Raw genomic sequence first — 47,066 nt, 5'->3', positions numbered from 1 at the left:
AGTGCGGCCGGCCACGGAGTCGCCGGGCCCAAGTACGGCTTCCGGCCCACCGTCATGGCCCGACCACCCTTCGCCGGCTGAGCGCGGTGCCCCGTAGGTGTCGACACCGGTGATGACCACCGCAGTGGTCGGTGTTCGCGGCGTGATGCGCCTCGAGTTTTCCCGTCGATTCCGGGATATGTCTCTGGCAGACGCCGGGACGATCCAGCAGCTGAAATGTGAAAGGAGGTCCGCACGGCAGGCCACCGGAGTAGTAGTCGACGAGTTCGTCGGCACTCGGTTTTTCATGGCGGGCGATGCCGCTACAGCATCCCAGCCGACGGCGACCAGCAACTTTTTCGAGAGGTGGCTGGCAGCGATTGCAATGACGGTGCTATAAGGGGCGGCAGTCGAGGTCAGGCGCTGTTACTGTGTAGTTACCAAAAGTGAATTCGCCGTACCGCTAAATGAACAATTGCAAACACGGGGCTTCCACAACGACCTAGGGGACCGCAGTCATCTAGTCTCGCAGGGTCGGGATCCAACTAGGAGGGAACAATATGTCGTTCGTGACCACACAGCCGGAGGCTTTGGCCGCGGCGGCCGGGAATCTGCAGGCTATCGGGTCGACCTTGAGCGCCCAGAACGCAGCCGCTGCAGCCCCGACTACGGGGGTGGTACCCGCCGCTGCCGACGAGGTGTCGGCCCTGACCGCGGCTCAGTTCGCCGCGCACGCGCAGATGTACCAAGCGGTGAGCGCCCAGGCTGCCGCCATCCACGAGGCGTTCGTGAACACCCTGTCCACCAGCTCCGGTTCGTACGCTGCCACCGAGGCAGCCAACGCAGCCGCCGCCGGCTGATCGGACTGACGGTTCGGGCGCTCGGACAGATCGTCACCGAAGTGGGTTCCAACGCAACCGTCCCGCGGGGGACGATATGGGGGCCGCAGCATTGGGCTCTTCTTGCAACGTCCCGAAATCGAACACGCACTCCGTCAACTCAAACGCCGCGGTTCGGGTTCGACGTCCGTCTCACCGTGACAGCGCCCGGTGGCCGCCGGCTGACGGGAAGGGGGGGTCATTTCTATTCATTCGGCTCGGCGGTTGCGTAATGCGTAAACGATCCGGCCACCGTCTTCACCACATCACCTAGTAACCACGTAGCAAGGAGAACAGCCGACATGGCAACACGTTTTATGACCGACCCGCACGAGATGCGGGCGATGGCGGGCCGCTTCGAGGTGCACGCCCAGACCGTTGAGGACGAGGCTCGCAAGATGTGGTCGTCGTCGATGAACATCGCCGGCTCGGGCTGGAGCGGTCAGGCCCAGGCCACCTCGTACGACACCATGGGTCAGGTCAACCAGGCCTTCCGCAATATCGTCAACATGCTTCACGGAGTGCGCGACGGACTGATTCGCGACGCGAACAACTACGAGCAGCAAGAGCAGGCCTCGCAGCAGATCCTCGGCAGCTAGCGCCAGCAACCGCTGCTGCGTAAAATCCCAATACATTAGGAGACACCGTTATGAGCATTAACTACCAGTTCGGCGATGTAGACGCCCACGGTGCGCTGATTCGCGCCCAGGCAGCCAACTTGGAGGCCGAGCACCAGGCCATCGTTCGCGATGTGCTTGCTGCCGGCGACTTCTGGGGCGGTGCGGGTTCGGTGGCGTGCCAGGAGTTCATCACCCAGTTGGGTCGCAACTTCCAGGTCATCTACGAGCAGGCCAACTCCCACGGGCAGAAGGTCCAGTCCGCGGGCAGCAACATGGCCAGCACCGACAGCGCCGTTGGGTCCTCCTGGGCCTAACCCGCAACTTCAGGCGCGGCAGCACACCACCCGTCGGTGTGCTGCCGCGTCCTGCGGTTACCGTGCAGTTTGGCTTGAGGTAACTAGGGACCAAGTGGGGATTTGATGGACCAACAGAGCACCCGCACCGACATCACTGTCAACGTCGACGGCTTCTGGATGCTCCAGGCGTTGCTGGACATCCGACACGTCGCGCCGGAGCTGCGCTGCCGGCCATATGTGTCTACCGACTCGAGCGACTGGCTCAACGAGCATCCCGGAATGGCGGTGATGCGCGAGCAAGGCATAGTCGAGAATGACCAGGTGAACGAGCATGTGGCTGCGCGGATGAAAGTGCTCGCCGCCCCCGACCTCGAAGTTGTCGCCCTGTTGTCCCGAGGCAAGCTGGCCTACGGCGTCCTCGATGACGAGAATCAGCCCCCGGGCTCGCGCGACATCCCCGACAACGAGTTCCGGGTGGTCCTGGCCCGGCGCGGCCAGCACTGGGTGTCGGCGGTCCGGGTTGGCGGCGAGATCACCGTCGACGACGTCGCCGTCGCGGACAGTGCCTCGATCGCTTCCCTGGTGATCGACGCGCTTGAGTCCATCCACCACGCCGAGCCCGCGGCGATCAACGCCGTCAACGTGCCGCTGGAGGAGATGCTGGAAGCGACGAAGTCCTGGCAGGAGTCGGGCTTCAACGTGTTTTCCGGTGGAGACCTGCGCCGGATGGGCATCAGCGCCGCGACGGTGGCCGCGCTGGGTCAGGCGCTGTCCGACCCGGCCGCCGAGGTCGCGGTGTATGCCCGCCAGTACCAGGACGACGCCAAGGGCCCGAGCGCGTCGGTGCTGTCACTCAAGGACGGCTCCGGCGGTCGCATCGCGCTTTACCAGCAGGCCCGCACCGCGGGTTCGGGGGAGGCGTGGCTGGCCATCTGTCCCGCCACCCCGCAGCTCGTGCAGGTGGGCGTCAAAACGGTGCTGGACACACTTCCCTATGGCGAGTGGAAAACACACAGCAGGGTCTGACATTCGCGCGAAACGCAGAGTTTACCAATGTCTTTGCACTCAACATGCGGTTGAGCTGCGAGCACGGCATACTTCTCTCAAGACATCAGCAAATCTCAAACCGGTGTCAACGACAACTCTTAATCGCAAGGCGAGGCAGATGGAATTCCAATTAGTCGGAATGCACTTTGCGGGGGGCCGCAGCACCTCGACGAGTACACCAGCGCACGCCCGCGCGCGACTGGCGGCACGGGCTCACACCTTGATCACAATAGGGAGTACAGGGCGATGACTGCGGTAGTTGAAGTACCACAGCCTGACGTAGAGGGAATCTCGCAGCCTCAGGCAGTCGTCGTCGGCGTGATGGCCGGCGCGGGTGTCCAGATCGGCGTCCTGCTGGACGCCAACGCCCCCGTCTCGGTGATGACCGAACCGTTGCTGAAGGTGGTCAACAGCAGACTGCGCGAGCTCGGTGAGACGCCGCTGGAGGCCTCGGGCCGGGGTCGCTGGGCGCTGTGCCTGGTGGATGGTTCGCCGCTGCGGGCCACCCAATCGCTGAGCGAGCAGGATGTCTACGACGGCGACCGGTTGTGGATCCGGTTCATCCCGGACACCGAGCGCCGCTCGCAGGTCATCGAGCACATCTCCACCGCCGTCGCGGCGGACCTCAGCAAGCGCTTCGCCGCCATCGACCCCGTCATCGCGGTGCAGGTCGGTGCGTCGATGGTGGCCGTCGGCGTGACGACCGCGGCCGGCCTGCTCGGCTGGTGGCGGTGGCACCACAACTCGTGGCTTCCGACCGTGTACGCGGGCGTGATCGGCGCCGTGGCGCTGGGTGTTTCGCTTCTGTTGTTGATGCGGGCCCACACGCAGCAGGAACGGCGCGTCGCCGACACCATGCTGTTGAGCACCCTCGCGCCGTTGACGATCGCGGCGGCGTCGGCACCGCCCGGCGGCGTCGGATCGCCGCACGCGGTACTGGGTTTCGGGGTCCTCACCATCGCGGCGATCCTCGCCCTCCGGTTCACCGGACGCCGACTGGCGATCTACACCGCCATCGTCACCGTCAGCCTGATCGCGTCGGTGGCCGCGCTCGCGCGCATGGTCGCGATGACGAGCGCCGTCACGCTGTTCACCTGCGTAGTGCTGGTGTCCGTCATGATCTACCAGAGCGCGCCGGCGATCTCGCGGCGGCTGGCCGGCATTCGGCTGCCCGTCTTCCCGTCGGCGACCAGCCGGTGGGTGTTCGAGGCCCGGCCCGACCTGCCCACCACGGTGGTGCGCTCCGACGGTGGCCCGCCGGTCCTGGAGGGGCCCGCCTCGGTCCGCGACGTGCTGACCCAGGCCGAACGTGCCCGCTCCTTCCTGTCGGGTTTGCTGATCGGTCTCGGCGTGCTGATGATCGTCTCCCTGACCGCGCTGTCGGATCCACACACCGGACAGCGCTGGCTGCCTCTCCTGCTGGCCGGCTTCAGCGCGGGATTCCTGATGCTGCGCGGCCGCTCCTACGTCGACCGCTGGCAGGCGATCACCCTGGCCGGGACGGCGGTGCTGATCGTCGGTGCGGTGGTGCTGCGCTACGCGCTGGTGCTGCAGTCGCCCCTCGCGGTCTCGATCAGCGCGGCGATCCTGGTTCTGCTGCCCGCGGCGGGACTGACATCAGCGGCCGTCGTGCCAAACACTGTCTACAGTCCGCTATTCCGCAAATTCGTGGAGTGGATTGAATACCTCTGCCTGATGCCAATTTTCCCGCTGGCATTGTGGTTGATGAATGTCTATGCAGCAATCCGCTATCGCTAACGGCAAGGGGTGGCGTGGTCGCGCGTCCGCCGCGACCATCGCCGCCACGCTTCTCGCGTCGGGCGGCTTAGCCGGCTTGCCGCCCGCGTACGCGATTTCGCCCCCGACGATCGACGCCGGTGCGGTCCCGCCGGACGGTACGCCGGGACCGGGGGCTCCGATGAAGCAGAACTCGTACTGCACCGAAGTCGGTGTGCTGCCCGGGACGGATTTCCGGCTGCAGCCCAAGTACATGGACATGCTGAATCTGCAGGAGGCATGGCAGTTCGGTCGGGGTGCCGGCGTGAAGGTGGCCGTCATCGACACTGGGGTGACGCCGCACCCCAGGTTTCCGCACCTGATTCCCGGCGGTGACTACATCATGTCCGGGGACGGCCTGTCCGACTGCGACGCGCACGGCACCATCGTGGCGTCGATGATCGGCGCGGCGCCGGCCAACGGCGCCGGGGTGCCGCCGGCGGCACCCCGCAAGCCGGTCACCATCCCCACCACCGAGCCACCGCCGAAAGCGCCACCGCCGCAGACGGTGACCCTGTCACCGTTGCCTCAGACCGTCACGATGGTCCCGCCGACGCCGCAGGAGCAGCCGCCGCCCCCGGGTCCCTTCGGAGCACCACCCCCGGCACCGGCGGCCCCGCCGCCCGCCGGCCCGCCACCGGGACCACCGCAGGGCGGGCAGCCGCCCAATGGGCAAGCCCCGGCGTTTAGCCACGGCGGCGGCACGGTGACCATCCCCGGCTACGCCGGTGGCGGGCACGTGGCCAACGTCGACAACCTGCGCGGCCCGCGCCCGCTCGACCCGCCCCCGCCGCCGACGGCCGGTCCGGACGCGTTCAGCGGGGTGGCCCCGGATGTCGACATCATCGCGATCCGGCAGTCCAGCCAGGCCTTCGGCCTCAAGGACGCCTACACCGGTGACGAGGATCCGCAGACGTCGGCCAAGATCGACAACGTGCAGACGATGGCGCGGGCGATCGTGCACGCCGCCAACATGGGTGCTCAGGTCATCAACATCTCCGATGTGACCTGCATGAGTGCGCGCAACATCATCGACCAGCGTTCGCTGGGCGCGGCGGTGCGTTACGCGGCGGTCGACAAGAACGCCGTCATCGTGGCCGCCGCCGGCGACACCAGCAAGAAGGACTGCAAGCAGAACCCGCCCCATGATCCGTTGCAGCCCAACGATCCTCGCAATTGGAACGCCGTCACCACGGTCGTGACGCCGTCCTGGTTCAGCGACTACGTCCTGACGGTCGGCGCGGTCGACACCGAAGGCCGCCCGCTGAGCCAGGGCAATCAGGGCCAGGCGTCGACGAGCGTGGCCGGGCCATGGGTCGGGATCGCCGCACCCGGAACCGACGTCATCGGGCTGTCGCCCCGGGACGACGGCCTGATCAACGCGATCGACGGACCCGACAACACGCTGCTGGTTCCGTCCGGTACCAGCTTCTCGGCGGCGATCGTGTCCGGCGTTGCGGCACTAGTGCGGGCGAAGTTCCCACAGCTGTCGGCCTATCAGGTCATCAACCGGTTGACCCGGACCGCCCGTGCGCCGGCGCGCGGCGTGGACAACCAGGTCGGTCACGGCGTCGTCGACCCGGTGGCGGCACTGACCTGGGATGTACCCGACGGTCCGGTGAAACCGCCGCAGCAACTGTCGGCACCGCTGAACATTCCGAAACCCGTGCCGCACCGCGATATGGTGCCAGTGTGGGTGGCCGCCGGCGGCTTGCTCGGGGCCCTACTCATCGGCGGCGGAGTCTTCGGTACGGCGATGCTGATGAAGCGATCGCGGAAAGAGCAATAGGGGCGGAGCAGCTTTCATGAAGCGTCAGCGCAGGTTTGGGTTGTCTTTGTCGTGGCCGCGGCTGACCACCGTGTTTTTGGTCGACGTCCTGATCATGGTGGTGGCCAGCCACTGCCCCGAGTCCTGGCAGGGCACGTATCGCATCGCGTTCTGGGTCGGAGTCGCCCTGGCCCTGCTGGTGACGCTGCTGTCGCTGGTGACCTACCACGGCCTCACCGTCACGTCGGGGCTGGCCACGTGGCTGTGGGATTGGTCCGCCGATCCGGGCTCCGCGCTCGCCGCGGGCTGCACCCAGGCCCTCGACTACCAGCGCAAGTACGGGCACGACAAGGTCGGCGTGCGGCAGCACGACGGCCAGCTGGTCACGGTGATCGCCATCAGCGGCGGTGACGACGACTCGGCTTCGCGCCTTCGTCACCGGCACGCGGCGCCCACCCTGCTGGTGTCGGCCGTCGCTTCGGGCCTGCGCCAGTTCGATGTGCACCTCGATCACGTCGACATCGTGTCGGTGAAGGTCCGCCGTGGCGGCAACGCCGCCGAGTTGTCCAAGCTGGACGACTGGGGCCCCGAAGAGTGGGAGGTGGCCAACGACGAGCCCACCACGTACATTCGCCGCACCTGGCTGGTGTTACGGATGAACCCGCAGCGCAACGTCGCCGCCGTCGCGGCCCGTGATTCGCTGGCGTCGACCTTGGTGGCCGCCACCGAACGGCTCGCCCAGGATCTCGACGGGCTGACCTGTGCGGCCCGGCCGCTGACCGCGGCGGAACTGGCCGAGGTCGACCGTGCGGTCCTGGCCGATCTGGAACCGACCTGGAGCCGTCCCGGCTGGCGCCGCCTCAAGCACTTCAACGGGTTCGTCACCAGCCTGTGGTTGTCGCCGTCCGACATCACCACCGACAAGCTGGACGAGCTGTGGGAGGACGAGACCGTCGCAACGGTGCTGACCGTCCGGCTCACCTCGCGCGGCGGCCGACCGCAGGTATCGGCCTGGGTGCGGTACCACAGCGAAAAGCGGTTGCGCAGAAACGTCTCGTCGGGCCTCAACCGCCTCACCGGACGCCAGCTGGCCGCGGTGCGAGCCAGCCTGCCCGCCCCGACGGCGCGCCCACTGCTGGTCGTGCCGAGCCGTCCATTGCGCGCCGACGATGACGACCTCGCGCTATCCGTCGACCAGCTGCGAGGGAGCTCGGCGGGCGTACCTGTGGCGCAATGACGAGGTCGCACTCAACCGCTGAAAGTGCCCGTAACGCGATGGTCGCGGGCCTGCTGGCCTCGGGCGTCTCGGTCAACGGGCTGCAGCCCAGCCACAATCCGCAGGTTGCGTCGCAGATGTTCACCACCGCGACCAACCTGGACCCCGGAATGTGCGACGCCTGGCTGGCGCGGATCCTGGCGGGGGAGCAGAGCATCGACGTGCTGTCCGGTGCGTGGTCCTCGATCCGGACGTTCGGTTGGGAGACCCGCCGCCTCGGAGTGACCGAGTTGCAGTTCCGGCCCGAGGTTTCCGACGGGTTGTTCCTGCGGCTGGCCGTCACCACCGTGGAGACGTTGGCGTGTGCGTACGCCGCGGTCCTCGCCGAAGCCAAGCGCTACGAGGAAGCCGCGAAACTGATCGACGGCGTCGAACCCCGTCAGCCGGTCGATGAGGAACTGGTCAGCTACGTGCGCGGCGTACTCTATTTCCGCACGGCTCGGTGGCCCGATGTGCTGAATCAGTTCGCCGAGGGGAAGACCTGGCGGCAGCCCGAACTGAAGGCCGCCGGCGCGGCGATGGCCACCACGGCGCTTGCCTCACTGGGTGTGTTCGAGGAGGCGTTGCGCCGGGGCCAGGACGCCATCGAGGGCGACCGGGTGCCGGGCGCGGCCAACATCGCCCTGTACACCCAGGGCATGTGCTTGCGGCACCTGGGCCGCGAGGACGAGGCCGTCGAGCTGCTGCGCCGGGTGTACTCGCGGGATCCGAAGTTCACGCCGGCCCGCGAAGCGCTGGACAACCCGAACTTCCGCCTGATCCTGACCGATCCGGAGACGATCGAGGCCCGGACCGACCCGTGGGATCCGGACAGTGCGCCGAGCCGGGCCGAGGCGGAGGCCGCCCGCCACGCCGAAGAGGCGGCGAAGTACCTGGCCGAAGGCGACGCCGAGCTCAACGCCATGCTCGGCATGGAGCGCGCCAAGCGTGAGATCAAGCTCATCAAGTCGACCACCAAGGTGAACCTGGCGCGCGCCAAGATGGGACTGCCGGTGCCGGTCACGTCGCGCCACACATTGTTGCTCGGCCCGCCCGGTACCGGAAAGACCTCCGTGGCAAGGGCTTTCAGCAAGCAGCTGTGCGGGTTGACCGTGCTGCGCAAGCCCGTGGTGGTGGAAACCAGCCGCACCAAGCTGCTGGGCCGTTACATGGCCGATGCGGAGAAGAACACCGAGGAGCTCCTGGAGGGTGCCCTGGGCGGCGCGGTCTTCTTCGATGAGATGCACACGCTGCACGAGAAGGGCTACCAGCAGGGCGACCCCTACGGCAACGCGATCATCAATACGTTGCTGTTGTACATGGAGAATCATCGCGACGAGCTGGTGGTTTTCGGCGCCGGCTACGCCAAGGCCATGGACAAGATGCTCGAAGTGAATCAGGGTCTGCGGCGGCGCTTTTCGACCGTCATCGAATTCTTCAGCTACACCCCGGACGAGCTGGTGGCGCTGACCCGGTTGATGGGCCAGGAGAACGAAGACGTCATTACCGACGAATCGGCGCAGGCGCTGTTGCCGTCGTACACGAGGTTCTATCTCGACGAAAGTTATTCGGAGGAAGGCGATCTCATTCGCGGGATCGATACGCTCGGCAACGCCGGTTTCGTGCGCAACGTGGTGGAGAAGGCCCGCGATCACCGCAGTTTCCGTCTGGACGACGAGGACCTGGATGCGGTGCTGTCCAGCGACGTGACCGAGTTCAGCGAGCGGCAACTGCTGCGTTTCAAGGAACTGACCCAGGAGGATCTCGCCGAGGGCCTCAGCGCGGCGGTCGCCGAGAAAAAGGCGGACTAAACCGTCGTTGCCGGGTCCGCGTGCCCTCCCCGCCGGGGCCCGCGCGGGTGCACTGCAGGTGACGGCGGGGTGAACCGCTGGGAATGCGTTGTACGTCAGCTTGACTCAGCGCAGGTCGAGTGCCACCATTGCCAATGCAAGCACCTCGCTAGGTGAGGCGTCTGCACGGACACAGGCCACTGACCTCGAACGTCGAAAGACGCCCAGGGTCAGGACAGCTCCTCCCGGATTAAGGGTTGAGCCCAAGTGGCTTCCGGCTTTGGTTGGCCGGATACGCCGTGTAGTGCCGAAGCTCTGACGAGAGGGGTGCCGCAACCGGCTGTTTCGCCTGGTTGTTCCTCCCCGTTGTGCAACGTGTGGCACCCCCGCGTGCCCTGGCCTTGAGGAGGTGAGAGCGAATTAGTCTCAATGACAGTCCGTATGTCAGATCGTTGACCATTTCGCGTCGATCCGACCTCGGCATCGTATTTTCCTGAATTGGCTTGTAGTTAGCCGATTTTCGTAGCACGCGCGCCCGCTGACGTGTGGCGTAGGCGCGCGCCCGCGGCTGGCCAGAATCTCTGGCAGGCCGACCTCTTCGTGGGGAGATTTGTGATGAACTTTGTTACCGCACAGCCGGAATCGCTGGCCATTGCCGCCGGTCGGCTGCAAGAGATTGGTTCGACCCTGACCGCCCAGAACTCGGCCACGGCCGTCCCGATGACGGGAGTGGTCCCCGCCGCCGCCGACGAGGTGTCACTGCTGACCGCGGCGCAGTTCGCACGGCACGGTCAGACATTTCAGGCGCTGAGTGCCCAAGCTGCGGCGATACACGAAAACTTCGTGACCACCTTGCAGACCAGCGCCGGATCGTATGCGGCCACCGAGGCGGCCAACGCCGTCGCGGCCCGCTGAGCCCCAAAGCGGACCATGTTGGACTTTGCGGCGCTGCCGCCGGAAATCAACTCGACCAGAATGTATTCCGGCCCGGGATCGGGGCCGATGTTGGCCGCAGCTGCCGCCTGGAACACAATGGCTGCCGAGTTACGTTCCGCAGCAGCCTCTTACGGATCGACGGTGACCGAACTGACCGGTTCGGGTTGGCTGGGTCCTTCATCGATGTCGATGTTGGCCGCTGCGGCACCCTATCTGGCTTGGCTGGATGGCACCGCCGCCCAGGCCGAGGAGGTCGGCGGTCAGGCCTTCGCCGCCGCGACCGCGTACGAGTCGGCGTTTGCGATGACAGTGCCCCCGGCGGTCGTCGCGGCCAATCGCGCTCAATTGGCGATACTGGTTGCTACCAACATTTTCGGTCAAAACACCCCGGCAATCGCCGCCACCGAGGCGCAATATGCCGAAATGTGGGCTCAGGACGCGGCCGCGATGAACGGGTACGCCACTGCATCGAGTGCGGCCGCACAATTCACGCCGTTGGCCACGCCGCAGTCGATCACCAACGCCGACGGTGTGGCCGGCCAAACCAACGCAGTGGCTCAGGTGGCTCAAACGCCGGCCGGTGTCGTGCAGTCGAACCTGTCGTCGGCAGTCAGCGGTTCCACCTCCTCGTCCCCAGGGTCGGTGTCGTCGTATCTGGCGGGCCTGCTGAGCGGCTCGGACAATTCGGCCTTCGGCACCTTCACGAATGGCAACTTCTTCAGCACCGCGGTGGTCAACGGTGCTCTCGCCGGTGGCCCGTTCAACCCGCAATTCATCATCGCATCACTCCAAGGCGTCATGGCAGCGCAGCACGCCACCGCACTGGGGGGCCTAGGGGACTTCGCCGCCGACGCCGAAGGCGTCGCGACTGCCGACCTGGCATCGAACACAGTAGGGTCGGCCGGCCTCGGCGGCGCATCCGCCGGGGTAGGCAACGCGCATCTGGTCGGGTCGATGTCGGTGCCGCAGAGCTGGGCGTCGGCGGCCAATGTCGCCTCCGGTCAAACGGCCGTGCAGGCCACCGGCGTCACCGGTCTCACTGACACGGGGGCCGCCCCAGCGGCAGGCGGACCCGGAGGCGTCGCGGGGCCGATGGGCGGCCCCGGCAGGCGACTGCGCCGCGCCATCCCCAAATACGGGTTCCGACCCGTCGTCATGCCACGTCCGCCGGCCGCCGGCTGAGAACTCTGGAGAAGATGTCATGTCGCTTTATGTGGGATTGCCGCCGGAAATCAACTCGGCCAGAATGTATTCCGGCCCGGGCTCGGAATCTATGCTGGCCGCCGCGGCCGCGTGGAATGCCATTTCTACGGAAATGCGTTCCGCTGCAACCAGTTATGAATCGGTGATCGCAGCGCTTACCGGCGAAGGCTGGTTCGGACCGTCCTCGACGAAGATGTGGGCTGCGGTCGCACCTTTCGTCGAGTGGCTCAACACCACCGCCGCACAGGCCGAGCAGGCCGGCACACAGGCCAATGCGGCCGCAGCCGCCTACGAGGCCGCGTTTGCCGCGACCGTGCCCCCGGCCGTCGTCGCGGCCAACCGCACCCAGCTGACGAACTTGGTGGCGAGCAACCTTTTCGGCCAGAACACCGGGTTGATCGCGGCCAACGAGGCCCAGTATGGCCAGATGTGGGCTCAAGACGCCTCCGCGATGACCAGCTACAGCGCCGCCTCGCGCGCGGCAACCGAAATGACGCCGTTCCAACAACCGCAATCCGACACCACCAGCGGGGGAACAGCCCTACAGACCGCCGCAGTCGTCAACGCCGCCAAGGGCGCCTCGACCAGCTCGAGCACCTCCTCGGGAGGGAGCCTGCTGGAGTGGCTTGGCCTCGCGCCCAATACGAATACCTCCACCACCGGGCTTGCCGGGTTGATGAACTACCTGGATGGGAGCAACGGGTCACTGCTGGGAAGCTTCCTCAACAACGCCTCGGTCGCCAACTTCTCCAATGCCTTTACCACCAGCGGGCTGCTGAACCCGACGTCGTTCATCGATTCGGCGGTCAATATGAACTCCATCTCGTCCTTGAACGCGGTCGACTCGACCACGTCGGGACTGGGAGTTCTGGCCGCCGGCCTTGGGGGTACCGCGAACCTGGCGTCGGTGACCGCGCCCGGCGCGGCAGCGGTGGCGGGCGTAGGGCAGGCGAGCCTCGTTGGGGCCCTGTCCGTTCCGCCGGCCTGGGGCGCCACCGGAGCGGCGATCACGCCAGTCGCGGCGACGAGTCAGGTCGGCCTGGGTGCCTACCATGGCTTCGGCTCCGCCACCCCGATGGTGATGGAAGCGGCTGGGGCAGTCGGCATGCCGGGTGTGCCCCTGGCGGGTATCCCCGGTGGGCATGAGGACGAGTTCTCTGAGCCGATGTACGGGTTCCGTCTCCGAATCATGGGTCGCCCGCCGGCCGCCGGCTAGGGATAGAGAACTCACAACATGAGGTTCCTATCGATTCTGGCCGGCGCCGTTGCCATAGTCGGGATGGCAATACCAGCGCACGCCGACTCCGATGACGGCGCGTTCCTCGCTGCCCTCAACAAGGCTGGTATTACCTATCAGAACCCCGACCGCGCGATCAAGGCGGCCCAAAAGGTGTGCGACTTGGTCAGCTCGGGCACCTCAGAGGCCGACATCATCAAGGATCTGCACGAGCTCAATCCGGCGTTCACGATGGGTAAAGCCGCCGAGTTCGTCCAGGCAGCCGCCGTTGTTTACTGCCCCGCCCGTCTATCGACCAGCGATGGCGGAACAAACCCCCAAAGCTAGCTGACGGCCGCTATATGGGCTCCGGCCCCGGGTGACAGCTTGTTCGCCCGCCGCCGGTTCACACCGCGCGCCGGGGCCGCGCCGCGTGGGTCGCGTCGTCGTAATCCCGATTTGTTTATTGTGTCGCACAGCAACCGCGGGTTGGTCCGCGCAACTACTCACTCTGCGACAAACAGCATTGTGAGGGGCCGTTACGGCTCCACAGGAAATTGTCAGTAGCTAATCAGTGCCAGAGCAGACTGGCCGCGTCTACCTGTATTGGTGAATGTTAGGGGAACGATATGACGATCAACGGTCAGTTCGGCGATTCGGGTCGCAACGTCCAGGTCATCTACCCGCGGGCCGACTCCCACGGACAGAAGGTTCAGTCCGTGCGCAGCGGCATGGCCCGCACCGACAGTGCAGTCGGACCGAGTGGGTTTAATTGTATTTCGTAGTAATGTCGAAATGCGCTTAGCGCACCGACGCGCGGCAGTGATGACGCCCGGCAGTGGTACTGCCGACATATTCGGCCGCTGCTTCGACAAGTCATGGTTTATGCGCATTACTGGCTCTGAACGATGTAGGAGGTTATCAGAATTCGCGCTAATGCCCGATGAAGAGAGCCTCTGAGCAGTTTATAGATCGGTGAAGAAACCGAATGCCGAACCGTAATCCGCTATGCCAACGGATTCACGGCTGCATCATTTAAGCGCTGGGAAAACTCTCTCAACCAGGTGATCTATGCCACCGCTAGACCACTGTTACGCGTCGTTCTCGCAGCGTCCACCGTGACGAGGGCACATATTTTATACAAGTGTTTACCTAGCGGGAATGCCATCTGAAATAAAAGATGGCCACTATCGCCAGCGTTGCTTGACTAGTGGTTCGCACACCATTTCGGTGCCGATTCGGAGCTAGGAACAGGATGGCTTTGTTGTCTGCAGTACATGGAAATTTCACATGTATCCGGTAGCGAATTTGATGAATTCCCTTAGAGCTGCGACTGCGTCGATGCCGGGGTCGCAAAAGCGTGCCTACCATGGCCGCCAGAAGAGGGACCGGAGGTTTTAGATGTTGGATTTCGGGGCTTATCCGCCGGAATACAACTCGGGGCGGATATACGTCGGAGCGGGATCGGGGCCACTGTTGGCCGCGGCGGCGGCGTGGGACGAATTGGCCGCGGAGCTGCAAAGCGCTGCGGCGTCATACAACTCGACGATCGAGACCCTTGCAACGGGCCCGTGGACGGGCCCCTCGTCCATCGCCATGGCGGCCGCGGCGGCTCCATATGTGGCGTGGATGCGCGCCACCGGCGCGCAAGCCGAGCAGGCGGGCGCCCAGGCCAAACTCGCGGCCGGCGCCTACGAGGCCGCGTTCGCGGCGACGGTTCCACCTCCGGTGATCGCCACCAACCGCTCGCTGCTCGCGACCCTGATCGCCACCAATGTCCTCGGCCAGAACACCCCGGCGATCGCCGCCACCGAAGCCCACTACATGGAGGTGTGGGCGCAGGATGCCGCCGCGATGTACGCGTATACGGTGTCGTCGGCCAGCGCCGCTGCGCTGACCCCGTTCGCCGAGCCGCCTCAGACCACCAACGACTCGGCCGGTCCGACTCAAGCGGCCGCCGTCGCCCAGAGCACCGGGCAGTCGAGCGCGAACACCGTCAGCCACCTGTCCCAATTGAGCACCACGATGCAGCCGGCGGCACAGGCCGTCAGCACCGCCGGCTCGGCGGGCACCACGACGACGGAGCTGACCACTCCGAGTTTCATCACAAACTGGAACGAGTTCTGGTCGGTGATGACCGGGGTCTACTCGCCGCAGTCGTGGGCCACCATCCCCGGCGGTCCGTTCCTGTCCTTTGGCCAGGCGTACGCCTGGGGCCAGAACGGGCAGGGCGCGGCGGCCTATTTGGCTGGGCCGAAAGCCATCGCCGGGGCATTGGCTCCGCTGAATAGTGGCGCCAACGCCGTCAAGCCGATGCTCAGCTCCGCGGTCGGGGCCGGGCAGGCTTCGGGGTCGATGGGCAAGGCCGCTCTGGTGGGCGGCCTGTCGGTGCCGCAGGGCTGGACGGAGGCCGCCCCCGCGATCAGAACGCTCTCCCAGGTGTTCCCGACCAACATGGCGGCGGTGCCTGCCGCGATAGCCGGTGAGGAGGGCGTCTTCAACCAGATGGCCCTGTCCAGCCTGGCCGGACGCGCTGTCGCAGCCGCCGCAACCCGGCCGGTCGGCGGTGCCGCCTCGATGGCGGGTTCGCTGGGCGGCGTTGCCGCCGAAGCCGATCCGGCCGCGGCCACCATCATCGTGATCCCGTGCATCGAGGAGTGACCGCGATGACCAAATCGCATGGCAGTCAAGCTCTGTCGACCCGGACAGCCAGGTAAGGGGTACGCGAGATGTTTTACGGAGCTTTTCCGCCGGAATTCAACTCGGGCCGGATGTACAGCGGCCCAGGAGCCGGATCGTTGGTGGCCGCGGCGACGTCCTGGCAGAACCTGGCCACCGAATTACAGTCCACCGCAACGTCGTACTCGTCGGTGCTCTCGAGCCTCACGGCCGGGCCCTGGGTGGGTCCTTCGTCGATTGCCATGGCGAGCGCGGCCGCCCCGTATGTGGCCTGGATGCAGCAAACCGCCGCGCAGGCCGCACAATCCGCGACCCAGGCCACCGAGGCGGCCGCCGCCTACGAGACGGCATTCGCCGCGCATGTGCCGCCCGCGGTCATCGCGGAGAACCGGGCCCTGCTCGCGCAGCTGGTGGCCACCAACCTGTTCGGACAGAACGCGTCGGCGATCGCCGCGAATGAGGCTGAATACAGCGAGTTTTGGGCCCAGGACGCCACCGCGATGGACACGTACTTCGCCTCGTCGGCGACCGCATCCAACAATCTGACGGAATTCAGCCCTGCGCCCAAGACCACCAATGAAGCCGCCGAACCGATGCAAGCAGCCGCGGTGAGTTCGGCGTCGAGCACCTTGCCCTACAGCGGGCCCTTCTCCGTCCCGGCGAACTTGGCCTACATCTACCAAACATTCATGACGAATCTGTTCAACACCGTCCCTGGCGGGGCCAGCTTCTACACCAGCATGTACAACGCCGTGAAGGTGCCGCTGGGACTGACCACGCAGTTCAACGACATGGGGTTGTTGATCAACTTCCCGTTGTCGCAGTGGCTCAAGTTCGCGCCACCCGTCGCTTATGGGGCGTTGCCGAAAGACGCACTGGGTGCCGGGTTGGGGGCGTTGGGTTTTGGACGCGGCACCTTGTACAGCGCGATCAGCCCGATCGCCGGCATGGGAAACGCCGGCACGCTGGTCGGCAAGCTGTCGATCCCGCCGAGCTGGGCCACCGCCACCCCATCCATCAGGACCGTCGCCGCCGCCCTCTCGGACGCCGGAACCGAGGTCGTGTCGGCGGCAGCGCTGGGCGCGGGGAGTCTGTTCAGTTCGATGGGACTGGCCGGGATGCTGGGCAGCGCGCTGGGCTCCGGTGGACCCACCGTGATGCGTGCCGGCATGCGTAGCCGGATGACTCCGATCAAGGACCTCAAGGACAAACAGTCACCGGAACAGCTGAAACGTCTTGTCGCGCAGATCTCGGAGAAGCCCGAAGCCGTGCAGCACCACAACGTCGACCAAGAGAACCTTGACACGCTCCTCGAGCAACTGGCCAAGAAACCCGGCATCCACGCGGTGCATCTGAAGAAGGGCGACAAGTCAAAAGTATTGCCCGCAGATGCCCAGTTCGGTTGACAGACAAGGCGAATCGGTGTGAGTTCGCAACGGAAGGGTAATCAGTGATGAAACGACTACTGGCGCTACTCGGTGTTTCCGCGATGATCGGCCTCGCCGCACCGGCCTACGCCGATCCGGCGCGTGACCCCGACGGCGACGACGGAGGCTTCATCGCGGCGCTCCAGCAATCGGGCTTCAGCTTTGCCAACGCTGGTTCGGCCGTCGCTGCCGGCAGAGCGGTGTGCTCGTGTTTGAACAACGGCGAGTCGGGCCTGGAGCTGGTCCACGACGTGAAAAGCCATAACCCGGGCATGGACATGGAGATGGCATCGAACTTCGCCCTGATTTCCGCGAAGTTCTACTGCCCCCACCAACTTTCCAAGGCATAGCGTGGCGTGGGCGCCGGGTCGGTAGCGGCTGATCGGCCCCTTGCGTTCGAATGCCTTGGCGTTCAAGATGTCTGCGGCGAAACCTGCATGCTGCGAATCTCACGGCGACATGCGACAATCACGAGTCATGAGACTGCTGCTGGTGATGGGGGTCGGCGTCTCGGCCGCCATCGCTTTTGCCCCGCTGGCGCAGGGCGATCCGGTAACACCCAACGGCGACGAGGCCGGTTTCCTTGCCTCGCTGCGTAGCGCGGGCATCACCTATACGACCCCGGAGGCGGCGATCAAGTTCGCCAAATCGGTGTGTGTGTCCATGGACAACGGCGAGGTCGGCCCTCAGATGCTCGACGAATTGAAGAGCGAAAACCCTGGACTCACCAACGATCATGCAACCTCGTTCTTGGCGATCGCGGCGAAATACTATTGCCCGCAGCAACTTAACAAGGGGTAGCTCCCGACCCGGCAGTAGTCGGCCCGCAGCATCACCCGGCACATGGGTCAGGTGGCTGCGGCGCAACCGATTGGCTGCCCGCAGGTTTCGTCGGGGTGGGCGCCGAGCGCCCGGTTTGACTCGGGTCCACCTGTTGTTCACCTCAGCCTGATTAGGTGCGCCAACCGGCACCGAACCACGGCCGTATCCCGGTAGTGCCGGGGGATACTCGAGTGTGAGACCCAGAAGGAACCAGGGGGAAGGAGTGTGTCGGTGGAGACGCTGAGCGCTCTCGATTTCGTGCTCCGGCTGGGCGTCGGCGTGGGCTGCGGCGCCCTCATCGGCCTGGAACGGCAATGGCGGGCGCGGCGCGCAGGCCTACGCACCAACGCACTGGTGGCCGGCGGCGCGACACTGTTCGTGCTCTACGCCGCGGCCACCTCCGACACCAGCCCCACCCGGGTCGCTTCCTATGTCGTGTCCGGCATCGGGTTCCTCGGCGGTGGCGTGATCTTGCGGGAGGGCGTCAACGTCCGGGGCCTCAACACCGCCGCCACCCTGTGGTGCTCGGCCGCGATCGGCGTGCTGGCCGCTTCAGGGCACCTGGTGTTCGCGCTGATCGGCACCGGCACCGTCATCGGCATCCACTTGCTGGGGCGCCCGCTGGGCCGGCTGATCGACCGCGACAACAGTGCCGAAGAGGACGAGAGCCTGGTGCCCTACCTCGTGCAGGTGGTGTGCCGCCCGAAGCACGAGAAGTACGCGCGGGCCCAGGTAGTTCAGCACGCCGGCAGCAACGACATCACGCTTCGCGGAATCCATACCGGTAACCCGGACGGCGACGAGGTCACCCTGACCGCCCACCTGCTGATGAACGGCGACGCCCCGGCCCGCCTGGAGCGGCTGGTGGCCGAACTGTCGCTGCTGCCCGGCGTCCGCGCGGTGCAGTGGTATGCCGGAGACGAAGCGCAGTCGGACGATCGTCGCTGAGGGCGGACCGACACCGCCGCGCTCGTCGTAGTCTTACCTGTGTGAGCGCCCTGTCAGGCTTCTTGTCCGCCCTGCCTCCGCAGATGCGGGATCCGGTGCTGGTCGCCATCCCGTTCTTCCTGCTGTTGTTGACCCTCGAATGGACCGCGGCCCGGAAGCTCGAACAACTCACGGTCGCGGCCGCCGACACGGCGCGGCCGGCGTCGGGCGCGCACCTGACCCGCGATTCGGTGGCGAGCATCTCGATGGGGCTGATTTCGGTGGCCACCACGGCCGGCTGGAAGACCCTGGCGCTGCTCGGCTACGCCGCGATCTATGCCTACGTGGCGCCCTGGCACCTGTCGCCGACGCATTGGTACACCTGGGTCGTCGCGATTCTCGGAGTGGACCTGCTGTATTACGCCTATCACCGGATCGCGCACCGGGTGCGATTGATCTGGGCGACCCACCAGGCCCATCACTCCAGCGAGTACTACAACTTCGCCACGGCGCTGCGCCAGAAGTGGAACAACAGCGGCGAGATCTTGATGTGGATCCCGTTGCCGCTGTTGGGAATTCCACCGTGGATGGTGTTCTTCAGCTTCTCCGTGAACCTGATCTACCAGTTCTGGATCCACACCGAGCGGATCGACAAGCTGCCGCGGCCGTTCGAGTTCCTGTTCAACACGCCGTCGCATCACCGGGTGCACCACGGGATGGACAAGGTCTACCTCGACAAGAACTATGGCGGCATCTTCATCGTCTGGGACCGGCTCTTCGGAACCTTCCAGGCCGAGCTGTTCCGGCCGCATTACGGCCTCACGAAGCGCGTGGACACGTTCAACATCTGGAGGTTGCAGACCCGCGAATACGTCGCGATCGCCCGCGACTGGCGATCGGCGACGCGCCTGCGCGATCGGCTGGGTTACGTGTTCGGCCCGCCCGGCTGGTTGCCGCGAGCGGCCCGTCACGCCGAGGCCGGCACCCCGGCCGTGACCTCCCTGTAACATCTGCGCAGGCCGGCGCGAAAAGCTGAGCGTGGAGGAACGGTTACGCCGTAACCTCGCCCTCCCGTCGGTATCGGCCCGATGAATCGGAGTTCATGGTGCATCGTCTGGCAACGCGCACGTTCGCCGCGTCGGCTACGGTCGTGGCCCTGGCCTACTTTGTGCCGGCCGCGCCGGCTAAAGCCGACGTCGTGGTGTATCCGGGCATGGAAATACGTCAGGACAACCGTGTCTGCACGCTGGGGTACGTCGATCCCGGCCTGAAAATCGCGTTCACCGCGGGACACTGCCGGGGTGGGGGCAGCGGTGTGGTGACGGATCGCGGCGGTGCCGTCATCGGCCGGATGGCAGCGTTCCGGGACAACACCCCCAGCGGAACCACGGTGTCCACGAGCCAGGTGATCAACGACTACGAAGCGATCGTGCTGGACAACAGCGTCATGGCGAACAACATCCTGCCGGGCGGCCGGCCGCTGGTCTCCGATCCCGGCCTGACGCTTGCGCCCGGGCAGCCGGTCTGCCATTTCGGCGTGATCACCGGGGAAACCTGCGGGACGGTGGAGAGCGTGAACAACGGTTGGTTCACCATGTCGCACGGCGTGCAGAGCCACAACGGCGATTCGGGCGGACCGGTGTATCTGGCGCCCAGTGGCGGCCCCGGACAGATCGTCGGGATCTTCAACAGCGTGTGGGGCGACTTTCCGGCGGCGGTGTCGTGGGGCGCCACGTCCGAGGAGGTCCGCGAGGACCTCGGAGTACGCGACAACGCGCACTAGGGCCGGTCAGCCCACCGGGGTCAGCGCGAACACCGGAATCGAGGGTGCGGCGGCGCGGAACTGCTCGTCGGTGCTGTCCGGGGTCAACCCGGCGACATAGCCCTTGACCTGCCAATACCATCTGGTCAGGTAGCGCTGCAGCAGGTCGGGCTTGGCCGCGTCGTCGACCTCGTCGGGCCGTACGCGTCGCCGGTGCCAGCGGGGACCCACCTCGACGACGGACGCCGCCCGGACATTGCGCGCCCACTGGGTATTGCCGCGCGGCGAGACCAGGTAGTCCACGCCGTCGACGGTCAGCAGGTTGATCACCACCGCGCGTTGCTTCCCGGTTTTGCGGCCGCGCACGCGCAGCGCCCGGGTCCCGGCGATGCTGATTCCCGCCTCGGCGAGCCAGCGAATGACCCCGTTGGCGGCTCGGGCGACCCGGTTCGGTTCTTCATAACGGGTGGACATGGTGCGGCCTCTCAGCGAATCCTGGTCAAACTTCTGAGAGCGGTGCTCTCTGATTTGAACACGCTGCCACAACGCACCGCGGAAAGCAAGAGCGGTGTTCTCGGTTGTGCCAGACTGGCCGCGTGGGCAAACGCCAGGAATCGCGGGAGCAGATCGAGGCACGCATCATCGAGCTCGGTCACCGCCAGCTGGCGGAGCGTGGCGCGGCCGGTCTGTCGGTGCGGGCGATAGCCCGCGACCTGGGCATGGTGTCCTCGGCGGTGTACCGCTACGTGTCCAGCCGCGACGAACTGCTGACCCTGCTGCTGGTCGACGCCTACTCCGACCTGGCTGACGCCGTGGATCGCGCCCGCGACATGGTCGGCGACCTGTGGAGCGACGACGTCGTCGCCATCGCGCGGGCGACCCGGGGCTGGGCCGTCGCACACCCGGCGTGCTGGGCCCTGCTGTACGGCAGTCCCGTGCCCGGATATCACGCGCCGCCCGAGCGCACGGTCGCGGTGGGGACCCGGGTGGTAGCGGCGTTGTTCGACGCGGTCGCGGCCGGAATCGCCACCGGCGATATTCGGCTCACGAATGATCTTGCCCCGCAACCGATGTCATCCGACTTCGAGCGAATTCGTCACGAGTTCGGGTTCCCCGGTGATGACCAGGTGCTCGCCAAGTGCTTTTTGCTGTGGGCCGGGGTGCTGGGTGCGATCAGCCTCGAGGTGTTCGGGCAGTACGGCGCCGATACGCTGACCGACCCGGAGACCGTCTTCGATGCCCAGGTGCGGCTGCTGGTAGATGTCCTGACCCGGCATTGATAGCTCGCGGCGGCTGCGGGCGTGACGAATTAGAACGTGTTCACCCGGCTGTTCGCCGGCCGGAAGGGCTCGTCATGGCAAAGTATTCGGGCCCTTTCTGGCGGCCCCGCGACTGGACTATTCTGCGAGGCGATGACGCTTCCCGTTCAATCGCCGACGCAGATCGCCTGGGTCACCGCCGACCTTGATGCCACCGAAACGGCCCTCACCGGCCTGTTAGATGTGCGGAAGTGGGTGCGCATACCCGATGTGCACTTTGCTCCGGACGCGTGCAGCTACCATGGCCGGCCCGCCGACTTCTTTGCCAGCATCTCGTTGAGCTACCTCGGCGACATGCAGTTGGAACTGATCCAACCGGTCCGCGGCGAGAACATCTATAGTGACTTTCTGTCCGACTGCGGGCCGGGTTTGCACCACATCTGCATGGAGGTCGAAAGTCCCGAGCTACTGGAGGCAGCGGTGACCGAGGCCGCCGAGCGGGGCGCCGCGGTCGCGCAGCGAGGCGTGATGCCCGGCGGCATCCAATTCGCTTACCTATCAGCGCCGGAGGCGGGCGTGCCGTATGTGGAGCTTGCGTACGTTTCGCCCGAGATGAGGGCGTTTTACGACTACATCAAACAGGAGCAGCGGTGAGCCGCGTCGGCGACGACGCGGAATGCAGCGATGAGGAGGAGTGGCGCCAATGAGCACCGAGATACCGGCAACAATCAGTGCGGACGGCGTGACCACGTGGTCGTACGACGTCGACGTCGTGGTGATCGGGTTCGGCATCGCCGGCGGCTGCGCCGCCGTGAGCGCGGCCTCGGCCGGCGCCCGGGTGCTGGTACTCGAACGTGCGGCCGCGGCGGGCGGCACGACTTCGCTTGCCGGGGGCCACTTTTACCTCGGTGGCGGGACCGCGGTGCAGCAGGCAACCGGTCAAGACGATTCAGTCGAGGAGATGTACAAGTATCTGGTCGAGGTGTCGCGTGAACCCGAACTCGACAAGATCCGCGCCTATTGCGAGGGCAGCGTCGAGCATTTCAATTGGCTGGAAGACCTGGGTTTCCAGTTCGAGCGCAGCTATTACCCGGGCAAAGTCGTCGTCCCACCGGGTACCGAGGGACTGAGCTACACCGGCAATGAGAAGGTGTGGCCCTTCTGCGAGAAGGCCAGGCCGGCACCGCGCGGGCATTCGGTGCCGGTGCCCGGCGAATTGGGCGGCGCCAGCATGGTCGTCGACCTGCTGCTCAAGCGCGCCGACGCCTTGGGCGTGCAGATCCGCTACGAGACCGGGGTCACCAATTTGGTCACCGGCGACGACGGTGCCGTGGTCGGCGTCGCGTGGAAGCATTTCACCGAAACCGGTGCCATCAAGGCCAAGTCTGTCATCATCGCGGCCGGCGGATTCGCGATGAACCCGGAGATGGTCGCCGAGCACACACCCGCGCTGGGTCAGGAGCGGCGCACCAAACATCACGGCATGGTGGCGCCATACATCCTGGGCAATCCCAACGACGACGGGCTGGGCATCCGGATGGGTGTGTCTGCGGGCGGCGCGACCAAGAACATGGACGAGCTGTTCATCACCGCCGCGGCCTATCCGCCCGAGGTTTTGCTGACCGGTGTGATCGTCAATAAGGACGGCCAGCGGTTCGTCACCGAGGACTCTTATCACTCGCGCACTTCGGCTTTCGTGCTGGAGCAGCCCGAGCAGACGGCTTACCTGATCGTCGACGAGGCGCACACAGAGATGCCGGCCATGCCGCTGATCCGGTTCCTCGACGGGTACGAGACGATCGCGGAAATGGAAGTGGCACTTGGCATTCCGGAGGGCAACCTGGCAGCCACGCTGGACCGCTACAACAAGCACGCCGCCGCGGGCGAGGATCCCGATTTCCACAAGCAGCCCGAATTCCTTGCGCCCCAGGACAGTGGCCCCTGGGCGGTGTTCGACCTGTCACTGGGACGGGCGATGTACTCGGGATTCACCATCGGCGGCCTGGCGGTGACGGTCGACGGCGAGGTGCAGCGGGCCGACGGCAGCGTGGTGCCCGGTTTGTACGCCGCGGGCGCCTGCGCGTCCAACCTCGCCCAGGACGGCAAGGGCTACGCCAGCGGGACGCAGCTGGGCGAGGGGTCGTTCTTCGGGCGCCGCGCCGGAGCGCACGCGGCCCGGCGGGCCGGGGGAGCGTAGGCGCGCCACCGCACAGCGCCGGAGCGCACGCGGCCCGGCGGGCCGGGGGAGCGTAGGCGCGCCACCACACAGCGCCGGAGCGCACGCGGCCCGGCGGGCCGGGGGCCTGAGCGCTAGACCTGCGCGGGTTCCTTCTCGACCGGGCCCAGTTGCCAGGGGCCGCCGCCGAGCAGGTGCAGCTGCTGCTCGTGGTGCTGCTCGACGGTGGGCCGGTGGCTCACGCTGACCATGACGCACTCCGGCAGCTCGGACCGAACCAACTGATACAGCGCGAATTCCAGGCCTTCGTCCAGCGCGGAGGTGGCCTCGTCGAGGAAGACGGCCTTCGGCTTGGTGAGCAGGATGCGCGCAAAGGCCACCCGCTGCTGCTCGCCGGGGGAAAGCACCTTGGCCCAGTCCTGGTCTTCGTCCAGCCGGTTGGTCAGTGGCGCCAGCGCCACTTTGGTGAGCACGTCGCGCAGTTGGCTATCGGAAATGTTGTCCGGCGAATTCGGGTAGCACACCACGGTGCGCAGGGTGCCGAGCGGCACATACGGCAGCTGTGACAAGAACATCGTCGCGTTGTCGCCGTCCGGGCGGCACAGGGTTCCCGAGGCGTACGGCCACAGTTCGGCCAGGCTGCGCAGCAGCGTCGTCTTGCCGGCCCCGGAGCGGCCGGTGATCACCAGGGTGTCGCCCTGGTCGAGCTGGATGTCCAGCGAGTCGACCAGCTGGTCGCCCTGCGGCGTGCGCACTTCCAGACCGCGAAGCTCAACGGCAGCTTCCTCGCTGGGCTTGACGAGAATCGTTGGCAGCGCGCGGCCACGGCTGTTGGCATCAACCAGCCCGTGCAACCGGATGATCGCGGCGCGGAAGCCCGCGAAGTTGTCGTAGTTGTTGCGGAAGAACGACAGCGAGTCCTGGATATTGCCGAAGGCGGTCGCGCTCTGGCCGACGTCGCCGAAGTCGATCTTGCCGGCGAACAGTCGCGGCGCCTGAAGCACCCACGGCAGCGGCACAATTGCCTGCGACACCGAGAAGTTCCATCCGCCCCAGATGATGGTTCGGCGTACGAACTTGCGGTAGTTGTCGATGATCGGCGTGAACCGCCGCCACAGCTGCGCACGTTCGACCCGTTCGCCGCGGTAGAAGCCGACCGCCTCGGCGGCGTCGCGCAAGCGCACCAGGGCATATCGGAAGGCGGCGTTGAGTTTCTCGTTGTTGAAGCTCAGCTGAATCAGAGGCCGCCCCAACCAAATTGCCACCACCGTGGCGACCAGGACGTAGACCAAAACGGTCCAGAACATCGCGCGCGGAATGTCAACGCCAAAAACGGTCAGATTCCCGGACAGGTCCCACAGGATCGCGGCGAACGAGATCACCGAGGCCACCGCATTGACGGCCCCGAACAGCAAGGTGGATCCAGTACCGTTGGCTGGGGTGTTAGGGGTGGCGCCGGCATTGGCGGTGAAGATGTCGACATCCTGCTGGATGCGCTGATCGGGGTTGTCGATCGTCTGGTCGATGAAGAGGTCCCGGTAATAGGCCCTGCCGTCGAGCCAGTCGTCGGTAAGGTGGCCGGTCAGCCACACGCGCCAGGCGATGATGAAGCGCTGGGTCAGGTAAATGTCCGTCATGATGCGGATGACATACAGCGTCGCCAGCACGCTGAAAATCACGATCGACATCCAAAAGCCGTGGATGCCCGATTCTTTGACCGCGTCATCGCCGGCCGCGATGCCCTGCACCGCCTTCTGTACCGCCGTATAGAGATCGTTGCCCTGATAGCTGAGCAGCACCATCAACCGCACCGAAAGCAGCACCGACAGGAGCAACACGCCCAGCATGAGCCACACGCGGATGCTGTGTGCCCCGACGAAATAACCGCGGGTGATACGCCAGAATTGGCGGCCCCAAGGAGTGAGATAGCGGAATGCAAGCAGCACCCCGAATAGGCAGATGGCGCTGACCACCCAGGCTATGGCGACCCACCGCAAGGAATCGATGGGTGCCGCCGACCAGTTGATCGATGGCTTGAACGGCTTCGGGCCCATCGTCGACGTCTCCTTAAGTTCGAGGTGGTCGGACTCTCCTCAACTTCAAATCCTCCGGCGAAGGTACCCGACGGATCTGATTAGGCTGCGGTCATGACTACCGACGCCATCCCCGCACAAACATTGCACGCCGGCCGACTTGTCGCGCGGCGCCTGCGGGCCAGCGGCGTCGACACCGTCTTCACGCTATCCGGCGGCCACCTGTTCTCCATCTACGACGGGTGCCGCGACGAGGGTATTCGGCTGATCGACACCCGTCATGAGCAGACGGCGACGTTCGCCGCCGAGGGGTGGTCGAAGGTGACCCGGTCGCCGGGTGTGGCCGCGCTGACGGCGGGGCCAGGCATCACCAACGGGATGAGCGCGATGGCGGCGGCGCAGCAGAACCAGTCGCCGCTGGTAGTGCTGGGCGGACGGGCGCCGGCGCAGCGCTGGGGGATGGGCTCGCTGCAGGAGATCGACCACGTGCCGTTCGTGGCGCCGCTGGCCCGCTTCGCCGCCACCGCACAGTCGGCGGACGACGCCGGCCGTCTCGTCGACGACGCCCTGCGGGCGGCGGTCGGTGCGCCGTCGGGCGTGGGGTTCGTCGACTTCCCGATGGACCACGCGTTCTCCATGTCCGACGATGACGGCCGACCCGGCGCCCTCGTCGACCTGCCGCCGGGCCCGGCACCCGACGGCCAAGCGCTGGGCCGCGCCGCCGCGCTGCTGTCCGCGGCGCAGCGGCCGGTGATCATGGCGGGCACCAACGTCTGGTGGGGGCGCGGGGAAGCGGCCCTACTGCGCCTTGCCGAGGAACTTCAGATCCCGGTGCTGATGAACGGGATGGCCCGCGGCGCCGTTCCCGCGGATCATCCGCTGGCATTCTCCCGGGTTCGCGGAAAAGCGTTGGGGGAGGCCGACGTTGCGCTGATCGTCGGTGTGCCGATGGATTTCCGGCTCGGCTTCGGCGCGGTGTTCGGGGCGCAGACGCAGCTCATCGTGGCGGACCGGGTCGAGCCCGAGCGCCGCCATCCGCGGCCGGTGCAGGCCGAGCTCTACGGCGACCTGTTGACGATCCTCGCCGCCTTGGCCCCCGCCACGAGAACCGACCACCGGGACTGGATCGGCGAACTCCGGACCGCCGAGACCGCATCGCGCGCCAAGGAGAGGGCGGAGCTGGCCGACGACCGCAGCCCGCTGCACCCCATGCGGGTGTACGCGGAGCTCGCACCCATGCTCGATCGCGACGCGATCATCGTCATCGACGCCGGTGATTTCGGGTCGTACGCGGGGCGGGTGATCGACAGCTATCAACCGGGGTGCTGGCTGGACAGCGGCCCCTTCGGCTGCCTGGGATCGGGCCCCGGCTACGCGCTGGCCGCCAAGCTGGCCCACCCGGACCGTCAGGTGGTGCTGCTGCAGGGCGACGGCGCGTTCGGCTTCAGCGGCATGGAATGGGACACCCTGGTCCGGCACGACGTGCCCGTCGTCTCCGTGATCGGCAACAACGGGATCTGGGGGCTCGAACACCACCCGATGAAGGCTCTCTACGGCTATTCGGTGGTAGCCGAGCTGCGTCCGGGGACGCGTTACGACGAAGTGGCGCGCGCTCTGGGCGGCCACGGCGAGCTGGTCTCGGCGCCCGGCGAACTGCGGCCCGCGCTGGAACGCGCCTTCGCCAGCGGGCTGCCCGCCGTCGTCAATGTGCTCACCGATCCCGACGTCGCGTACCCACGCCGCTCGAACCTCGCCTGAGCGCGCGCGGCCTGCAGTGTCGCCGACTGGCTTGAGCCCGCGCGGAAAGTCACCGCGTACCGTTGACCTGTGCCTAAGACGACCCGCGCTCAACCCGGCCGGCTGACCAGCCGCTTTTGGAAGCTGCTCGGCGCCAGCACCGAAAAGGACCGAAGCCGGTCCCTCACCCAGGTCACCGACTCGTCGGAGTACAACGACGAGGCGTCCGGGCTGACCGACGAGCAGCTACGCAAGGCGGCCGGGCTGCTCAACCTCGAGGACCTGGCGGACTCCGAGGACATCCCGCAGTTCCTCGCCATCGCGCGCGAGGCGGGCGAGCGGGCCAGTGGGCTGCGGCCGTTCGATGTGCAGCTCCTGGGCGCGTTGCGCATGCTGGCCGGCGACGTCATCGAGATGGCCACCGGTGAGGGCAAGACGCTCGCGGGCGCGATCGCCGCGGCCGGGTACGCCCTGGCCGGGCGGCACGTGCACGTCGTGACCATCAACGACTACCTGGCCCGCCGCGACGCGGAATGGATGGGCCCCGTCATCGAGGCCATGGGTCTGACGGTCGGCTGGATCACCGCCGAGTCCACCAGCGAGGAACGCCGGGCCGCCTACGGCTGCGACGTCACCTACGCCTCGGTCAACGAGATCGGCTTCGACGTGCTGCGCGACCAGCTGGTGACCGACGTCGCCGACCTGGTGTCGCCCAACCCCGACGTGGCCCTGATCGACGAGGCCGACTCGGTGCTGGTCGACGAGGCGCTGGTGCCGCTGGTGCTGGCCGGAACCACGCACCGCGAAACGCCGCGGCTGGAGATCATCAAGCTGGCCGGCCAGCTGGAAGCCGGCACCGATTACGACACCGACGCCGACAGCCGCAACGTGCACCTGACCGAGGTCGGTGCCCGCAAGGTCGAAAAGGCGCTCGGCGGCATCGACCTCTACTCCGAGGAACACGTCGTCACCACGCTGACCGAGATCAACGTCGCGCTGCACGCGCATGTGCTGCTGCAGCGCGACGTGCACTACATCGTCCGCGACGACGCGGTGCACCTGATCAACGCCGCGCGCGGGCGCATCGCGCAGCTGCAGCGCTGGCCGGACGGCCTGCAAGCCGCGGTCGAGGCCAAGGAGGGCATCGAGACCACCGAAACGGGCGAGGTGCTGGACACCATCACGGTGCAGGCGCTGATCAACCGCTACGCGACGGTATGCGGCATGACCGGCACCGCGCTGGCCGCCGGCGAGCAGCTGCGCCAGTTCTACAAGCTCGGCGTCTCACCAATTCCGCCGAATGAGCCCAACATTCGCGAAGACGAGTCGGACCGGGTGTACATCACCGCCGCGGCCAAGAACGACGCGATCGTCGCGCACATCGCCGAGGTGAACGAGACCGGGCAGCCGGTGCTGGTCGGCACCCGCGACGTGGCCGAATCCGAGGAGCTGCACGAGCGGCTGCTGCGCCGCGGCGTGCCCGCGGTGGTGCTGAACGCGAAAAATGACGCCGAGGAAGCCCAGGTGATCGCCGAGGCAGGCAAGTTCGGCGTGGTCACCGTCTCCACACAGATGGCCGGGCGCGGCACCGACATCCGCCTCGGCGGGTCCGACGAAGCCGACCACGACCGGGTCGCCGAGCTGGGCGGGCTGCACGTTGTCGGAACCGGGCGGCACCACACCCAGCGCCTGGACAACCAGCTGCGCGGCCGCGCCGGCCGTCAGGGCGACCCGGGGTCGTCCGTCTTCTTCTCGAGTTGGGAGGACGACGTCGTCGCCGCCAACCTCGACCACAACAAGCTGCCGACCCAGACCGACGAGGACGGCAAGATCGTCAGCCCGAAGGCGGCGGGCCTGCTCGACCACGCCCAGCGCGTGGCCGAGGGCCGCATGCTGGACGTGCACGCGAACACCTGGCGCTACAACCAGTTGATCGCCCAGCAGCGGGCCATCATCGTCGATCGGCGTAATACGTTGCTGCGCAACGCAACCGCGCGCGAGGAACTCGCCGAGCTGGCGCCCAAGCGCTACGAGGAGCTGGCCGAGACCGAAGGAATCTCCGAAGAGCGCCTGGAGACGATCTGCCGGCAGATCATGCTGTATCACCTGGACCGCGGCTGGGCAGACCATCTGGCGTATCTGGCGGATATCCGCGAGAGCATCCACCTGCGGGCGCTGGGTCGGCAGAATCCGCTGGACGAGTTCCACCGGTTGGCGGTTGACGCGTTCGCGTCGCTGGCCGCGGACGCGATCGAGGCGGCCCAGCAGACGTTCGAAACCGCGAACGTGCTCGAAGAGGAGCCCGGGCTGGACCTGTCCAAGCTGGCGCGCCCGACGTCGACGTGGACGTACATGGTCAACGACAACCCGTTGTCGGACGACACGCTGTCCACCCTGAGCCTGCCCGGGGTCTTCCGCTGACCCCGAGTGCGCGGCCAGCCGCGCACTCGCCGTTGGGCTAATGTCACGGCTCATGGAGCCGGTGCTTCCACCCAACCGGGTGCTGACGGTGCCCAACGTGCTCAGCGCTGTGCGCCTGGCGCTGATCCCGGTGTTCGTCTACGCCCTGCTGGTCGTGCACGCCAATGGGTGGGCCGTTGCGATTCTGATGTTCAGCGGCGCCTCGGACTGGGCTGACGGCAAGATCGCCCGGCTACTGAATCAGTCCTCCCGGCTCGGTGTGCTGCTCGACCCCGCGGTCGACCGCCTCTACATGGTCGCGGTGCCCATCGTGCTGGCGTTCAGCGGAATCGTGCCGTGGTGGTTCGTCATCGTCCTGCTCGCGCGCGATGGACTGTTGGCGGCGACGCTGCCGCTGCTGTGGAGCCGCGGGCTGTCGGCGCTGCCGGTGACCTACATCGGCAAGGCCGCGACGTTCGCGCTGATGTCCGGTTTTCCGTTGGTGCTGCTGGGCACCTGGGACGCGCTGTGGAGCCGCGTGATCGGCGCCTGCGGGTGGGCCTTCCTGATCTGGGGCATGTATGCCTACCTGTGGGCGTTCGTGCAGTATGCGGTGCAGATGATTCTTGTGCTGCGACGCATGCCCAAGGTCGACCGCGCTTCTCGGCCGTCGGCCGCGGCGAAGGTGGCTGACCATGGCTGACGCCGACCGCCTGCTCGGTGGCTATGACCCCAATGCCGGTCACGGCGCGCATGTGGCGTCGCGGCCCAAACGCATCCCGGTGCCGTCGCTGTTGCGCGCGCTGTTGTCCGAGCACCTCGACCCCGGCTATGCCGCGGCGGCGGCCAAGCGCGGCGCCGCCGACGCGCCGCACAGCGGACGCCGGCGGGTGTTCGGTTGGCTCTGGCAGGCGCTGGCGGCGCTGCTGATCGCGACGGTCTTCGCCGCCGCGGTCGCCCAGGCTCGCTCGGTGGCGCCCGGGGTGCGGTCCGAGCAGGAGCTCCTGTTGGGCAATGTGCGGTCGACGGAGGGCTCCGCGAGCAAGCTGAGCCAGCGCCGCAGCGAGCTGGCGACGCGGGTCGACGACGTGCAGCGGCACGCACTGGCCGAAGACGCCGAGGGGCAGCGGCTGCTGAAACGCCTCGACGCGCTCAGCCTGGCGGCGGCCAGCACGGCGATCATCGGGCCCGGCCTGAAGGTGACCGTGACCGATCCCGGTGCCAGCCCGAACCTTTCCGACGTGTCCAAGCAGCGGGTCAGCGGCAGCCGGCAGATCATCCTGGACCGCGATTTGCAGCTGCTGGTCAACTCGTTGTGGGCGAGCGGTGCCGAGGCGATTTCCGTCGGCGGCGTGCGGATCGGGCCGAACGTCACCATCCGGCAGGCCGGCGGCGCGATCCTGGTCGACAACAACCCGACCGCCAGTCCGTACACGGTGCTGGCGATCGGGCCGCCGCGCGCGATGCGCGATGTCTTCGACAACAGCCCGGGCATGCAGCGACTGAGGCTGCTGCAGATCTCCTACGGCGTCGTGGTTACGGTGGACGTCGCCGACGGACTGACGCTCCCTGCCGGATCGACGCGGGATGTCAAGTTTGCCAAGCAGATTGGGCCACGGTGAGAAAAGTCCCGAACAGACACATTCCCCTGTGTGAGACGCGGACGGGAAACCAGGCATGATCGGTATCGCAGCACTGGCGATCGGCATCGTGCTCGGCCTGGTTTTTCACCCCGCGGTGCCCGAAGTCGTCCAGCCCTATCTGCCGATCGCGGTGGTCGCGGCGCTGGATGCGGTGTTCGGCGGGTTACGTGCATACCTGGAGCGGATTTTCGATCCGAAGGTCTTCGTCATCTCCTTCGTGTTCAACGTCTTCGTGGCCGCCCTGATCGTTTACGTCGGCGACCAGTTGGGCGTGGGTACGCAGTTGTCCACGGCCATCATCGTCGTGCTGGGCATCCGCATCTTCGGCAATGCCGCCGCCCTGCGCCGCAGGCTGTTCGGGGCGTGACGCGCGCCGGCGACGATGCAGAGCGAAGCGATGAGGAGGAGCGGCGCCATGACCCACGTGAGGTCAACGTGAGCCACGATCCGGAAGACCGCACCGCCGGCGGCCAAAGTGGTGACGAGCCAACCGGGCCCGGGCGCCCCGGGGCCGATGCGACGCCGGAACAGGGCGCACCGCGCGGCCGTCACGAACTGGCCGCGAAGAGCCCCCGCCCGGAAATCGGCCCGCTGCACCGCACCGGGCTGTCCGGCATGATGCGCGGCGGTCGGTCCCGGATGGCGTTCGGGACGCTGGCCGCCATGCTGTGCCTGCTGCTGGGCCTGGCGATCGTCACCCAGGTTCGCCAGACCGAATCGGGTGACGCGCTGGAGACGGCCCGCCCCGCAGACCTTTTGGTGCTGCTGGATTCGTTGCGACAGCGCGAAGGCACGCTCAACACCGAGGTGAACGAGCTACAGAACACGCTGAATTCGCTGCAGGCGTCCGGGAACAACGACCAGGCCGCCATCCAATCCGCGCAGTCCAGGCTGGCGGCGCTGTCCATTCTGGTCGGGGCGGTCGGCGCCACCGGCCCCGGCGTCACCATCACGATCGAGGACCCCGGACCCGGGGTGTCGCCCGAGGCGATGCTCGACGTGATCAACGAGTTGCGCGCCGCCGGCGCCGAGGCGATCGAAGTCAACGACGCACACCAATCGGTGCGGGTAGGTGTCGACACCTGGGTGGTGGGTATGCCTGGGTCGCTGACCATCGACTCCAAAACCCTGTCGCCGACGTATTCGATTCTGGCGGTTGGCGATCCACCCACCCTGGCCGCGGCCATGAACATTCCCGGCGGCGCGCAGGACGCCGTCAAGCGCGTGGGTGCGCGAATGTCCGTTCAGCAGGCGGACCGAGTGGACATCACCACCTTGCGGCAACCAAAACCGCACCAATACGCTCAGCCCGTCAAGTGAGCACCACCCGAACAGAACAGGATCACCCGTGAGCGATATCCCGCCCGATCTGCGCTACACCGCCGAACACGAATGGGTTCGCCGAAGTGGGGATGACACCGTGCGCGTGGGCATCACCGATTTTGCGCAGTCGGCGTTGGGTGATGTCGTTTTCGTTCAGCTGCCCGACGTGGGCACCGAACTGACCGCGGGCGAATCCTTCGGTGAGGTCGAATCGACGAAATCGGTATCGGACCTCTACGCCCCGGTGTCAGGCAAAGTGTCTGCGGTCAACAGCGATCTGGACGGCAGTCCGCAACTGGTGAACTCCGACCCGTACGGAGGCGGTTGGTTGCTGGATGTGCAGGTATCCGACGTCGGCGAATTGGAGTCGGCCATCTCTTCGCTGCTCGACGCGGAGGCCTACCGCGGAACGCTCACCGAATGACGATTGCTAATGTCCCTGCAGCCCCGCGCGGCCAGCGCGCGGTGCAGCCAGGGTGCGGGGAAATCGAGGTTTCGGATCGTCAGGTGGTGGGCGCATTGCAGGCCGGTGCGCGGTACCGTCGACACATCGACCTTTGAAGTCTCTCGAAGATCGCTGAAAGACACGTGAAAGACTCTTGAACGTACGAAACGGCAGTAAACGGCATATCGGGCAAACAAGCCTGGTGCACAAGCCGGCCGAGCGGCCCGGACAGACAACGCCACAGCAGCCAGTGAGGAGCAGCGCGTGACGGACATGGACAACGACCAGAATTCGGACGAAGTCACGGTAGAGACGACTTCTGTCTTCCGTGCCGACTTCCTCAACGAGCTGGACGCTCCCGCGCAGGCGGGAACCGAGAGCGCGGTATCCGGAGTCGAAGGGCTCCCCGCCGGCTCGGCGTTGCTGGTCGTCAAGCGTGGACCGAATGCGGGCTCGCGGTTTTTGCTGGACCAGCCCACCACGTCCGCCGGTCGGCACCCCGACAGCGACATCTTCCTCGACGACGTGACCGTCAGCCGCCGGCACGCCGAATTCAGGTTGGAAAACAACGAATTCAGCGTGGTCGACGTTGGTAGTCTCAACGGCACTTACGTCAATCGTGAGCCCGTGGACTCCGCGGTGCTTGCCAACGGTGACGAAGTGCAGATCGGCAAGTTCCGCTTGGTGTTTCTGACCGGACCCAAGCAGGGTGAGGATGGAGGATCTTCAGGCTAGTGAGCGCACCCGATAGCTCGGCACTGGCCGGGATGTCGATTGGGGCGGTCCTGGAACTGCTGAGGCCGGACTTCCCCGATGTCACCATCTCCAAGATCCGCTTCTTGGAGGCCGAAGGGCTGGTGACGCCGCAGCGGGCCGCGTCGGGGTATCGAAGGTTCACCGCCTATGACTGCGCGCGGTTGCGGTTCATCCTTACCGCGCAACGTGATCACTACCTGCCGCTGAAGGTCATCAGGGCACAGCTGGACGCCCAGCCCGACGGTGAGCTGCCGCCCGTCAAGGGTCCGTATTCCGTCCCGCGCCTGGTGTCCGTGGCCGGCACGGGGGAAGCCGCCGGGGCGGACGCGGGCTCCGACACGTCGGCGGTGGCTCCCACCCACGTGCGGCTGAGTCGCGAAGAACTGCTCAACCGCGCGAGCGTGGGGGACGACCTGCTGGTCTCGCTGCTCAAGGCCGGAGTGATCACCACCGGGCCCGCCGGTTTTTTCGACGAGCACGCCGTCGTCATCCTGCAGTGCGCGCGGGCGCTGTCCGATTACGGTGTCGAGCCGCGGCATCTGCGCGCCTTCCGTTCGGCCGCCGATCGCCAATCGGACCTGATCGCCCAAATCGCCGGGCCGGTAGTGAAAGCCGGCAAGGCCGGTGCGCGCGATCGCGCAGACGATTTGGCGCGCGAAGTCGCGGCGCTGGCGATCACGTTGCACACGTCGTTGATCAAATCCGCCGTTCGCGACGTTCTGGATCGCTGAGGACTAGACTTCGGTCGACAGCTTGGTTTTCGGCAGCAGGGCGGATTTTTTTGACCTCGCCGTCCACTGGCGGGTACCAATCCAGACCGGCGCCACTAATGCGGAGGGCAGACACAATGGGTGAAGTTCGTGTTGTCGGCATTCGCGTAGAGCAGCCGCAGAACCAGCCGGTGCTGTTACTGCGCGAAACCAACGGTGACCGTTACCTCCCGATCTGGATCGGTCAGTCGGAGGCCGCCGCCATCGCCCTCGAGCAGCAAGGCGTTGAGCCCCCGCGCCCGTTGACGCACGATCTGATCAGGGATGTCATTGCCGCGCTTGGGCATTCGCTGAAAGAGGTGCGGATCGTCGATCTGCAAGAGGGCACTTTCTACGCTGACCTGGTGTTCGACCGCAACATCACCGTGTCGGCACGGCCCTCGGACTCGGTGGCGATCGCGCTGCGGGTCGGCGTTCCGATCTACGTCGAGGAAGCCGTGCTTGCCCAGGCCGGCCTGCTGATTCCCGACGAGAGCGACGAGGAAGGTGGCACCGCCGTCCGGGAGGACGAGGTGGAGAAGTTCAAAGAATTTCTCGACAGCGTGTCCCCGGACGATTTCAAGGCCACCTAGCGGGCCGTGTGGCCTAGCGCAAACCCGCTACCACCAGCGCTTGGGAACGGCGGGTCCGCTGGTTTAGCCTGGATGGCGACATCACGGATCAATCTCAAACCACACCGTGATGTCGACACGCTGGCGGATAGCCCGCCCACTTGGCCCCGCGGCGGCCATACTTTGATCGCGACTACAGGCGCGGCGGCTATCAGAAAGCGTAAGCTCTACTAGCACTCGGGCCTGAGCGAACGTGGCTGCAACGCAATGCAGCCTTAGACGCAGCTAACGACGAGAGCGCGATCGCGGAGAGGAACCACCGTGAGCGAGCAGCCACGCCAAGAGCAGCTCAACTTAGCCGACAGCGGTAGCCCGGCGGCCAGTGACCGTCCCGTCACCGTAGCCAGTGCACCCGTGCAGCCGGGGCTTTTCCCGGACGACTCCGTGCCCGACGAGCTGGTCGGCTACCGCGGTCCGAGCGCCTGCCAGATCGCGGGCATCACGTACCGGCAGCTGGACTACTGGGCACGCACCTCGCTGGTGGTCCCGTCGATCCGCAGCGCGGCCGGCTCCGGCAGCCAGCGGCTCTACTCGTTCAAGGACATCCTGGTCCTCAAGATCGTGAAGCGGTTGCTGGACACCGGGATCTCGTTGCACAACATCCGCGTCGCGGTCGATCACCTGCGTCAGCGCGGTGTCCAGGACCTGGCCAACATCACCCTGTTCTCCGACGGCACCACCGTTTACGAGTGCACGTCGGCCGAAGAGGTCGTCGACCTGCTGCAGGGCGGGCAGGGCGTCTTCGGCATCGCCGTGTCGGGCGCCATGCGCGAGCTGACCGGCGTCATCGCGGACTTCCCCGGCGAGCGGGCCGACGGCGGCGAGTCGATCGCCGAGCCCGAGGACGAGCTGGCGTCCCGGCGCAAGCACCGCGACCGCAAGATCGGCTGAGCGGCGCGCCCGCGACTCCGCCCAGAGGGGCCGAGTAAACTGGGCTGCGCATCGCATTCGAGCGGGAGAGTTCCGTGGCTGCCAGCCACGGGCGCCGAAGGAGCAACACCTCTCCGTCAACCTCTCAGGCACCCGGACCGCGCGAAATCATGATGCCTCTGGAAAGCGGTGAGGACCCCCGTGGTCTGCGCCCGCCGATGGGGAAAGGCGCTCAGGCAGCATCGGGCGCCGAATCTCTCAGGCGCCCGGCGAATGGGTGAAGACAGAGGGAGAGGGCCGTTAGTCCTCTGCCTTGATAAGACTTCGCCCGCCTACTCAGGAGTTTCCAGTGTCCGATCAACTCACTTTCGCGGCTCGGCACATCGGCCCGGACGGCCAGGCCGTCGCGGCCATGCTCGCCGTCATCGGCGTCGACTCGCTCGATGAACTGGCCGCCAAGGCGCTTCCGGCCGGCATCCTGGACCGACTGACCGCCGGTGGCACCGCGCCCGGTCTCGACCAGCTGCCGCCGCCCGCCACCGAGACCGAGGCGCTTTCTGAGCTGCGGTCATTGGCGGATGCCAACACGGTGGCCGTGTCCATGATCGGACAGGGCTACTACGACACGCTCACGCCGCCGGTGTTGCTGCGCAACATCCTGGAGAACCCGGCCTGGTACACGGCCTACACGCCGTACCAGCCCGAGATCAGCCAGGGCCGGCTCGAGGCGCTACTGAATTTCCAGACCATGGTCGCCGACCTGACCGGCCTCGAGGTCGCCAACGCCTCGATGCTTGACGAGGGCACCGCGGCGGCCGAGGCAATGACGTTGATGCACCGCGCTGCGCGCGGGGAGGCCAACCGCCTGGCCGTGGATGCCGACGTCTTCACCCAGACCGCGGCCATTCTGGCCACCCGGGCCAAGCCGCTGGGCATCGAGATCGTCACCGCCGACCTGCGTGACGGGCTGCCGGACGGCGACTTCTTCGGCGTCATCGCCCAGCTGCCCGGGGCCAGTGGTCGGGTCACCGACTGGACGGGCCTGGTGGAGCAGGCGCACGACCGGGGCGCGCTGGTTGCCGTCGGCGCCGACCTGCTCGCCATGACGCTGATCACGCCGCCCGGTGAGATCGGCGCCGACGTCGCCTTCGGCACCACCCAAAGATTCGGTGTGCCAATGGGATTCGGAGGGCCGCACGCCGGCTACCTGGCGGTGCATGCAAACCACGCGCGTCAGCTGCCGGGCCGGCTGGTGGGTGTGTCGCTGGACGCGGACGGGACGCCGGCCTACCGGCTGGCGTTGCAGACGCGCGAGCAGCACATCCGCCGCGACAAGGCGACCAGCAATATCTGTACCGCGCAGGTGCTGCTGGCCGTGATGGCGGCGATGTACGCCAGCTACCACGGCGCCGAGGGGCTGACCGCGATCGCGCGCCGGGTGCACGGTCACGCCGAGGCGATCGCCGCCGGCCTCGGCGATGCGTTGGTGCACGACGCGTACTTCGACACCGTGCTGGCCCGGGTGCCTGGACGCGCCGCCGAGGTGATCGCCGCGGCCAAGGCGCACGGCATCAACCTCTGGCGGGTCGACGACGACCACGTGTCGGTGGCCTGCGACGAGGTCACCACCGACGAGCACGTCGCCGCTGTGCTCGAGGCCTTCGGACTGCACGCCACCGGGCAGGCGGGTGCGGGTACCGGCATCATCACCCGCACCTCGGAGTTCCTCACCCATCCCGCGTTCACCCAGTACCGCACCGAGACCGCGATGATGCGCTACCTGCGCGCGCTGGCCGACAAAGATATTGCTTTGGACCGCAGCATGATTCCGCTGGGCTCGTGCACCATGAAGCTGAACGCCGCCGCGGAGATGGAACCCATCACCTGGCCGGAGTTCGCCCGCCAGCACCCGTTCGCGCCGGCGTCGGACACCCCCGGGCTGCGGCGTCTGATCGCCGACCTGGAGACCTGGCTGGTGCAGATCACCGGCTACGACGCTGTCTCCCTGCAACCCAACGCCGGGTCGCAGGGCGAGTACGCCGGCCTGCTGGCCATTCACGACTACCACGCCAGCTGCGGGGAACCGCACCGCGACATCTGCCTCATCCCGTCCAGTGCGCACGGCACCAACGCGGCATCGGCGGCGCTGGCCGGGATGCGGGTGGTCGTGGTCGCCTGCCACACCAACGGCGACGTGGATCTGGATGACCTGCGGGCCAAGGTCGGCGAGCACAGCGACCGGCTGTCGACGCTGATGATCACCTATCCGTCCACGCACGGCGTCTACGAGCACGACATCGCCGAGATCTGTGCGGCCGTGCACGACGCCGGCGGCCAGGTGTACGTCGACGGCGCCAATCTCAACGCGCTGGTCGGTCTGGCGCGGCCGGGCAAGTTCGGCGGCGACGTCAGCCACCTGAACCTGCACAAGACGTTCTGCATCCCGCACGGCGGCGGCGGACCCGGTGTCGGGCCGGTGGCGGTGCGCTCGCATCTGGCGCCGTTCCTGCCGGGGCACCCGCACGCCCCCGAACTGCCGCAGGGGCATCCGGTGTCCGCGGCGCCCTACGGGTCGGCCTCGATCCTGCCGATCAGCTGGGCCTACATCAGGATGATGGGCGCCGACGGCCTGCGCGCGGCATCGCTGACCGCGATCGCGTCGGCCAACTACATCGCCCGGCGCCTTGACGAGTACTTCCCGGTGCTCTATACCGGCGAGAACGGCATGGTCGCCCACGAGTGCATCCTGGACCTGCGTGGCATCACCAAGTCCACCGGCGTCACGGTCGACGATGTGGCAAAGCGCTTGGCGGACTACGGTTTTCACGCGCCTACCATGAGTTTCCCGGTGGCCGGCACGCTGATGGTGGAACCCACCGAGAGCGAGACCCTGACCGAAGTCGACGCGTTCTGTGACGCCATGATCGCCATCCGCGGCGAGATCGACCGGGTGGGCGCGGGGGAGTGGACCGTCGACGACAACCCGCTGCGGGGCGCACCACATACGGCCGAATGCCTGGTGGTCAGCGATTGGGGCCATCCGTACACGCGGGAGCGGGCCGCTTATCCGCTGGGAAAGGAGTTCCGGCCCAAGGTGTGGCCGCCGGTGCGTCGCATCGACGGTGCCTACGGCGACCGCAATCTGGTCTGCTCGTGCCCGCCGGTGGAGGCGTTCGCCTGACAGTCGCGCGGGCCGAGCCTCAGCCGGGCGCTGTCGCGGGGGCTGGTAACACCAGCGGCACCAGGTAGCGGCGGGCGAAGTCGCGAGCCTGGTTCAGGTTGTAGATCGGGATGACCGACTTCGGCGTCCTGATCAGCGAGATGATCGGCCGTCCGATCATTTCGCCGACCACGTCGGCGTCGAGATCGGCGGACAGTTCGCCGCGTTCCTGCCATCGGCGTAGCCACGTCGCGATGTAGCCCCGGGTCATGGCGATCAGGTTCTCATCGGTCAGGTAGGCGGATAGTTCACCGGCGGCTCGCGCCGTCAGCTCAGGAAGGCGTTGATCGCCGACGCGAGATCGGGGGACGCCGATGTCGCGAGGTTCTGATAGCCACCCCCGCTGAGCTGAGCCACGGCTTCCCAGGTCGCCCGGTCCGGGTCCGCGCCGAAATCGATGACGTTCACCGCGATGGGTTTGGCCGGATCGGCACTCTTACGGATGAAGTCCTGCAGGCCCGGTCCGTCCAAGGACTGGTCGGTGTGCGGTCCCGCAGTGATCAACAGGATCGAATTCGTTTGTCCCGCATGGTAATTGGTTTGCATGTCCTGGTAGAGCATCCGCAGCGTGGTGAAGGACACCGCGCCACCGCCCGACGAGTACTGCTTGTCCAGCGCGGCGGCCAGTGCCGCCGAACGCGGCTGGCCGTTGACCGCGTCGGACAGCGGCCCGCTCGCCACCTCCGAGCGGCCCTCGTGGCCGTCGAACGTCCACAGCCCGACCACCGCGGTGCCGGGCAGCGCCTTGATCTTGTCCTGCAGCGCCCCGACGACGTTGGCCAGCCGCGTTTTTCCGGCTTCCTGGCCGGGCATCGACTGGTCGAGCATGATGGTCGTGGCCTGTCCGCTCGACGGGCTCGCCATCGCCTCGGCGAGGGTGGCCCGCATCGGCTCATCACCCACGGACAGCGCGGCCGGCAGCGCCGGGAAATTCGTGACCGGACTGCTGGGCGGCTTGACCCCGTTGACGCGGAAGCCGGCCTTCGCAAACTTGGCCAGCTGGTCTGACTTGTGCATGAAGCGCGAGAACTCGCTGGCCGCCGACGCCTGTTCGTGACTGAGCCACGAACCGCTGAGCAGCACGGTGGGGTAGTCGGCCACCGCGGCAGAGCCGGGCGGCAGCCAGAACCCCAAGGCGTCCTTGGCGTCCGGCGACGATTGGCCGCGCTGGAACAGCTGCTGCTCGGTGGTGACGACCGCGTGCACGGGCGCGGTCGCGGGGTCGCCGGGCTTCAGCAGCGTGTTCATCGCCTCGTTGAGTGAGTTGTCGGCCAGCTTGGGTTGCGCGCTCAGCAGGCTGCGCACCGCCCCGGTGCCCTGCGTCGCCGGCGCGCCGGGCGGTACCGCCGCCGCCGCCACCGCCTCGCCGGCCAGAAACGATGCGTCCCCGTTGCCGTTCATCGGCAGCGAAAGGCGCAGCGAGCCCCACGCGGGTAAGTTCAACCCGGCCAACGCATTCGGGTTGGTTTGCAGCCCGGGCAGCGCCGCCCAATTCTGGTTGGACAGGGCCGGAGCGAGTTGGGGGCGGATGGCCAGCACCACCGGCGAGGTGACCAGCGAATGGCTCTCGGTGACGGTCTTCTGGGCCGTCGCCCCGGCGAGCCGCGCGGCCGAGATCGAGCTGCCTGGAATCCACAGCGCAGGCTGACCGCCCAGTTCCGCGGGCCACTTGCCGATGAAGCCGTTGACCACGGCGTCGGAGTTGGCCGGCTTGACGCTCACCACCATGCAGTGGTCACCGATCGGCCCGGCGGATTTGTTGTAGCTTTCCGCCAATTGCGCAACGGAATCGGCGATCGACGGGTCTGCGACGACGGCTACCGTCTCCTGGCCGCCCGAGCAGCGGCCCGCCGCGGTGTGCGATCGCTTGGACAGCGCGTCACCGAAGAAGCTCCACAGGATCACCGATCCCACCACGACGACGACCGCGACCAGCGCCACGATCACGCCGATGCTCACGCCGCGACGGCCGCCCTCGCTGCGGTGACCGCCCAGCCGATCGGCGAGCCCGCGATGTCCGCCCCGGAAGAGCGACGGCGTCGGGGCCGGTGGCTCCGGGCTCGGCGCGGCGGTCTGCCGCGACGGAAACTCCGGGTAGTCGTCGGCGGTGCTGTCTACGAACGAATCCTCGGCCGCGTAGGGATCCTCGTCGTCCTCCGCGAATCGCCCGTCGTCGGGATGGCGACGTTCGTCGGAGTAGTAACCCTCGTCCGAGTGGTCACCCTCACCGGGATAGTCATCTTCGTCCGAGTAGAGGTCGGCTTCCTTGTCGTCGCCGGCATCCCCGTGGCGGCGTCCCGCCTCATCACCTTGAGTTGGCTCGTCGACGACGTCACGTCGAGACGGCTCGTCGAGGAACTCGTCAGGGTCGGGCGCACTGTGCCTACCCATAGCAGTGCCCGCGGCCTTTCCGTCGATCCATCGTTAACTCGGCGCCGATTTTAGTCATCGCCGGCACTATTACACGTTCGAACCCGATTTGAGCGCAGGCTCAATTCGACTGCGCAGCGTGTGCCTTGGCCTCACGCCGACGGCGATGCAGGATCGGCTCGGTGTAACCGTTGGGCTGCTGCGTTCCGGTCAGGATCAAATCCTGCGCGGCGAGGAAGGCGATGCTGTCGTCGAAGTTCGGCGCCATCGGCAGGTATGCCGCGTCCTTGGCGTTCTGCTCGTCGACCAGCGGGGCCATCCGCTCCAGGCTGGCCCGCACGTCCTCCTCGGTGATCACGCCGTGGCGCAGCCAGTTGGCCAGCAGCTGGCTCGAGATCCTCAGCGTGGCACGGTCTTCCATCAGCGCCACGTCGTGGATGTCGGGCACCTTCGAGCAGCCGACGCCCTGCTCGACCCAGCGCACCACGTAGCCCAGGATGGACTGGCAGTTGTTGTCGACCTCTTCGCGGATCTCCTCGGGAGCCCAGGCCAGCTCCTTGGCCAGCGGGATGGTCAGCAACTCCTCGATCTTGGTGCGCTTCTTGCCGGCCAGCTCCTCCTGCACGGCGCCCACGTCGACGTAGTGGTAGTGCATCGCGTGCAGGGTGGCCGCCGTCGGCGAGGGCACCCAGGCGGTGGTCGCACCCGCCTTCGGCTGATTGATTTTCTGCTCCACCATGTCGGCCATCAGCTCGGTCATCGCCCACATGCCCTTACCGATCTGGGCCTTGCCCTTGAAGCCGGCCGCCAGGCCGATGTCGACGTTGGCGTCCTCGTAGGCCTTGATCCACGCAGTGCTCTTCATCGCACCCTTGCGGATCATCGGCCCGGCCTCCATTGAGGTGTGGATCTCGTCGCCGGTCCGGTCCAGGAAGCCGGTGTTGATGAACACGACCCGGTCGGCCGCGGCCTTGATGCAGGCCTTGAGGTTGACAGTGGTGCGCCGCTCCTCGTCCATGATGCCGACCTTGAGGGTGCCCTGGGGCAGGCCGAGGACGTCTTCGACGCGGCTGAACAGCTCGCAGGTGTAGGCGACCTCGTCTGGTCCGTGCATCTTGGGCTTGACGATGTAGATGGACCCGGTGCGGCTGTTCGCCAGCGGGCCGTTCGCGTCACCGGTCTTGAGCCCGTGGATCGCGGTCAGGCCGGTGAACAGCGCATCCATGATGCCCTCGAACACCTCTTTTTCTTCGTCGCCTTCGCTCCACACGATCGCATCGTTGGTCATCAGGTGGCCGACGTTGCGGACGAACAGCAGGCTGCGGCCGGGCAGAACCAGTTCGCCCTCGCCGTCGGGTGTGGTGTAGGTGCGGTCCTCGTTGAGCACCCGGGTGAAGGTCTTGCCGTCCTTCTTGACGTCTTCGGACAGATCGCCCTTGTTCAGCCCGAGCCAGTTGCGGTACCCGAGCACCTTGTCGTCGGCGTCGACGGCGGCCACCGAGTCCTCGAAGTCCATGATCGTGGTGATCGCCGATTCCAGGACGACGTCCTTGATGCCCGCGGAATCGGTCTTGCCGATCGGCGATTCCGGGTCGATCAGGATCTCGATGTGCAGGCCGTGGTTGACCAGCAACACCGACCAGTTGGGGGAGCCGAGCTCGCCGGTGTAGCCGGCGAACTTCTCCGGGTCGGCCAGGCCGACGGAGCCGTCGGCGGTCGCGACCTTGAGCTGTCCGTCGTCGACGGACAGGCCCGTCGCGTCGGCCCACGACCCGGATTCCAGCGGCACGGCCTCGTCCAGAAATTTGCGCGCGTAGGCGATGACCTTGTCGCCGCGCACCTTGTTGTAGCTGGTGCCCTTCTCGGCGCCGTCACTCTCGGGGATGACGTCGGTGCCGTACAGGGCGTCGTACAGCGAGCCCCACCGGGCGTTGGCGGCGTTGAGCGCGAACCGCGCGTTGAGCACCGGCACCACCAGCTGCGGGCCGGCGGTCGTGGTGATCTCGTCGTCCACCCCGGAGGTGGTGATGGTGAAGTCCTCGGGTTCGGGCAGCAGATAGCCGATTTCGGTGAGGAACTGGCGGTACTCGTCGATGTCGAGCGGCGCGATGACGCGGCTCCGGTGCCACTTGTCGATCTGGGCCTGCAGGTCGTCGCGCCGGCGCAGCAGGTCCTGGTTCTTGGGGGTGAGGTCGGTGACCACCTTGTCGACGCCCGCCCAGAAGCTGTCCGGGTCGATGTCGGTGCCGGGCAAGGCCTCGTTGTTCACGAAGTCGTAGAGCACTCGGGCGACGCGCAAGTTCCCCGCCGACACGCGATCAGTCATGATTCTCCTCCGTCATGGGCCGCACCGGAACATCATCGGACCGGATTGGCAATGTCATCAGCCTACCGAGCGCAGCCTGATCAGCGTTATTCGCCCGACCCGGCAGGTGCAGGTCAGGCCACGCTGACAGCTCCAAGAACGACGCTGCGGCGAGCACCGGGAACTGTTTCCAGCAACGCATGTTCCGCGTGCCAACGGTCCTTCGCCCTCCAGCACTTTCTTAACTGGTAGCCGCCAAAGATCATACGGGCTGCGCGTAGTCGTCCCGGCCGGCCAGTGCCGTTACGCGTCGCGCATGGTGCCGACAAGGTCTTCAACCAGGTCTTCCATGGCCACCATGGCCACCACCGCCCCGCTTTCGTCGGTCACCAACGCCAAATGGCTGTTACTGCGGCGCATCCGGGACAGGGCGTCGGCCAGCGGCAGCGACCGGGACAGCCGCGGCAGCGGGCGCACCCTGGCCAGATCGATCACCGTCTGCGGATCATCGCCGAGCGTCAGCACGTCCTTGATGTGCAGATATCCGAGGAAGGCGCCGTCGACGCTGGCCACCGGGAACCGCGAGTATCCGGTCTGGACCAGGGCCTGCTCGACCGCCCCGACCGTGGGGCCCGAGCCCGCCGCCGCGACCGGTATCGCGTGCACGCCGGCGAGGGGCACCGCCACGTCACCGACCACGCGGTGGCGAATTTGCAGCGCCCGGGTGAGTCGGGTGCGTTCCTCGCGGTCCAGCAAGCCCTCGGACTCCGATTCGGCGATCATCTCGTTGAGCTCGACGGGGGAGACTGTGATCTCCAGCTCGTCCTTGGGTTCGACGCCGAACGCGCGCACCACCAGGTTGGCGCACTTGTTGTAGAACACGATGAACGGCCGGGCGGCCCGCACGTAGGCCAGGTACGGCGGGACGAGCAGCATCGCGGTGCGTTCCGGTCCGGCCAGCGCGATGTTCTTCGGCACCATCTCGCCCAGTAGCACGTGCAGCGTCACCACGATGGCCAGCGCGATCGCGAACGACAACGTGTGCAGCAGCGTCGCGTGAATTCCGGTGAGCCCCAACGCTGTTCGCAGCAGATTGGACACGGCCGACTCGCCGATCCGCCCGAGCAGCAGGGACGCGGCCGTGACGCCCAACTGGGCACCCGCCAGCATGGCCGGCAGCTGCTCCCCGGCGCGGATGACCGTGACCGCGGCCGCCTTCCCCTGTTCGGCCAGCGCCTCGAGGCGGTCGCGCCGCGCCGAGATCAGCGAGAACTCCGCCCCGACGAAGAACGCGTTCACCCCGATCAACAGGCAGGCCACCAGCAGGCCCATGGTGTCGCTCATCGGTGCGCCCCGGTCGCGGGGACATCACCGGCACTGCTCAGTTCGATCAGCTCGAGCAGGTCGATCCGGCGCCCATCCATCCGGATCACCGTGGCCTGCCAACGCGTCACCGCGTCCAGCAGGCCGTCGGCGTCCAGCGCGGGCAGCTTGACCGTGTCGCCGGCCACCGGGATGTGACCGATCTCGCGCAGCACCAGCCCGCCGATGGTCTCGTAGGGGCCCTCGGGCGCCCGAAAGCCGGTGGCGGCGGCCACCTCGTCGATGCGCAGCAGGCCCGAGACCCGCCAGCCGGAGCCGGCGGGCACCACGTCCGGAGTCGCGTCGTCGTGCTCGTCGCGGACGTCGCCGACGATTTCCTCGATCAGGTCCTCGACGGTCACCATCCCGGCGGTGCCGCCGTATTCGTCGACGACCAGCGCGGTTTGCAGGTTGTTGGCCCGGATCTCGGCCATCACCGCGTCGCCGTCCAGGGTTGACGGCACCTTCGGAACCGGTTGGGCCACCGTGATCAGCCGCGTGCGGGCGCGTTCGGTCCGCGGGATGGCGAACACCTGCTTGACGTGCACGATGCCGACCGTCTCGTCGAGGTCGCCGTCGACGATCGGGAAGCGGGAGAAGCCGGACTCGGCGGCCGCGGTCACCAGGTCGGCGACCGTGTCATCGGTCTGCAGTGCCACGATCTTGGACCGTGGCGTCATCAGCTCCTCGGCGCTCAAGGCTCCGAACTGCAACGAGCGCCGCACCAGGGCCGCCGTCGCGGCGTCCAGGGAACCGCTGCGCGCCGACGAACGCACCAGCGACAACAGCTCCTGCGGGGACCGTGCCGAGCGCAGCTCTTCGGCCGGTTCGACGCCGAGCCGGCGCACGATCCAGTTCGCCGCTCCGTTGGTCAGCCGGATCGCCGGGGTCAGCAGCAGCGAGAACAACAGCTGGGCCCCCACGACGGCGCGGGCCGCCGACAGCGGACGCGCCACCGCCAGGTACTTGGGAACCAGCTCGCCGAACACCATCGACACCGACGTCACGATCACCAGCACCAGGAAGGCCATGATTGCGTCGCCGACCTTGTCGGGTATGCCGATCGCATCCAGCCACGGGTGCGGCAAGTCCTCCACCATCGGATCGGTCAGGTAACCGGCCGCCAGCGTGGTGATCGAGATACCCAGCTGCGCGCCCGACAGCTGAAACGACAGCCGGTGGTGCGCGTAACGGATCCAGCGATCGCGGCGTCCGCCGCCACGCGCGTTGGCCTCGACCGCACTGCGGTCCAGGGTGGTCAGCGAGAACTCGGCGGCGACAAAGACGGCGTTGCCGAAGATGAGCACCGCGATCGCCACAACGCTGATCACGGTGACGGTGACGTTCATGAACGACGCCGCCGGCCGGCCGAGAGGTCAGGCTTGATGAGCGGAGACGGCGCGGA

Annotated in this window: 42 protein-coding genes, 1 pseudogene and 3 riboswitches; of the genes and pseudogenes, 36 read left to right on the top strand and 7 right to left on the bottom strand. The window is 66.9% G+C overall.

From position 1 onward, the window contains the following. From B8W69_RS29840 to B8W69_RS10215, 21 genes are all read left to right on the top strand, one after another. Window positions 1-81: PPE family protein, SVP subgroup (locus tag B8W69_RS29840; protein WP_439330601.1), on the top strand; the 81-nt coding region annotated here is incomplete at its 5' end. Window positions 82-112: 31 nt separating this feature from the next. After that, a complete protein-coding gene (locus B8W69_RS10310) occupies window positions 113-379 on the top strand; it encodes a hypothetical protein (RefSeq protein WP_133057987.1) in 267 nt (88 codons plus the stop codon). Between the two features lie 160 nt (window positions 380-539). Beyond that, a complete protein-coding gene (locus tag B8W69_RS10305) occupies window positions 540-839 on the top strand; it encodes a PE family protein (RefSeq protein WP_067167504.1) in 300 nt (99 codons plus the stop codon). 320 nt (window positions 840-1,159) lie between these two features. Then, complete coding sequence (locus B8W69_RS10300; protein WP_064881136.1) at window positions 1,160-1,456, top strand: WXG100 family type VII secretion target; 297 nt, start codon at window positions 1,160-1,162, stop codon at window positions 1,454-1,456. A 50-nt stretch (window positions 1,457-1,506) separates the two neighbouring features. After that, entirely contained in the window at window positions 1,507-1,791 is a 285-nt protein-coding gene (locus tag B8W69_RS10295) for a WXG100 family type VII secretion target (RefSeq protein ID WP_085289717.1), read from the top strand. Window positions 1,792-1,896: 105 nt separating this feature from the next. Beyond that, a complete protein-coding gene (locus B8W69_RS10290) occupies window positions 1,897-2,799 on the top strand; it encodes an ESX secretion-associated protein EspG (protein WP_007771416.1) in 903 nt (300 codons plus the stop codon). Between the two features lie 267 nt (window positions 2,800-3,066). Then, window positions 3,067-4,578 (top strand): type VII secretion integral membrane protein EccD, encoded by a 1,512-nt coding sequence (gene eccD, locus B8W69_RS10285; RefSeq protein WP_085289716.1) that lies wholly within the window; start codon window positions 3,067-3,069, stop codon window positions 4,576-4,578. Then, a complete protein-coding gene (locus B8W69_RS10280; protein ID WP_085289715.1) occupies window positions 4,556-6,385 on the top strand; it encodes a S8 family serine peptidase in 1,830 nt (609 codons plus the stop codon). Before eccD ends, B8W69_RS10280 begins: the two co-directional genes overlap by 23 nt. A 16-nt stretch (window positions 6,386-6,401) precedes the next feature. Continuing rightward, on the top strand, window positions 6,402-7,601 hold the full coding sequence (gene eccE, locus B8W69_RS10275; RefSeq protein ID WP_085289714.1) for a type VII secretion protein EccE: 1,200 nt from the start codon (window positions 6,402-6,404) through the stop codon (window positions 7,599-7,601). Next, on the top strand, window positions 7,598-9,430 hold the full coding sequence (eccA5, locus tag B8W69_RS10270; RefSeq protein ID WP_085289713.1) for a type VII secretion system ESX-5 AAA family ATPase EccA5: 1,833 nt from the start codon (window positions 7,598-7,600) through the stop codon (window positions 9,428-9,430). The genes eccE and eccA5 overlap by 4 nt, the downstream gene beginning before the upstream one ends. A 137-nt stretch (window positions 9,431-9,567) precedes the next feature. Next, window positions 9,568-9,743: riboswitch (M-box (ykoK) riboswitch) on the top strand. Between the two features lie 281 nt (window positions 9,744-10,024). After that, window positions 10,025-10,324: a PE family protein gene (locus tag B8W69_RS10265; RefSeq protein WP_085289712.1), complete on the top strand. Its 300-nt coding sequence runs from the start codon at window positions 10,025-10,027 to the stop codon at window positions 10,322-10,324. A 15-nt stretch (window positions 10,325-10,339) separates the two neighbouring features. Further along, on the top strand, window positions 10,340-11,527 hold the full coding sequence (locus B8W69_RS10260) for a PPE family protein (protein ID WP_085289711.1): 1,188 nt from the start codon (window positions 10,340-10,342) through the stop codon (window positions 11,525-11,527). A gap of 19 nt (window positions 11,528-11,546) precedes the next feature. Continuing rightward, complete coding sequence (locus B8W69_RS10255; RefSeq protein ID WP_085289710.1) at window positions 11,547-12,764, top strand: PPE family protein; 1,218 nt, start codon at window positions 11,547-11,549, stop codon at window positions 12,762-12,764. Window positions 12,765-12,782: 18 nt separating this feature from the next. Next, window positions 12,783-13,112 (top strand): DUF732 domain-containing protein, encoded by a 330-nt coding sequence (locus B8W69_RS10250; RefSeq protein ID WP_085289709.1) that lies wholly within the window; start codon window positions 12,783-12,785, stop codon window positions 13,110-13,112. A gap of 1,053 nt (window positions 13,113-14,165) precedes the next feature. Then, window positions 14,166-15,425, top strand: a complete 1,260-nt coding sequence (locus B8W69_RS10245) for a PPE family protein (protein ID WP_085289708.1) — start codon at window positions 14,166-14,168, stop codon at window positions 15,423-15,425. A gap of 68 nt (window positions 15,426-15,493) precedes the next feature. Continuing rightward, a complete protein-coding gene (locus tag B8W69_RS10240) occupies window positions 15,494-16,849 on the top strand; it encodes a PPE family protein (RefSeq protein WP_085289707.1) in 1,356 nt (451 codons plus the stop codon). 44 nt (window positions 16,850-16,893) lie between these two features. Continuing rightward, complete coding sequence (locus B8W69_RS10235) at window positions 16,894-17,220, top strand: DUF732 domain-containing protein (protein ID WP_085289706.1); 327 nt, start codon at window positions 16,894-16,896, stop codon at window positions 17,218-17,220. A gap of 127 nt (window positions 17,221-17,347) precedes the next feature. Then, the gene (locus B8W69_RS10230) at window positions 17,348-17,671 is read left to right on the top strand and encodes a DUF732 domain-containing protein (protein ID WP_085289705.1); all 324 of its coding nucleotides are present in this window, start codon (window positions 17,348-17,350) and stop codon (window positions 17,669-17,671) included. 252 nt (window positions 17,672-17,923) lie between these two features. Continuing rightward, window positions 17,924-18,640, top strand: a complete 717-nt coding sequence (locus tag B8W69_RS10225) for an MgtC/SapB family protein (protein WP_085289733.1) — start codon at window positions 17,924-17,926, stop codon at window positions 18,638-18,640. Between the two features lie 41 nt (window positions 18,641-18,681). Beyond that, window positions 18,682-19,626: a sterol desaturase family protein gene (locus B8W69_RS10220; protein ID WP_085289704.1), complete on the top strand. Its 945-nt coding sequence runs from the start codon at window positions 18,682-18,684 to the stop codon at window positions 19,624-19,626. 95 nt (window positions 19,627-19,721) lie between these two features. Further along, window positions 19,722-20,402, top strand: a complete 681-nt coding sequence (locus B8W69_RS10215) for an Rv1815 family serine proteinase (protein ID WP_085289703.1) — start codon at window positions 19,722-19,724, stop codon at window positions 20,400-20,402. 6 nt (window positions 20,403-20,408) lie between these two features. On the opposite strand, the gene B8W69_RS10210 is transcribed toward B8W69_RS10215, so the two are convergent. Continuing rightward, window positions 20,409-20,855 (bottom strand): nitroreductase/quinone reductase family protein, encoded by a 447-nt coding sequence (locus tag B8W69_RS10210; RefSeq protein ID WP_085289702.1) that lies wholly within the window; start codon window positions 20,853-20,855, stop codon window positions 20,409-20,411. Between the two features lie 122 nt (window positions 20,856-20,977). On the opposite strand from B8W69_RS10210, the gene B8W69_RS10205 reads away from it, so the two are divergent. The 3 genes from B8W69_RS10205 (at window position 20,978) to B8W69_RS10195 (ending at window position 23,837) form a co-directional block, all read left to right on the top strand. Next, a complete protein-coding gene (locus tag B8W69_RS10205; RefSeq protein ID WP_220084550.1) occupies window positions 20,978-21,661 on the top strand; it encodes a TetR/AcrR family transcriptional regulator in 684 nt (227 codons plus the stop codon). 132 nt (window positions 21,662-21,793) lie between these two features. Next, complete coding sequence (locus B8W69_RS10200; protein WP_085289700.1) at window positions 21,794-22,294, top strand: VOC family protein; 501 nt, start codon at window positions 21,794-21,796, stop codon at window positions 22,292-22,294. Between the two features lie 49 nt (window positions 22,295-22,343). After that, window positions 22,344-23,837 (top strand): FAD-binding protein, encoded by a 1,494-nt coding sequence (locus B8W69_RS10195; protein ID WP_085289699.1) that lies wholly within the window; start codon window positions 22,344-22,346, stop codon window positions 23,835-23,837. Between the two features lie 113 nt (window positions 23,838-23,950). On the opposite strand, the gene bacA is transcribed toward B8W69_RS10195, so the two are convergent. Beyond that, window positions 23,951-25,870: a vitamin B12 ABC transporter pemease/ATP-binding protein BacA gene (gene bacA / locus B8W69_RS10190; protein WP_085289698.1), complete on the bottom strand. Its 1,920-nt coding sequence runs from the start codon at window positions 25,868-25,870 to the stop codon at window positions 23,951-23,953. Window positions 25,871-25,963: 93 nt separating this feature from the next. Here bacA and B8W69_RS10185 point away from each other — a divergent pair, with 93 nt between their 5' ends. The 12 genes from B8W69_RS10185 to gcvP all read left to right on the top strand — a co-directional run bounded on the left by B8W69_RS10185 (window position 25,964) and on the right by gcvP (window position 39,585). After that, on the top strand, window positions 25,964-27,607 hold the full coding sequence (locus tag B8W69_RS10185; RefSeq protein WP_085289697.1) for an acetolactate synthase: 1,644 nt from the start codon (window positions 25,964-25,966) through the stop codon (window positions 27,605-27,607). A gap of 69 nt (window positions 27,608-27,676) precedes the next feature. Beyond that, the gene (secA2, locus tag B8W69_RS10180; protein WP_085289696.1) at window positions 27,677-30,007 is read left to right on the top strand and encodes an accessory Sec system translocase SecA2; all 2,331 of its coding nucleotides are present in this window, start codon (window positions 27,677-27,679) and stop codon (window positions 30,005-30,007) included. Window positions 30,008-30,059: 52 nt separating this feature from the next. After that, a complete protein-coding gene (locus B8W69_RS10175) occupies window positions 30,060-30,689 on the top strand; it encodes a CDP-alcohol phosphatidyltransferase family protein (RefSeq protein ID WP_085289695.1) in 630 nt (209 codons plus the stop codon). After that, window positions 30,682-31,608: a DUF881 domain-containing protein gene (locus tag B8W69_RS10170; RefSeq protein WP_085289694.1), complete on the top strand. Its 927-nt coding sequence runs from the start codon at window positions 30,682-30,684 to the stop codon at window positions 31,606-31,608. The genes B8W69_RS10175 and B8W69_RS10170 overlap by 8 nt, the downstream gene beginning before the upstream one ends. A 55-nt stretch (window positions 31,609-31,663) precedes the next feature. Continuing rightward, window positions 31,664-31,996, top strand: a complete 333-nt coding sequence (locus tag B8W69_RS10165) for a small basic family protein (RefSeq protein WP_007170008.1) — start codon at window positions 31,664-31,666, stop codon at window positions 31,994-31,996. Window positions 31,997-32,184: 188 nt separating this feature from the next. After that, on the top strand, window positions 32,185-32,949 hold the full coding sequence (locus tag B8W69_RS10160; RefSeq protein ID WP_085289732.1) for a DUF881 domain-containing protein: 765 nt from the start codon (window positions 32,185-32,187) through the stop codon (window positions 32,947-32,949). Between the two features lie 28 nt (window positions 32,950-32,977). Beyond that, window positions 32,978-33,376, top strand: a complete 399-nt coding sequence (gcvH, locus tag B8W69_RS10155) for a glycine cleavage system protein GcvH (RefSeq protein WP_064881083.1) — start codon at window positions 32,978-32,980, stop codon at window positions 33,374-33,376. Between the two features lie 294 nt (window positions 33,377-33,670). Next, window positions 33,671-34,132 carry a glycogen accumulation regulator GarA gene (gene garA, locus B8W69_RS10150; RefSeq protein ID WP_007771376.1) on the top strand — a complete coding sequence of 154 codons (462 nt, stop codon included), beginning with the start codon at window positions 33,671-33,673 and terminating at the stop codon, window positions 34,130-34,132. Next, window positions 34,132-34,884, top strand: a complete 753-nt coding sequence (gene ftsR, locus B8W69_RS10145; protein WP_085289693.1) for a transcriptional regulator FtsR — start codon at window positions 34,132-34,134, stop codon at window positions 34,882-34,884. The genes garA and ftsR overlap by 1 nt, the downstream gene beginning before the upstream one ends. 116 nt (window positions 34,885-35,000) lie before the next feature. Continuing rightward, window positions 35,001-35,495 carry a bifunctional nuclease family protein gene (locus B8W69_RS10140; protein ID WP_003876509.1) on the top strand — a complete coding sequence of 165 codons (495 nt, stop codon included), beginning with the start codon at window positions 35,001-35,003 and terminating at the stop codon, window positions 35,493-35,495. A 300-nt stretch (window positions 35,496-35,795) separates the two neighbouring features. Next, complete coding sequence (locus tag B8W69_RS10135) at window positions 35,796-36,425, top strand: MerR family transcriptional regulator (protein ID WP_064881076.1); 630 nt, start codon at window positions 35,796-35,798, stop codon at window positions 36,423-36,425. 52 nt (window positions 36,426-36,477) lie between these two features. After that, a riboswitch (glycine riboswitch) is annotated at window positions 36,478-36,575 on the top strand. After that, a riboswitch (glycine riboswitch) is annotated at window positions 36,576-36,701 on the top strand. Between the two features lie 52 nt (window positions 36,702-36,753). Further along, on the top strand, window positions 36,754-39,585 hold the full coding sequence (gene gcvP, locus B8W69_RS10130; protein WP_085289692.1) for an aminomethyl-transferring glycine dehydrogenase: 2,832 nt from the start codon (window positions 36,754-36,756) through the stop codon (window positions 39,583-39,585). Window positions 39,586-39,604: 19 nt separating this feature from the next. Here the strand turns inward: gcvP and B8W69_RS10125 are convergent. From B8W69_RS10125 to B8W69_RS10105, 5 genes and pseudogenes are all read right to left on the bottom strand, one after another. Next, window positions 39,605-39,883: pseudogene (locus B8W69_RS10125) on the bottom strand (TetR/AcrR family transcriptional regulator); the annotation flags it as partial. A gap of 8 nt (window positions 39,884-39,891) precedes the next feature. Continuing rightward, entirely contained in the window at window positions 39,892-42,015 is a 2,124-nt protein-coding gene (locus B8W69_RS10120; RefSeq protein WP_085289691.1) for a substrate-binding domain-containing protein, read from the bottom strand. Window positions 42,016-42,115: 100 nt separating this feature from the next. Further along, window positions 42,116-44,320 carry a malate synthase G gene (locus B8W69_RS10115; protein ID WP_085289690.1) on the bottom strand — a complete coding sequence of 735 codons (2,205 nt, stop codon included), beginning with the start codon at window positions 44,318-44,320 and terminating at the stop codon, window positions 42,116-42,118. 282 nt (window positions 44,321-44,602) lie between these two features. Continuing rightward, window positions 44,603-45,643: a hemolysin family protein gene (locus B8W69_RS10110; RefSeq protein WP_085289689.1), complete on the bottom strand. Its 1,041-nt coding sequence runs from the start codon at window positions 45,641-45,643 to the stop codon at window positions 44,603-44,605. Further along, window positions 45,640-47,010, bottom strand: coding sequence for a hemolysin family protein (locus B8W69_RS10105; protein ID WP_085289688.1), 1,371 nt, complete (start codon window positions 47,008-47,010; stop codon window positions 45,640-45,642). The genes B8W69_RS10110 and B8W69_RS10105 overlap by 4 nt, the downstream gene beginning before the upstream one ends. Window positions 47,011-47,066: the final 56 nt, after the last annotated feature.

This window comes from Mycolicibacterium vulneris (assembly GCF_002104765.1).
GTDB lineage: Bacteria > Actinomycetota > Actinomycetes > Mycobacteriales > Mycobacteriaceae > Mycobacterium > Mycobacterium vulneris.
The sequence above is the reverse complement of the archived record's forward strand: the minus strand, read 5'-3'. Positions and strand labels throughout refer to the sequence as shown.

Excerpts from the sequence above, each read along its gene's own strand:
- B8W69_RS10185 (WP_085289697.1), top strand. The coding sequence starts at position 25,964 with ATGACTACCGACGCCATCCCCGCACAAACATTGCACGCCGGCCGACTT.
- bacA (WP_085289698.1), bottom strand. The coding sequence starts at position 25,870 with ATGGGCCCGAAGCCGTTCAAGCCATCGATCAACTGGTCGGCGGCACCC.
- B8W69_RS10245 (WP_085289708.1), top strand. The coding sequence starts at position 14,166 with ATGTTGGATTTCGGGGCTTATCCGCCGGAATACAACTCGGGGCGGATA.
- B8W69_RS10165 (WP_007170008.1), top strand. The coding sequence starts at position 31,664 with ATGATCGGTATCGCAGCACTGGCGATCGGCATCGTGCTCGGCCTGGTT.
- eccA5 (WP_085289713.1), top strand. The coding sequence starts at position 7,598 with ATGACGAGGTCGCACTCAACCGCTGAAAGTGCCCGTAACGCGATGGTC.
- B8W69_RS10120 (WP_085289691.1), bottom strand. The coding sequence starts at position 42,015 with ATGGGTAGGCACAGTGCGCCCGACCCTGACGAGTTCCTCGACGAGCCG.
- eccD (WP_085289716.1), top strand. The coding sequence starts at position 3,067 with ATGACTGCGGTAGTTGAAGTACCACAGCCTGACGTAGAGGGAATCTCG.
- B8W69_RS10170 (WP_085289694.1), top strand. The coding sequence starts at position 30,682 with ATGGCTGACGCCGACCGCCTGCTCGGTGGCTATGACCCCAATGCCGGT.
- B8W69_RS10260 (WP_085289711.1), top strand. The coding sequence starts at position 10,340 with ATGTTGGACTTTGCGGCGCTGCCGCCGGAAATCAACTCGACCAGAATG.
- B8W69_RS10110 (WP_085289689.1), bottom strand. The coding sequence starts at position 45,643 with ATGAGCGACACCATGGGCCTGCTGGTGGCCTGCCTGTTGATCGGGGTG.
- garA (WP_007771376.1), top strand. The coding sequence starts at position 33,671 with ATGGACAACGACCAGAATTCGGACGAAGTCACGGTAGAGACGACTTCT.
- B8W69_RS10255 (WP_085289710.1), top strand. The coding sequence starts at position 11,547 with ATGTCGCTTTATGTGGGATTGCCGCCGGAAATCAACTCGGCCAGAATG.
- B8W69_RS10105 (WP_085289688.1), bottom strand. The coding sequence starts at position 47,010 with ATGAACGTCACCGTCACCGTGATCAGCGTTGTGGCGATCGCGGTGCTC.
- B8W69_RS10250 (WP_085289709.1), top strand. The coding sequence starts at position 12,783 with ATGAGGTTCCTATCGATTCTGGCCGGCGCCGTTGCCATAGTCGGGATG.
- B8W69_RS10115 (WP_085289690.1), bottom strand. The coding sequence starts at position 44,320 with ATGACTGATCGCGTGTCGGCGGGGAACTTGCGCGTCGCCCGAGTGCTC.
- B8W69_RS10175 (WP_085289695.1), top strand. The coding sequence starts at position 30,060 with ATGGAGCCGGTGCTTCCACCCAACCGGGTGCTGACGGTGCCCAACGTG.
- B8W69_RS10210 (WP_085289702.1), bottom strand. The coding sequence starts at position 20,855 with ATGTCCACCCGTTATGAAGAACCGAACCGGGTCGCCCGAGCCGCCAAC.
- B8W69_RS10295 (WP_085289717.1), top strand. The coding sequence starts at position 1,507 with ATGAGCATTAACTACCAGTTCGGCGATGTAGACGCCCACGGTGCGCTG.
- B8W69_RS10240 (WP_085289707.1), top strand. The coding sequence starts at position 15,494 with ATGTTTTACGGAGCTTTTCCGCCGGAATTCAACTCGGGCCGGATGTAC.
- eccE (WP_085289714.1), top strand. The coding sequence starts at position 6,402 with ATGAAGCGTCAGCGCAGGTTTGGGTTGTCTTTGTCGTGGCCGCGGCTG.
- B8W69_RS10200 (WP_085289700.1), top strand. The coding sequence starts at position 21,794 with ATGACGCTTCCCGTTCAATCGCCGACGCAGATCGCCTGGGTCACCGCC.
- B8W69_RS10290 (WP_007771416.1), top strand. The coding sequence starts at position 1,897 with ATGGACCAACAGAGCACCCGCACCGACATCACTGTCAACGTCGACGGC.
- B8W69_RS10140 (WP_003876509.1), top strand. The coding sequence starts at position 35,001 with ATGGGTGAAGTTCGTGTTGTCGGCATTCGCGTAGAGCAGCCGCAGAAC.
- B8W69_RS10195 (WP_085289699.1), top strand. The coding sequence starts at position 22,344 with ATGAGCACCGAGATACCGGCAACAATCAGTGCGGACGGCGTGACCACG.
- B8W69_RS10310 (WP_133057987.1), top strand. The coding sequence starts at position 113 with ATGACCACCGCAGTGGTCGGTGTTCGCGGCGTGATGCGCCTCGAGTTT.
- B8W69_RS10305 (WP_067167504.1), top strand. The coding sequence starts at position 540 with ATGTCGTTCGTGACCACACAGCCGGAGGCTTTGGCCGCGGCGGCCGGG.
- B8W69_RS10230 (WP_085289705.1), top strand. The coding sequence starts at position 17,348 with ATGAGACTGCTGCTGGTGATGGGGGTCGGCGTCTCGGCCGCCATCGCT.
- B8W69_RS10265 (WP_085289712.1), top strand. The coding sequence starts at position 10,025 with ATGAACTTTGTTACCGCACAGCCGGAATCGCTGGCCATTGCCGCCGGT.
- B8W69_RS10300 (WP_064881136.1), top strand. The coding sequence starts at position 1,160 with ATGGCAACACGTTTTATGACCGACCCGCACGAGATGCGGGCGATGGCG.
- B8W69_RS10280 (WP_085289715.1), top strand. The coding sequence starts at position 4,556 with ATGCAGCAATCCGCTATCGCTAACGGCAAGGGGTGGCGTGGTCGCGCG.
- B8W69_RS10215 (WP_085289703.1), top strand. The coding sequence starts at position 19,722 with ATGGTGCATCGTCTGGCAACGCGCACGTTCGCCGCGTCGGCTACGGTC.